Annotated in this window: 51 protein-coding genes and 5 tRNA genes; 28 read left to right on the top strand and 28 right to left on the bottom strand. The window is 56.2% G+C overall.

The features are described from left to right. Nucleotides 1-2 precede the first annotated feature (2 nt). The 8 genes from araD to yiaK all read right to left on the bottom strand — a co-directional run bounded on the left by araD (nt 3) and on the right by yiaK (nt 7723). Entirely contained in the window at nt 3-698 is a 696-nt protein-coding gene (araD, locus tag N6P30_RS19405; protein WP_023294822.1) for an L-ribulose-5-phosphate 4-epimerase, read from the bottom strand. After that, nucleotides 692-1552, bottom strand: a complete 861-nt coding sequence (locus tag N6P30_RS19400; protein ID WP_023294823.1) for an L-ribulose-5-phosphate 3-epimerase — start codon at nt 1550-1552, stop codon at nt 692-694. The genes araD and N6P30_RS19400 overlap by 7 nt, the downstream gene beginning before the upstream one ends. A 2-nt stretch (nt 1553-1554) precedes the next feature. Beyond that, a complete protein-coding gene (ulaD, locus tag N6P30_RS19395) occupies nt 1555-2208 on the bottom strand; it encodes a 3-keto-L-gulonate-6-phosphate decarboxylase UlaD (RefSeq protein ID WP_023294824.1) in 654 nt (217 codons plus the stop codon). Then, on the bottom strand, nt 2205-3710 hold the full coding sequence (locus N6P30_RS19390) for an FGGY-family carbohydrate kinase (RefSeq protein WP_023294825.1): 1506 nt from the start codon (nt 3708-3710) through the stop codon (nt 2205-2207). The genes ulaD and N6P30_RS19390 overlap by 4 nt, the downstream gene beginning before the upstream one ends. Before the next feature lie 95 nt (nt 3711-3805). Continuing rightward, nucleotides 3806-5125 carry an MFS transporter gene (locus N6P30_RS19385; RefSeq protein ID WP_023294826.1) on the bottom strand — a complete coding sequence of 440 codons (1320 nt, stop codon included), beginning with the start codon at nt 5123-5125 and terminating at the stop codon, nt 3806-3808. A 43-nt stretch (nt 5126-5168) separates the two neighbouring features. Continuing rightward, nucleotides 5169-6095: a DUF4862 family protein gene (locus tag N6P30_RS19380; protein WP_023294827.1), complete on the bottom strand. Its 927-nt coding sequence runs from the start codon at nt 6093-6095 to the stop codon at nt 5169-5171. Nucleotides 6096-6246: 151 nt separating this feature from the next. Then, nucleotides 6247-6714, bottom strand: coding sequence for a YhcH/YjgK/YiaL family protein (locus N6P30_RS19375; protein ID WP_023294828.1), 468 nt, complete (start codon nt 6712-6714; stop codon nt 6247-6249). Between the two features lie 10 nt (nt 6715-6724). Continuing rightward, nucleotides 6725-7723 (bottom strand): 3-dehydro-L-gulonate 2-dehydrogenase, encoded by a 999-nt coding sequence (gene yiaK / locus N6P30_RS19370; RefSeq protein WP_021242451.1) that lies wholly within the window; start codon nt 7721-7723, stop codon nt 6725-6727. 224 nt (nt 7724-7947) lie between these two features. Here yiaK and yiaJ point away from each other — a divergent pair, with 224 nt between their 5' ends. Further along, nucleotides 7948-8766, top strand: coding sequence for an IclR family transcriptional regulator YiaJ (gene yiaJ / locus N6P30_RS19365; RefSeq protein WP_021242452.1), 819 nt, complete (start codon nt 7948-7950; stop codon nt 8764-8766). A gap of 3 nt (nt 8767-8769) precedes the next feature. After that, nucleotides 8770-9225, top strand: coding sequence for a 4Fe-4S dicluster domain-containing protein (locus N6P30_RS19360; protein WP_021242453.1), 456 nt, complete (start codon nt 8770-8772; stop codon nt 9223-9225). Here N6P30_RS19360 and N6P30_RS19355 read toward each other — a convergent pair. The 5 genes from N6P30_RS19355 to N6P30_RS19335 form a co-directional block, all read right to left on the bottom strand. Continuing rightward, complete coding sequence (locus N6P30_RS19355) at nt 9209-10927, bottom strand: ShlB/FhaC/HecB family hemolysin secretion/activation protein (protein ID WP_023294829.1); 1719 nt, start codon at nt 10925-10927, stop codon at nt 9209-9211. The two genes, N6P30_RS19360 and N6P30_RS19355, sit on opposite strands and share 17 nt — an antisense overlap. A gap of 90 nt (nt 10928-11017) precedes the next feature. Then, nucleotides 11018-11854 carry a collagen-like triple helix repeat-containing protein gene (locus tag N6P30_RS19350; RefSeq protein ID WP_225828784.1) on the bottom strand — a complete coding sequence of 279 codons (837 nt, stop codon included), beginning with the start codon at nt 11852-11854 and terminating at the stop codon, nt 11018-11020. A 29-nt stretch (nt 11855-11883) separates the two neighbouring features. Further along, nucleotides 11884-12234, bottom strand: a complete 351-nt coding sequence (locus N6P30_RS19345) for a hypothetical protein (RefSeq protein ID WP_050582431.1) — start codon at nt 12232-12234, stop codon at nt 11884-11886. A 317-nt stretch (nt 12235-12551) separates the two neighbouring features. After that, nucleotides 12552-13808, bottom strand: a complete 1257-nt coding sequence (gene avtA, locus N6P30_RS19340; protein ID WP_023294831.1) for a valine--pyruvate transaminase — start codon at nt 13806-13808, stop codon at nt 12552-12554. 183 nt (nt 13809-13991) lie between these two features. After that, nucleotides 13992-16022 carry an alpha-amylase gene (locus N6P30_RS19335; protein WP_023294832.1) on the bottom strand — a complete coding sequence of 677 codons (2031 nt, stop codon included), beginning with the start codon at nt 16020-16022 and terminating at the stop codon, nt 13992-13994. A gap of 314 nt (nt 16023-16336) precedes the next feature. On the opposite strand from N6P30_RS19335, the gene N6P30_RS19330 reads away from it, so the two are divergent. Then, complete coding sequence (locus N6P30_RS19330) at nt 16337-17161, top strand: protein bax (protein WP_260629967.1); 825 nt, start codon at nt 16337-16339, stop codon at nt 17159-17161. A gap of 39 nt (nt 17162-17200) precedes the next feature. Here N6P30_RS19330 and xylR read toward each other — a convergent pair whose 3' ends face one another. From xylR to xylF, 4 genes are all read right to left on the bottom strand, one after another. Next, a complete protein-coding gene (gene xylR / locus N6P30_RS19325; RefSeq protein ID WP_021242460.1) occupies nt 17201-18379 on the bottom strand; it encodes a D-xylose utilization transcriptional activator XylR in 1179 nt (392 codons plus the stop codon). A gap of 33 nt (nt 18380-18412) precedes the next feature. After that, nucleotides 18413-19594 (bottom strand): xylose ABC transporter permease XylH, encoded by a 1182-nt coding sequence (gene xylH, locus N6P30_RS19320; protein ID WP_008502744.1) that lies wholly within the window; start codon nt 19592-19594, stop codon nt 18413-18415. After that, nucleotides 19572-21113: a xylose ABC transporter ATP-binding protein gene (locus N6P30_RS19315; protein WP_023294833.1), complete on the bottom strand. Its 1542-nt coding sequence runs from the start codon at nt 21111-21113 to the stop codon at nt 19572-19574. Before N6P30_RS19315 ends, xylH begins: the two co-directional genes overlap by 23 nt. A gap of 72 nt (nt 21114-21185) precedes the next feature. Next, a complete protein-coding gene (gene xylF / locus N6P30_RS19310) occupies nt 21186-22178 on the bottom strand; it encodes a D-xylose ABC transporter substrate-binding protein (RefSeq protein ID WP_008502746.1) in 993 nt (330 codons plus the stop codon). A gap of 371 nt (nt 22179-22549) precedes the next feature. On the opposite strand from xylF, the gene xylA reads away from it, so the two are divergent. The 4 genes from xylA (at nt 22550) to N6P30_RS19290 (ending at nt 26957) form a co-directional block, all read left to right on the top strand. Beyond that, nucleotides 22550-23872, top strand: a complete 1323-nt coding sequence (xylA, locus tag N6P30_RS19305) for a xylose isomerase (protein ID WP_095428923.1) — start codon at nt 22550-22552, stop codon at nt 23870-23872. 67 nt (nt 23873-23939) lie between these two features. Beyond that, on the top strand, nt 23940-25394 hold the full coding sequence (gene xylB, locus N6P30_RS19300; protein ID WP_023294835.1) for a xylulokinase: 1455 nt from the start codon (nt 23940-23942) through the stop codon (nt 25392-25394). Nucleotides 25395-25497: 103 nt separating this feature from the next. Continuing rightward, nucleotides 25498-26037, top strand: a complete 540-nt coding sequence (locus N6P30_RS19295; protein ID WP_008502749.1) for an isochorismatase family protein — start codon at nt 25498-25500, stop codon at nt 26035-26037. After that, nucleotides 26037-26957, top strand: a complete 921-nt coding sequence (locus N6P30_RS19290; protein WP_023294836.1) for a GlxA family transcriptional regulator — start codon at nt 26037-26039, stop codon at nt 26955-26957. Before N6P30_RS19295 ends, N6P30_RS19290 begins: the two co-directional genes overlap by 1 nt. Here N6P30_RS19290 and N6P30_RS19285 read toward each other — a convergent pair. Continuing rightward, nucleotides 26950-27945 carry an acyltransferase gene (locus N6P30_RS19285; RefSeq protein WP_008502751.1) on the bottom strand — a complete coding sequence of 332 codons (996 nt, stop codon included), beginning with the start codon at nt 27943-27945 and terminating at the stop codon, nt 26950-26952. The two genes, N6P30_RS19290 and N6P30_RS19285, sit on opposite strands and share 8 nt — an antisense overlap. 182 nt (nt 27946-28127) lie before the next feature. On the opposite strand from N6P30_RS19285, the gene N6P30_RS19280 reads away from it, so the two are divergent. The 4 genes from N6P30_RS19280 (at nt 28128) to N6P30_RS19265 (ending at nt 33433) form a co-directional block, all read left to right on the top strand. After that, complete coding sequence (locus N6P30_RS19280; RefSeq protein ID WP_023294837.1) at nt 28128-28433, top strand: YsaB family lipoprotein; 306 nt, start codon at nt 28128-28130, stop codon at nt 28431-28433. A 160-nt stretch (nt 28434-28593) separates the two neighbouring features. Further along, a complete protein-coding gene (gene glyQ, locus N6P30_RS19275) occupies nt 28594-29505 on the top strand; it encodes a glycine--tRNA ligase subunit alpha (protein WP_003860141.1) in 912 nt (303 codons plus the stop codon). Between the two features lie 9 nt (nt 29506-29514). Next, entirely contained in the window at nt 29515-31584 is a 2070-nt protein-coding gene (gene glyS / locus N6P30_RS19270) for a glycine--tRNA ligase subunit beta (protein ID WP_023294838.1), read from the top strand. Between the two features lie 229 nt (nt 31585-31813). Then, nucleotides 31814-33433 carry an ABC-F family ATP-binding cassette domain-containing protein gene (locus N6P30_RS19265; protein WP_023294839.1) on the top strand — a complete coding sequence of 540 codons (1620 nt, stop codon included), beginning with the start codon at nt 31814-31816 and terminating at the stop codon, nt 33431-33433. 39 nt (nt 33434-33472) lie between these two features. Here N6P30_RS19265 and N6P30_RS19260 read toward each other — a convergent pair whose 3' ends face one another. Beyond that, nucleotides 33473-33760 (bottom strand): HTH-type transcriptional regulator, encoded by a 288-nt coding sequence (locus tag N6P30_RS19260; protein ID WP_008502755.1) that lies wholly within the window; start codon nt 33758-33760, stop codon nt 33473-33475. Nucleotides 33761-34091: 331 nt separating this feature from the next. On the opposite strand from N6P30_RS19260, the gene N6P30_RS19255 reads away from it, so the two are divergent. Then, complete coding sequence (locus N6P30_RS19255; protein WP_008502756.1) at nt 34092-34802, top strand: DUF3053 domain-containing protein; 711 nt, start codon at nt 34092-34094, stop codon at nt 34800-34802. A 247-nt stretch (nt 34803-35049) separates the two neighbouring features. Then, entirely contained in the window at nt 35050-35262 is a 213-nt protein-coding gene (cspA, locus tag N6P30_RS19250) for an RNA chaperone/antiterminator CspA (RefSeq protein WP_003860775.1), read from the top strand. 58 nt (nt 35263-35320) lie between these two features. On the opposite strand, the gene ghrB is transcribed toward cspA, so the two are convergent. The 6 genes from ghrB to N6P30_RS19220 all read right to left on the bottom strand — a co-directional run bounded on the left by ghrB (nt 35321) and on the right by N6P30_RS19220 (nt 41373). Continuing rightward, on the bottom strand, nt 35321-36295 hold the full coding sequence (ghrB, locus tag N6P30_RS19245) for a glyoxylate/hydroxypyruvate reductase GhrB (protein ID WP_023294840.1): 975 nt from the start codon (nt 36293-36295) through the stop codon (nt 35321-35323). 27 nt (nt 36296-36322) lie between these two features. Beyond that, entirely contained in the window at nt 36323-37603 is a 1281-nt protein-coding gene (locus N6P30_RS19240) for an MFS transporter (RefSeq protein WP_023294841.1), read from the bottom strand. Nucleotides 37604-37719: 116 nt separating this feature from the next. Further along, nucleotides 37720-38658, bottom strand: a complete 939-nt coding sequence (locus N6P30_RS19235) for a sugar kinase (RefSeq protein WP_023294842.1) — start codon at nt 38656-38658, stop codon at nt 37720-37722. A gap of 3 nt (nt 38659-38661) precedes the next feature. Next, nucleotides 38662-39411 (bottom strand): sugar phosphate isomerase/epimerase family protein, encoded by a 750-nt coding sequence (locus N6P30_RS19230; protein WP_032623049.1) that lies wholly within the window; start codon nt 39409-39411, stop codon nt 38662-38664. A 103-nt stretch (nt 39412-39514) separates the two neighbouring features. Next, nucleotides 39515-40531, bottom strand: a complete 1017-nt coding sequence (locus N6P30_RS19225) for a LacI family DNA-binding transcriptional regulator (protein ID WP_008502761.1) — start codon at nt 40529-40531, stop codon at nt 39515-39517. A gap of 179 nt (nt 40532-40710) precedes the next feature. Further along, a complete protein-coding gene (locus tag N6P30_RS19220; protein WP_008502762.1) occupies nt 40711-41373 on the bottom strand; it encodes an OmpA family lipoprotein in 663 nt (220 codons plus the stop codon). Between the two features lie 212 nt (nt 41374-41585). On the opposite strand from N6P30_RS19220, the gene N6P30_RS19215 reads away from it, so the two are divergent. After that, a complete protein-coding gene (locus tag N6P30_RS19215; protein WP_050488809.1) occupies nt 41586-43865 on the top strand; it encodes a molybdopterin guanine dinucleotide-containing S/N-oxide reductase in 2280 nt (759 codons plus the stop codon). Here the strand turns inward: N6P30_RS19215 and N6P30_RS19210 are convergent. Both N6P30_RS19210 and tag read right to left on the bottom strand, forming a co-directional pair. Next, nucleotides 43828-44274 carry an N-acetyltransferase gene (locus N6P30_RS19210; protein WP_008502764.1) on the bottom strand — a complete coding sequence of 149 codons (447 nt, stop codon included), beginning with the start codon at nt 44272-44274 and terminating at the stop codon, nt 43828-43830. The genes N6P30_RS19215 and N6P30_RS19210 overlap by 38 nt on opposite strands. Beyond that, nucleotides 44252-44833, bottom strand: coding sequence for a DNA-3-methyladenine glycosylase I (tag, locus tag N6P30_RS19205; protein ID WP_021242476.1), 582 nt, complete (start codon nt 44831-44833; stop codon nt 44252-44254). Before tag ends, N6P30_RS19210 begins: the two co-directional genes overlap by 23 nt. A gap of 165 nt (nt 44834-44998) precedes the next feature. On the opposite strand from tag, the gene N6P30_RS19200 reads away from it, so the two are divergent. The 9 genes from N6P30_RS19200 to dppF all read left to right on the top strand — a co-directional run bounded on the left by N6P30_RS19200 (nt 44999) and on the right by dppF (nt 55593). After that, entirely contained in the window at nt 44999-45694 is a 696-nt protein-coding gene (locus tag N6P30_RS19200) for an autotransporter domain-containing protein (RefSeq protein WP_021242477.1), read from the top strand. A 238-nt stretch (nt 45695-45932) separates the two neighbouring features. Further along, nucleotides 45933-47135, top strand: a complete 1203-nt coding sequence (locus N6P30_RS19195; RefSeq protein WP_008502767.1) for an MFS transporter — start codon at nt 45933-45935, stop codon at nt 47133-47135. 257 nt (nt 47136-47392) lie between these two features. Beyond that, nucleotides 47393-49084 carry a kdo(2)-lipid A phosphoethanolamine 7''-transferase gene (gene eptB / locus N6P30_RS19190; RefSeq protein WP_008502768.1) on the top strand — a complete coding sequence of 564 codons (1692 nt, stop codon included), beginning with the start codon at nt 47393-47395 and terminating at the stop codon, nt 49082-49084. Nucleotides 49085-49175: 91 nt separating this feature from the next. Continuing rightward, nucleotides 49176-49252, top strand: a tRNA-Pro gene (locus N6P30_RS19185). Nucleotides 49253-49872: 620 nt separating this feature from the next. Next, nucleotides 49873-51480, top strand: a complete 1608-nt coding sequence (dppA, locus tag N6P30_RS19180) for a dipeptide ABC transporter periplasmic-binding protein DppA (protein ID WP_008502769.1) — start codon at nt 49873-49875, stop codon at nt 51478-51480. A gap of 177 nt (nt 51481-51657) precedes the next feature. Continuing rightward, nucleotides 51658-52677 (top strand): dipeptide ABC transporter permease DppB, encoded by a 1020-nt coding sequence (gene dppB, locus N6P30_RS19175; RefSeq protein ID WP_008502770.1) that lies wholly within the window; start codon nt 51658-51660, stop codon nt 52675-52677. A 9-nt stretch (nt 52678-52686) separates the two neighbouring features. Next, nucleotides 52687-53589 (top strand): dipeptide ABC transporter permease DppC, encoded by a 903-nt coding sequence (dppC, locus tag N6P30_RS19170; protein ID WP_008502771.1) that lies wholly within the window; start codon nt 52687-52689, stop codon nt 53587-53589. A gap of 10 nt (nt 53590-53599) precedes the next feature. Continuing rightward, nucleotides 53600-54583: a dipeptide ABC transporter ATP-binding protein gene (gene dppD, locus N6P30_RS19165; protein WP_008502772.1), complete on the top strand. Its 984-nt coding sequence runs from the start codon at nt 53600-53602 to the stop codon at nt 54581-54583. Further along, nucleotides 54580-55593 carry a dipeptide ABC transporter ATP-binding subunit DppF gene (gene dppF, locus N6P30_RS19160; RefSeq protein WP_008502773.1) on the top strand — a complete coding sequence of 338 codons (1014 nt, stop codon included), beginning with the start codon at nt 54580-54582 and terminating at the stop codon, nt 55591-55593. The genes dppD and dppF overlap by 4 nt, the downstream gene beginning before the upstream one ends. Nucleotides 55594-55636: 43 nt before the next feature. Here dppF and coaA read toward each other — a convergent pair whose 3' ends face one another. Beyond that, the gene (gene coaA / locus N6P30_RS19155; RefSeq protein ID WP_021242480.1) at nt 55637-56587 is read right to left on the bottom strand and encodes a type I pantothenate kinase; all 951 of its coding nucleotides are present in this window, start codon (nt 56585-56587) and stop codon (nt 55637-55639) included. A 317-nt stretch (nt 56588-56904) separates the two neighbouring features. On the opposite strand from coaA, the gene N6P30_RS19150 reads away from it, so the two are divergent. The 5 genes from N6P30_RS19150 to N6P30_RS19130 all read left to right on the top strand — a co-directional run. Further along, nucleotides 56905-56980: transfer RNA gene (locus N6P30_RS19150), tRNA-Thr, on the top strand. Nucleotides 56981-56988: 8 nt separating this feature from the next. After that, a tRNA-Tyr gene (locus N6P30_RS19145) sits at nt 56989-57073 on the top strand. 117 nt (nt 57074-57190) lie between these two features. After that, nucleotides 57191-57265 (top strand) — tRNA-Gly (locus N6P30_RS19140). 6 nt (nt 57266-57271) lie between these two features. After that, nucleotides 57272-57347: transfer RNA gene (locus N6P30_RS19135), tRNA-Thr, on the top strand. A 117-nt stretch (nt 57348-57464) separates the two neighbouring features. Next, nucleotides 57465-57671 (top strand): GTP-binding protein (locus N6P30_RS19130; protein WP_021242225.1); only part of this gene is annotated, 207 nt, incomplete at its 3' end.

Raw genomic sequence — 57671 nt, 5'->3', positions numbered from 1 at the left:
GATCACTGCCCGTAGTAGGCATTCGCCCCGTGCTTACGCAGATAATGCTTGTCGAGCAGCTCCTGCTGCATAACCGGTAGCTGCGGTGCGAGCTGGCGTGAGAACAGGCCCATGTACGCGCACTCTTCCAGCACCACGGCATTGTGAACCGCATCGGCAGCATCTTTGCCCCAGGCGAACGGGCCGTGGGAGTGGACCAGCACCGCCGGGATCTGCATCGGGCTAAGATCGCGCTCCTCGAAGGTTTTGATGATCACTTCACCCGTCTGGTATTCGTATTCCCCGGCAATTTCTGCCGAGGTCATCAGGCGCGTGCAGGGGATGGTTCCGTAGAAATAGTCCGCGTGCGTGGTACCCCAGGCCGGTAAATCCAGCCCCGCCTGGGACCAGATAGTGGCGTGTCGCGAATGGGTATGCACGATGCCGCCAATCTCCGGGTAACGACGATACAGCGCAAGATGGGTAGGCGTGTCTGAAGAGGGCTTTTTATTCCCCTCGACGACCTGGCCCGTGGCGATACTCACCACCACCATATCCTCCGCCGTCATCACGTCGTATTCCACACCGGACGGTTTAATGATCATCATGCCGCTTTCGCGGTCAACCGCGCTGACGTTGCCCCAGGTAAAGGTCACCAGCTGGTGGGCGGGCAACGCCAGGTTTGCTGCCAGTACCTCGGCTTTAAGTTCGTCTAGCATGTCATGCCTCCTTCCTGCATACGGGCTTCAATCCAGCGGCGCGCCTGGATAATCTCCAGCACCGGCTCTTTTGCTTTTTCGGTCCACATTTCAATCAGAAATGCGCCGCGATAGTTCAGTTGATGCAGCGTGTTAAACACGCCAACGAAATCGACGCAGCCCTCGCCAAACGGCACGTCGCGGAACTGTCCGGGGCTTTGTGCGGTAACGGGTTGGGTATCTTTCAGGTGAATAGCCGCAATGCGGTCAATGCCCAGCGTCAGCTCGGCGGCGACGTCGTTACCCCACGCGCTCAGGTTGCCGACGTCCGGATAAACGCTGAACCACGGTGAGGCGAGCATGTCGTCCCACTTTTTCCATTTGCTGATGGAGTTCATAAACGCGGTGTCCATGATCTCCACCGCCAGCATCACCTGTGCGGCGGTGGCCTGCTCCACTGCCCACGCCAGCCCGTCGGCAAAGCGCTGTTGCGTCCCCTCGTCATGCGCTTCGTAATAGACGTCATACCCGGCAAGCTGGATGGTGCGAATGCCCAAATCACGCGCCAGCCTGATGGCTTTGCTCATGATCTCACGGGCGCGTTCGCGCACGGTTTCATCGCGGCTGCCAAACGGGAAGCGACGGTGTGCAGACAAGCACATAGAGGGGATCGCCACGCCGGTTTCCAGCATCGCTTCCACCAGAGAGGCGCGCTGCGTGGTGCTCCAGTCGAGGCGTGATAATCGCTCATCGGTTTCATCGACAGACATCTCGACAAAATCGAACCCGCAGCTTTTCGCCAGTACCAGCCGCTCGGGCCAGGAGAGATCTTTTGGCAGCGCTTTTTCGTAAATACCCAACGGATGCTGACGCATGGTTACGCTCCCCAGATGTCGCGAATGTGCGAATGGAATGCCTGTGCCACCTGCGGCGGATTGGCGGCGCCTGCCAGCGCGCGCCCGGCAATGAAGGCTTTGACGTTGATTTGCTTAAACAGCGGCAGGTCGGCGGGGGTGATACCGCCGGTAATAGAAAGCTGCAAACCGATATCGGAGAGCGCTTTCATTTTTGCGAGATCCTCCTCACCCCACTGCTGGCCGCTCGCCTGTGCGTCACGTCCGCGGTGATAAATGGCCTGCTTCACGCCGATGTGATGCCATGCGCGAGCATCGTCCAGCGTCCAGTGACCAAAGAGCTCCATCTGGATTTCTCCCCCGCGGCGCAGGGCCACCTCGTGGCCGCGTTCAACGGTGGCCAGCGGGGCGGCGCAGATGATGGTCATCCAGTTTGCACCCGCGCCAAATGCCTGCTCTGCCAGCGTTTCTCCGGCATCGGCCACTTTCCAGTCCGCAACGATGATTTTATCCGGGCACTGCTCGCGCAGGGCGCGCACGGCGTTTAGCCCTTCGGTCAGGCACAAAATGGTGCCCGCTTCGACGATATCAACGTGATCGGCAAGCAACGCGACATCACGCTGCGCGGCCTGAAGAGAGGTATGGTCGAGCGCCAGCTGCAGTAATGGTCGGCTCATAGGTTGTTCTCCTTAACTCGGGCGTGATAGCCCTGTAGTGCTGAAATCAGTAGCTGATAGCGCTGATATTTGCGCTGATAGGCCTCGTGGGCGCGCATGTCAGGCTCAATGACACGAATGTCGTGTCGGAGGGCGCATTGCGCCGCATGGAAATCGGGATACACGCCGGTGCCGACCAGGGCGGCCAGCGCCGCGCCGGAACAGCCGGTCTCTTCCAATTGCGGCAGTTCAATCGCCAGCCCGCTGACGTCCGCGAGCATTTGCATCCATACGTCCGAATGGGTTGGGCCACCCGTCACGCGCAGGGCATGCACGTGGGTAAAGCGCTCGAGCATGCGGTTGAGGTGGGTCATGTGGCAGAACACCACGCCCTCATAAACCGCCTGTAGCAGGTGCGCGCGTGTGTGTAGCGCCTGCATTCCGTAGAAACCGCTTGTCATCTCCAGCCCGGCGTTGCTGCCATAGAGGAACGGCAGGAAATACACATCGCTTTCGGCTTTCGGCAGGCTGGCGACGGCGTGGTTGATCTCGCTGAACGACATGTCGCCCCACTGCGCGGTGAGCCACTCAAGGTTGCCGGACGAGGTCGGGCTGGCTTCGTGAACGATGTACTGCTGCGGATGCACGTAGCGGCCATAAACGTAGGGGAAGGGTTCGTTGCTGCGAAGCGCACTGGCGATCCCGCTGGTGACGGCCCAGGTGCCCATCACGGCGTTCAGCGTGTGCTCGTCCTGCAGTCCGGCGCAGAGCGCGGTGGAAACCACATCAAACAGTCCCCCCACGACGGGCGTGCCCGCCGCGAGACCGGTCAGGGCGGCTGCCTGAGCGGTGATTTCCCCGCTGATTTCTGCTGAACCGACAATCGGCGGTAGGGCGCCGTCAATTTCGCTGATCCCGAGCCAGCGCGTAAGCTGCGGGTCATACTGCCCGGTATTCATGTTGTAGAGATTGGACTCGGAGATGTTGCTCTCTTCACCGCCCTTCACGCCGGTCAGGCACCAGCGCAGATAGTCGTGCGCCATCATCACGCAGCCAATTTGCTGATACCGCTGCGGCTCGTTCTCTTTGACCCAGCGCAGAAGCGAGGCCGGATGCCCGGTCCACAGCGTCTGGCGCGTATGCGGGTAGAGTTTTTCGGGAATGCCGTCCTGCTGCCAGCGCTGCACAATCTCCAGTGCCCGGCGATCGGAGGAGAGGATGGCGTTGCCCAACGGTTGGTCTTGTTTATCGAGCAGAAACAGCCCCTTACCCTGCGCAGAAATGCCGACCCCATTGATCTGGTTGCCGTTTACGCCTGCATTCTTGAGCAACGCGGCGATGGTGGCGTGGCAGTGCTGCCAGAGCTGATGCATATCCCGCTCGGCGTAGCCCGCTCGCGGGCTGAGCGTGGCAACGGAGCGGCGTTCGATACAAACTTCTTTGCCCTGGCGGGTGTATAAACCGGCTTTTAGATAAGTACCGCCACAATCGATACCCAGCCAGAAGGGCTCTTTTTCACTCATCTTCATCTCGCTTAATTGCCGGGTGGCGCTTCGCTTACCCGGCCTACTGTTCGGTTTTCTCCCTCTCCCCGTGGGAGAGGGCTGTGGTGAGGGCATCAGGCCGCACGCTTATGGGGATTTACCGTGGGATTGGGCTCTGCCCCGGCATCGCATTTCGCGGGCAACAGCAGGGCCAGCAGCGACGCCAGCGCGAGTGAAACGGCCAGGCAGTAGACGCCTGCATCTTTGCTGTACAGGGTGATCAGCACGCCAACGGCATACGGGCCGCAGAAGCCACCGAGGTTACCCAGGGCGTTGATCACGCCGCGCGCGCCACCTGCCATTTCGGCGCTAAACAGTCTTGCCGGTATCGTCCAGAACACCCCCGCGGCGGATTGCAGGAAGAAACCACAGCCCACCAGTGCGGCATAGGCCAGCCAGATGTTTGCTTTCAGGGCAACGGAGAGGAACATGCAGAGCGCGAAGCCAATCAACGGCAGGGAGACAAACAGCTTGCGCTTGCCGGTGCGGTCAGAAAGCGAGGAGAACAGGAACATGCCCGCAATGGCGCCGATGTAGGGCAGGATGGCGAGCATCCCCACCTGACCAATGCTGGTGTGCGTCAGCTCCTTCAGAATGGTCGGCAACCAGAGGGTGTAACCGTAAATCCCGGTCTGATAGAAGAAATTCAGGGCGATCAGCTGCCACATGGTTTTGTCAGACAGCACCGCGCTGAGCGAGGCATTTTTCACCTCTTTTCCGGCGATGGCCTGCTGTTCAGCCGCCAGCGTTTGTACCAGATAGTTTTTCTCGGCCGCTGAGATCCAGCGGGCTTCCTGCGGACGGTCGTACACGGTGAACGCCCACAGCACCAGCACAACGACGGACATCAGACCTTCAATGATGAACAGCCAGCGCCAGTCAAGTGCGGTAATAATCCATCCCGACAGCGGGGCGGTGATTATCCCGGCGATGGGTACGAACATGATCACAATTGCGTTGGCGCGACCGCGTTCGGCATCCGGGAACCAGTTGCTGATCATGGTGAGCACAACGGGTAGCATCCCGCCTTCCGCCACGCCGAGTAAGAAGCGCAGCACCAGCAGCTGGTACTGATTCGTCACGAGACCCGTGAGCACCGAGATCACCGCCCAGGCGACCAGTGACCAGCCGATAAATTTCTTGCCGCTACCGTGTACCGCAATCTTGCCGCCGGGTACCTGCAGGAACAGATAGCCGATAAAAAATATGCCGCCCGCGAGGCCTGCCATGGTGGCGGTAATACCTAATTCTTCGTCCATCCCTCCCGGCATTGCAAACGCGATATTCACGCGGTCCATATATGAAATAATACAGGCGATAAGAATAGGAGGAATGATTCTTAGCCAGCGCTGGCGCGGAATGTCCGTATGTAGAGCATGAGTAGAAATATTCATAGTTAATCTCTCAGTAGGTAACCGGAATAAACTTTTCTTATTGTTATTGCGTTGCTTTATTCATTGCGCTGATACCGTCGCGCAAAATGGCGATGCGATGGCTGACATCAGCATTAGCATTTATTTCCAGTAATTTAATACCGGAGAATTTCAACGTTGCGGCGCTCGCCGCAGTAAAGAGTGCTTTTGCACGTTCAGTGGACATCAAACTGTCGGCACAGAAGGAAGAAAATGGCGCGTGCAGATCCTGCCATTCACCGTACTCGCCGCTGGTGGTCGTACCCGAGAACATCAAGGCCCCCAGTTTCCCGGCATTAAGCGCGGCCTGAACGTGGTCAAGCGGAAGGGTGGTGTTACGGCCTTCGATGGCCGACCGCGCCCAGTTGATGCAGACGCTGATATCCGTGTCTTTCACCACCTCCAGCACCTGCTCTAAGGGCAGGAAGCCTTTACGGGGTGCGACGCCGGTCATGGCATCGCAGTGTTCCAGCACCAGGTCGCAGCCCCAGTCCCAGCTTGTTATTTCACGGACGGAGCGGGAAAACGCGTCGGTGGCTTGTTCGACCGAGGCATTGCCCGCCTGCGGGGCCGCCTGCATCTCAAGAGCAATCACTTTCCCCGGGAAGCGGGTATTCACGGCGTTAATTTTTTTGTGCAAATGTCGGTAAAAGTCCACGCACGCTTTACGCTGCGCGTCGTCAGCCGAGGCCAGGCCAAACGCGCCGTTGATGCCGCGGCGCCGCATGGTTTCCATAACTGCCGTGACCACGATTTGCCAGTCCCCCGGGGTATGGCGGAACAGCCATTCGTCACCAAGGGGGTGAAGATTTTCAAGGCAAGGCTGTTCCAGCCCGCGAATATTCGGCGTGTCGGAAAGTTCCCGCCAGAAGGTTTGTTCTTCTTGTTCCCCTTTCTGGTGAAACGAGGGTGCGCAGGGGTACGCACCAATAATAAAACCGGTATTAGTCATTTCGCGTTCCTGTATTTATACCCGTCATACTTCAAGTTGCATGTGCGTTGGCTGCGCTCGTTCACCCCAGTCACTTACTTATGTAAGCTCCTGGGAATTCACTCTCTTGCCGCCTTCCTGCAACTCGAATTATTTAGGGTATATCAGAAAATTAATCTAATTCGCTGATTGCCACTTTCACCACAATCTTACGAATTGTGGTTTCCTTGTTTTTAATACAGGCAGGACGGTGCACATCCTGCGGAAAAAATATGGCATAGCTGCCGGGTATCATTTCGATAAACGACTCATTTTCACTGTTGTGATAAAAAATAATATCGCGCTGTTCCAGCAATGATTCGCTTATTTCGTTATTACCGGTATCAATCGCGATACCGATTTTCTCTTCACCCCAGGCCAGGAATTGGATATCCAGATAGCGGCGATGCACTTCCGGGCGATTCTCGTGCAGATCCTTTGTTGTCAGGTCGAGAACCTGGGCAAAAATGTTGCGACCTTCAATTTCTACTACGCCTGGCTCCAGGGTGGTGAAATCCGTCGTGCGCAGAAAATGAAGGGCTTTTTCAATCGCCCGCGGCAGGCGACACGGATTTGGCTGGGAAATATGTCCGAATATCATGGCCCACTCCTTACAGAGACTGGATTTTCGCCCACACGCTGTCGTCAACCGTGATGCCGTTGCGGCGGTTCTCTTCAAGCAAACGGGTAAATTCATGCCCTGGCAGACGGATGGCGACATTTTCATCCGCGCGTTCGGCGGTGGTGATGAAGTCCATAATGCGCTGCAGTTTGGCATCGCGGGTTGGGCCATCGATCAGGCGATCCACCTCAATGGCGATGAAGATCTGCGATACGCCGTACTCGTCGCTGTTGTCCTGGGTCACTTCCGCGACGGAAGATCCGTTTGAGAGCAGGGTGGCGATCATATCGAGCACGATGGATAAGCCGGACCCTTTCCAGTAGCCCATGGGCAGAATACGGCGGTTTTTCTCGATCACTCCCGGCTCTCTGGTGAGGTGACCTTCGTCGTCAAAGCCGCCATCTACCGGCAACGCGCGCCCGGCCAGGCGGTTCACCTCCAGCATGCCGTAGGAGAACATCGACATCGACATGTCGACCATGGTGATCGGGTTCGACGGAATGGCAACGATCAGCGGGTTTGTGCCGATGCAGCACTCTTTTGATCCCCACGCGGGCATCACGGCAATCGAGTTGGTCCAGCAAATGCCGATATAGCCCTTCTCCGCCGCCTGCCAGCCGTAGCTGCCGCCGCGCATCCAGTGGTTCGCGTTACGCAGTGCCACCAGACCAATGCCGTGATCGGACGCCAGCTCGGTGGCGCGATCCATCATCTTCTTCGCCGTCAGGTTGCCAATGGAGCGCTGCGCATCCCACTGTTCGATGGCGCCTAATGTCATCACCCGTTTGGGCTGGGCGTCAGGAATGATATCCCCTGCATCAAGCTGCTGAATAAAACGCGGGAAACGGTTTACACCATGCGAATAGACGCCGGATTCCGTGGTGCGGGCAAACATCTCGGCGCAGGCGTCTGCGGTTTCCGCTTTCACGCCGCGATCGAGCAGAACCCGATTGAACGCCGCTTTCAACTCTTCGAAGGTCACTTTCATCCCTGTTCTCCTGTTCTTTTAAGGGCAAGTGTGAGTGCTTTTATATCGCTAAATTCCACTATGCGAAATCTGATTTCAAATATAGCGATCAAATTTTGTCAGATCAACGACATTCATGTTTTTCAAAATCGATTAAAATCAACTGGTTGTGTTTTTTCTGTTGAGATCGTGAACTGACCCACACTTTGCGCTACCATCAGGGCGCGCTAAACAGGAGCCATGTAATGAGCATGAAAGAGAGCGAAATGACGCAAGAAAAAGAGAGGCCAGCAGGCAGCCAGAGCTTGTTTCGCGGCCTGATGCTGATTGAGATCCTCAGCAACTATCCGAACGGGTGTCCGCTTGCACATTTATCGGAACTGGCGGGGCTGAATAAGAGCACCGTGCACCGCTTGCTGCAGGGGCTACAGTCGTGCGGGTACGTGACCCCGGCACCCGCCGCGGGCAGCTATCGCCTGACCACCAAATTTATCGCCGTCGGGCAAAAGGCGCTGTCGTCGCTGAATATCATTCATGTGGCCGCTCCGCACCTCGAAGCGCTGAACATTGCGACCGGCGAGACGGTGAACTTCTCCAGCCGGGAAGATGACCACGCCATCCTGATTTATAAGCTCGAACCGACAACCGGTATGCTGCGCACGCGCGCCTATATCGGCCAGCATATGCCGCTGTACTGCTCTGCGATGGGCAAGATTTACATGGCGTTTGGCCATCAGGATTACGTGGCGAGCTACTGGGAAAGCCATCAGGAACAGATCCAACCTTTGACGCGCAACACCATCACTGAACTGAGCGCCATGTATGATGAACTGGCGGAAATTCGCGATCGCAGCATGGCGATGGACAAAGAAGAGAACGAGCTGGGCGTCTCCTGTATTGCCGTGCCGGTGTTTGATATTCACGGCCGCGTTCCGTATGCGATCTCTATCTCGCTATCGACGTCGCGCATGAAGCAGGTGGGCGAGAAGAACCTGCTCAAGCCGCTGCGCGAAACGGCAGAGGCTATCTCAAAAGAGCTGGGTTTTAACGTACGCGAGGCGTAACAGATGAACCGATTTATCATGGCGGATGCGGAAAAATGCATCGGGTGCCGCACCTGTGAAGTGGCCTGTGCGGTCGCGCATCAGGATGACTTCACCGCAGAGGCTTTTACCTCTCGCCTGCGGGTGGTAAAGGGGGATGCCTACACTACGGCGGTGGGTTGCCATCAGTGCGAGGACGCCCCCTGTGCCAATGTCTGCCCAACCCATGCCATCAGCCTTACGGCAGGCGCCTGGCTTGTTGAGCAGACGCGCTGTATTGGCTGCAAGAGCTGTATGGTTGCCTGTCCGTTTGGGGCGATGCAGGTACGGCTGGTGGGAAGCAGGGCACAAGCGCTGAAATGTGATTTATGTGTGCAGCGCGAAGGCGGACCGGCCTGCGTGGAGGCCTGTCCAACCCACGCGCTGCGCTGCGTTGATCCTGCCAGTATTCGGGCTGAAAGGCTTACTGCATTTTATTGAAATTCCACGTAAACGTCAGGCTGTAGCGCCAGTCTCTGTTGCGACTGTCTGTCGGAACATCCCCGACGGGTCTTGCCGCCTCAACCGTGATGCTATAGTGGCGGGTATCGCCTACCATCACGCCAGCCGCCACTGACCCGAGCCGCTGATGAGGCAAGCCGGAGGTGTTAAACCAGGTTTGCGCGGTATCGGCCAGGATGTAGGGCTGGATTGTGGCAAGCCATGTGCTCTCTTTTCGCATCTGGATATAGCGCAGTTCTACCTGCCCGCCATAGCCGTAATCACCGCTTGCTTCGCTGTCCTGGTATCCACGGCCAAACCGCTGGGCACCGAAGCTAACGCGTTCGGGTTCTGGCAACGTGTTATTTGACCAGTCCCCCTCCCAGGACGTTGATAGCCGCCACTTATCGGCAAACAGCCAGGCTGCGTCCAGATAGCTTTTCGTGAGCGTAAAATTAATATCGGGCCTGGGGGCCGAGACGATATCGGCTCCCATCGCATCAATACCCTGACGCACGTTGAGTCGGCCGCTGAGGCTGGCGGTTGTGAACTGATGTGCACCGTTGATGCCCACTTCCAGCGCGGGATAACGCGCGTGCTGGTTGACGGAGTCCAGGCTATAGGTTTTGCCCAGCAGTCTGGCCTGCAGGGCATAATCGTCCTGGCGGTCGGTGTAATCAAAACCGCTGGTCAGATTAATTTGTGATTTTTGCGTCAGCAGCAGGGGGTAGCCAAACGTCACGCCGCCGTTGTATTGCGTTGTTTTTTGCTTCGAATCGACGCTGATATTATTCGGCAAAGAGAGCAGGGGCGAAAAATCTCGCGGATCTTCACGGTAATAGCTGCCTTTTAGCTGCATGGTCAGCCCTTCATCGTTTAAAAACTGCTGCCAGTTCAGGCCGACATAATTTTTTCGCGTGTTGCTATCTAACGGCACAAGCGTGGCCACGCCAAGCTGATCGCCATAGCTTGTCATGTTGCTGAGCGTGCCGTTCAGCATCATTAAATCTTGCCCTTTACGGGTATCAATCGTCGACGCTATATTCCAGCTCCGCTCCTGGTTGCCGGTGATTTGCATCGCCGCTGCGCCATAGATATTGGTTGGCAGCTGCGCGTTAGCCGTAACCGGAACGTTCGGGGTGCGCGTCATCAGCTGGCTGTAGCGATCGAACGTATCCTGAGACAGCGGTTTTTCCGCCATGATTTTTTCGGACAAACGTTTAAGACGTTCGGCGATGTGCGGGTTATTACTGGTGATGTCGCTATGAGCGACATAGCCTTCAACCAGAACAATTTTAATATTGCCCTGCTGGAAATTATTATCGGGCAGCCAGGCATAGGAGAGTGGAAAACCGTCGGCCTTATAGCGTTCCGTAATATCGTTTACCAGCCCCGTAAGCGTTTTTAGCGGCACGGTTTTTCCAGCGTAAGGCCTGAAGGGCTGAAGTAATTCCTTCAAGGGATAACGCGTGCCGCCAATAAACTGAATGTGATGAATGGTAATAGGCGTTTCAGGCGTCAGCGTTGACTTCGGTTTTTCTATTTTGACGTTCGGCTGCGGCGCGGCCTCAGTCTGTTCGGGGGCAACGTTACGAGAAACTTGCGCCGGGTTATCGGGGTTAATAATAGAGGGTAGAGTATCGGCGCGGGCCATGCTCAGCACAACCAGCCCCGTCAGCGAAAAAAGGAAGTGGTGTTTCATCGTGCTATCCCTGTTCGTCATCCCCGGTTGGGGTAAATGTCGCTGAATAAAGCGCCCCTGAACCAGGGGCGCAGACAGGCAGAAAAAGGATTACTGTTTTGGCGTCAGTAGGCTCGAGGTTAACGTGTTGAGCCCGTTAATCGGGTTTGTCGTAGATGTGTTTTGGGTTGTGCCTGCATTGGCCGTTACACCCGCAGTCAGCGTATTGAGGGTGGTATTGACCGTTGTGCTCAGGCTATTGTTCGTGGCTGTCACATTGGCATCGGCCGTCAGAGATCCTGTGCCGCTGCCTCCGGTGGTTGATGTGGGTTTCACTAGCGTACCGCTATCCGTGACCGTCTGGCCGACATTTTGAACGACCTGACCGACACCGCTAAGCCCGCTATTGCTGCTGCTAATGTTGGTCCCCACGCCGCTGACGGTGCCACCCACCTGGGTCAGCAGACCGTTAACCGGTGTGCCGAGACCCGTTGTGGTGCCTACGGTTTGCGTCACGCCTTGTACTCCGCCCAGCGTCTTGTTAGCCAGGGTCGTGGTATCGGTTGTTACCTGAGTGACAGCAGGGCTGCTTACCGTGTTGGTGAGACCCGTGCCGGTGTTACTGACCAGTTGCCCGGTACTGTTGACCACGCTGCCCGTCAGGCCGGTTACGCCGCTGACCGGGGTTCCGGAAGTGGAACTCGCCAGGCCCGTGCCTACCGTTGAAACGGTATTGCCGAGGGAGGTGACCGACGTGGCCACGCCTTTAACCGTGGTACCCACACCGTTCGGGTTGTTTGGATCGCCAACGCCAGTCGTGACGCCTGTCCCCACGGTGGACACGGCACTGCCAACACCGCTGACGGTGGTTGAGACGGTTGACGTGACGGGATTATTTGTCGGAAGCTGGCTTCCGAGGCTATCCACAGTGGATCCGACGCTGGTCACGGTTTTACCGGCATCACCCAGTATCGTATTTACGCCTGCGGTAGTGGTTCCTCCACTGCCTCCTGAGCCTGAGCCTGAGCCTGAACCTGATCCCGACCCTGAACCAGAACCCGTTCCGCCGCCAGCGCCTGTCCCGGTACCTGAACCCGTTCCGCCGCCAGCGCCTGTCCCGGTACCTGAACCCGTTCCGGTGCCCGATCCGTTGCTGCCCGAACCGCCATTGCTCGCGGTTGTGCCACTTCCATCATCTGAGCCGCTGCTGCTTCCCGTCGCAGGGTTATTTTTGGCCGTTGAGTGAGATCCGCCACCGCTTCCACTACAGGCAGAAAGAGAGAACGCGAGCAGTACCGCAACAGCAATAGCGCTGATGCGACTAACATTATTAGGTAGCATATGAATACTCCACGCAAAAGAACGCCGAGCGGCGTATTAGTGAGTATATGCAGTATTTTTGAATATGCATGAAAGCGACTCAGGAAGGTATTTTGCTGCGTTGAAGAGGGTTATTTAAAATAACAATAAGTTAGCATATTTAATTTTTACTTAATTATTGAGAGGGTAGTTAGCGAGCCTAAATTAAAGGAATATTCCTAAGAAAACTCAATGGGAATGATAAATGAAGCGCTACAGGATATATCCTTAATATAAGATTCAGATCACGGAAAAATAAGGCTCTTCATTTGAAGAGCCTTATTTTTTAACAATTGCCTTCTTGCCAGGCTTTTTCGATCTCTTCGGCGAGAATTTTAACACCCGCTTCGATTTTTTCCGGGTCGGGGACGTAGTTCATGCGCATGCACTGATGGGTATGCGGCCATGGCTTATCCAGACCCGGGAAGAAATAATCGCCCGGCACCATCAGTACGCCGCGCTTTTTCAGTCGCTGATAAAGCAGTTCGGTGGAGATAGGTAAATCCTTAAACCACAGCCACAGGAAAATCGCCCCTTCCGGTTTGTGGATAAGGCAGCGTTCTTCCGGCAAATAGCGGCGAAGTGTCGCGATCGTCTCCTGAACGCGCTGGTAGTAGAAAGGCTTGATTACGTCATTCGACAGACGCAGCAGGTCCTTGCGTTTGATCATTTCGCACATCATCGCCGGGCCAATGCCCCCCGGAGAAAGGCTGATAATGCCGTTCATATTGGTGATGGCGGTGATGATTTTCTCATTGGCAATGATGATGCCGCAGCGGCTGCCCGGCAGACCCAGCTTAGAGAGGCTCATGCACAGGACAATGTTCGGGTTCCACAGCGGACGTGCTTCGCTGAAGATGATGCCCGGGAACGGCACGCCGTAGGCGTTATCGATCACCAGCGGAATACCGTGCTGATTGGCCAGCGCATCCAGCTTCATCAGTTCGTCATCGGTGATCACGTTGCCCGTTGGGTTAGTCGGGCGCGATACGCAGATCATGCCCGTCTCTTCGCCAATATGCAGGTGTTCAAAATCGACGTGATATTTGAACTGGCCTTCCGGCAGCAGCTCGATGTTCGGGCGCGCAGAGACGAACAGATCCTCTTCCAGGCCGGAATCGGCATAGCCGATATACTCCGGCGCCAGCGGGAACAGCACTTTTTTGGTGGTGCCGTCCGCGCGACGTCCTGCGAACAGGTTAAACAAGTAGAAAAACGCGCTCTGGCTGCCGTTTGTCAGTGCAATATTCTGTGGTTCGATATCCCAGCCCAGCTCGTCACGCAGCATTTCGGCGAGGAGTGCCAGCAGCTCGGTTTTCCCCTGCGGGCCGTCGTAATTGCAAAGCGCATCGGTTGCTTTGCCGCTTTCCAGCATCTGAGCGAGCAGGGTCTGGAAATAGGTATTCATCTCCGGGATTTGAGCCGGGTTTCCGCCGCCGAGCATGATTGCGCCCGGTGTGCGCAGCCCGTCGTTGAGGTCCTCCATCAGGCGAGTAATGCCTGAATGGCGGGTAAATTTGTCGCCGAAAAGTGAAAACGTCATAGCAGGTGATCTGTCGAGCTTATTTTGAAAGTGGGTAACCATAACGCTAGCACCGTGTTGGTGCAAATCGGGTGGTGTGGTCGGATTTGTGGTTTTATAGGGCGGGAGTGGATTTGTGTAGTGAATAGTTCTGGAGCTTCTCCCCTCTCCCCATGGGGAGAGGGTTAGGGTGAGGGGTATGATCTACTGATTCCCCGCCCAGACGACCATCACCTTATCGCCATCATGTTCACGTACGAATCCATACCCCTCTTTCAGCGACAGCGTGGTTTGCTTGCCTTCACCAATCGCCGGGTGGCGGGCGCGGAACTGACCCAGCGTTTGCCAGTGGGCGACGGTTAACGCCTGCTTGCCCGTGACGTCCTGCCAGTTCATATCCGAGCGGGTGCCCTGCAGCGGGTCGGAGCCTGTCGGCCCGAACGGACGCTCGGACTCATCCCCGTAATAGATTTGCACGCTGCCCGGTGCCAGCAGGAGCAGCTCCGCCGCGCGCTGGCCCCCTTCGCGGAACAGACGCGTATCGTGTGATGAGAGGTAGCTCAGCACATTGAAGCTTTGCAGCTTCTCCGCCATCTGCTGCCAGGTGAGATCCATATCGGCCAGGCAATTTACCGCTTTCGCCGCCTGCTCCTGATAATCAAAGTTGATCATCGCGTCGAAGCCGTGGCGGTAATAATCGCTCTGCATCACTCCGTGACCCCAGGATTCGCCGGTCATCCAGAACGGTGCGTTGTCGAGCTTTTTGTCCGGGTGAGCGCCTTTCCAGGCGGCCAGCGCCTGGCTTGCCTGGTCTTTCAGCTGCTGCCAGGCCGCAAGCTCAACGTGCTTCGCGGTATCCACGCGGAAACCGTCGATGCCGTAGTCACGTACCCACTGGCTGAGCCAGTGGGTCAGGTAATCGCGCGGGGTATAGCCCGGAATAGCTTTCGCGTGGGTATCGGGTTTGTGTTGGTAGAAATTGGGTAGCCCGGAAGGGGCGGTGGATTCCGTTTTCAGGTCGGGCAGAAACGCCAGCGACATCGTTAAATCATCGAAGCCGGGGTTGTCGTAATCACCGATGTCGGTGCGGATCCACTTTTTACCCCACCATTTTTCCCATGCGGCTTTGTCGCTGAAGTTGATGTAGTCGTTGAAGCTATGCCAGGTCTGGCCTGCGCCAGGCTTCCAGTCCGTCCAGTGGTCTCCCAGCGTCTTTTTCAGCTCATCACCCTGAAGGTACAGGGCGCCGAACTGATACGCCTGCATGTCCGCAAGCGTCGCGTAGCCCGTGTGGTTCATGACGATATCAAACAGGATGCGAATGCCGCGCTTATGCGCTTCATCAACAAGCTGACGCAGGTCATCCCCGGTGCCCATGTTGGCGTCGAGCGTTGTCCAGTCCTGGGTGTAGTAGCCGTGGTAGGCATAATGCGGAAAATCACCTTTGGTGCCGCCGCCTACCCAGCCGTGGATCTGCTCAAGCGGGGAGCTTATCCAGAGCGCATTCACCCCCAGCTGCTGCAGGTAATCGAGCTTGCTGGTCAGTCCCTTGAGATCCCCGCCGTGGAACGTACCAATCTCCTGCATGCCGTCTTTGTGGCGGCCGTAGCTGTTGTCGTTGCTCGGGTCACCATTCACATAGCGGTCAGTCAGTACAAAATAGACGGTGGCGTTTTGCCAGCTAAACGGCGCAGGCTTGTCGGTTTCGGCGCGCTCAAGCAGCAGCAGGCCGTTACTGTTGGCGGCTGGCTGCAGGGTGATTTTTCCACCTTGTACGGTCACCGTCTGTTTACTGTAGAAATCGCGCACGACGGAGCCTTCCGGGAAGGTATGGCTGACGTCCAGCGTCAGCGGCTTACCGTCCCACTTCGGACACTGGCGGATAACGTTGGCCACCGGCTGTTCTGTCGCGCTCTGAACCGCCAGCAGCAGCGTGGGCGTGCCGGAGCGGGTATCAATCCGCATCTGGTATTCACCGTCGCGGAAAAGGCGCCACTGCGGCGGTGTACCGTCACAGGGCTTGAGCGACAGCATCTCATTGAGTTTTATCGCGCCTGTAGGCTGCCAGCACGTCTTGTCAAAACTGAGCGTAAGAGGACGCGTACCCTTCGCAAGCTTTGCCTGGCTGGTGAAAATCCCGGTGCCTTCGGCGCGAAATGCGTCAAACCCCGGCGATGACCAGTCGGCATGTGCCAGTGCGGGTAACATCAGAAAGGCTATTGCGGTGCGTTTCATTCCAGGTTCCTGTCGCGGCATTTTTGACCAGTTTGCCAGCAGGCGGGCGGGAAAAACTCATCCCCTGTCGCTTTCTGCCAGGAGGATGCGTGAGGATGAGTGATCTTGCGCAAAATTAGGCAGTTATCTGCGATAACGCACACATTTTTCCAGAAATGATGTTTTTATGAGCAAGTTTCAGGTGACATAGTTTCGGAATTGGACTATTTCTATACGTGCTCTTGAAGTCTATTTTTGATATGATTTGAGATTCCGCTCTCAAATTTGTGAAAAAAATAAGGTGTTGGGATGATTACATCCGACCAGGAGACCTAATGATATCGACTCCCATTCGACGATATGGGGCTGCGATACTCATGTTACTCACCACGGCATTTTCGGGTGGGGTGCTTGCGAAGACGCACACGGATACAACGAGTAAGAAAGCCCACGTAATAAAGACGACAAGTAGTAAGGTTAGCAGTAAACAAGAGTATTCTCGCAATAGTGCAAAGAGTAGTTCACTTCCTGATTTGCGAAAATACCCTTCCGGAACACCAAGGAAAAAAGCGTTTCTCCGGACGGTAATGCCTTACATCACGAGTCAAAATGCCGCGATTACTGCGGATCGTAACTGGCTGATTTCCAAACAGTACGATAGCCGCTGGTCGCCATCCGAGCGCGCGCGTCTGAAAGAAATCACGAAGCGCTACAAGCTGAGCTGGAACGGGAACACGCGTCGTGTGCCGTGGAATGCTCTCCTTGAGCGTGTGGATATCATCCCGGGCAGCATGGTTGCGACCATGGCTGCAGCCGAAAGCGGCTGGGGAACGTCTAAGCTTGCGCGTAACAACAACAACCTTTTCGGCATGAAATGCGTGAAAGGTCGTTGTACGAATGCGCCTGGCAAGGTGAAAGGCTATTCGCAGTTTGAATCCGTGAAAGATTCCGTGAACGCTTATGTGGTGAATCTGAACACGCACCCGGCCTACTCATCGTTCCGTAAATCACGCGCTCAGCTGCGTAAAGCGGACCAGGAAGTGACGGCCAGTACGATGATCCACAAGCTGAAAGGGTATTCGACGAAGGGACAGAGCTATAACAACTATCTGTTCGCCATGTACCAGGATAACCAGCGCTTAATCGCCGCCCATATGTAATCTCAAAAAAACGCCTTCCACTGGAAGGCGTTTTCTTTTCTATATCAGCACCTCGCTGTGGCGATCCCGGTACTCTTTGGGCGTGGTGTCATACTCTTTGCGGAACACCGAGTAGAAATATTGCAGCGACGGGTAACCGCACATCTGCGAGATTTCGTTGATCGACAGCGACGTGGAGATGAGCAGGCTGCGTGCTTTCTCCAGCTTTTCAGCATGGATGACGGCATGAATGGTTTCGCCCACCTCTTCTTTAAAACGCTTCTCCAGATTCGAACGCGAAATGCCTACCGAATCCAGCACCTGATCGACCTTAATCCCTTTGCAGGCGTGGTTGCGAATATAGTGCATGGCCTGAATGACGGCCGGGTCGCTTAAGGAGCGATAATCGGTCGAGCGACGTTCCACGACGCGAACCGGTGGCACCAGCAGGCGCTGAAGCGGCAGAGATTCTTTATCCAGCAGACGGTGCAGCAGCTTCGCCGCCTGATAGCCCATCTGACGCGTGCCCTGAGCCACGGAAGAGAGCGCCACGCGGGACAGGTAACGGGTAAGCTCTTCGTTATCAATGCCAATCACGCACAGCTTTTCGGGCACCGGAATGTGTAAGTGTTCGCAGACCTGCAGCACGTGGCGGGCGCGGGCGTCCGTTACGGCTATAATCCCGGTTTGCGGCGGCAGCGTTTGCAGCCAGTCAGCGAGACGGTTCTGCGCGTGCTGCCAGTTTTCCGGGGCAGTTTCCAGCCCCTGATAGACCACGCCGCGATACTTCTCCTGCGCGACCAGCTGGCAAAATGCGTGCTCACGCTCAACGGCCCAGCGCTTGCCGCTGGTGGCGGGTAAACCATAAAACGCGAAGCGGTGGACGCCTTTCTCTTTTAAATGGAGAAACGCGGCCTCGACCAGGGCATGGTTGTCGGTGGCGATATAGTGAACCGGCGGATAGTGTTCGGGCGAGTGGTAGGAGCCGCCGACGCCCACGATCGGCACGTCGACGTCGGTCAGCAGCTGCTCAATGACGGGGTCGTCATAGTCGGCGATGACGCCATCGCCCAGCCAGTCTTTAATGTTCTCCAGACGGGTGCGGAAATCTTCTTCAATAAAAATATCCCATTCGGATTGCGACGCCTGCAAATATTCACCCACGCCTTCTACCACCTGACGGTCATAGGCTTTGTTGGCATTGAATAACAACGTAATGCGGTGACGCTTTTCAAACATGGCTCACTTCCCAATTAAGTCACAATACGGTTATCAGGCCCGTCGCTTGGTGGCCGAGTCCATCCAGACTGCCAGTAAAAGAATGGCCCCCTTGACGATATACTGCCAAAACGTCGGGACGTCCATCATACTCATCCCGTTATCCAACGACGCCATGATAAATGCCCCCATGACTGCGCCCGCGACGCTACCGATACCCCCTGCGAGGCTGGTACCGCCAATAACGCAGGCGGCGATAGCATCCAGCTCGGCGATATTACCGGCGGAGGGTGAACCCGCCCCCAGACGCGAGCTGAGGATCAGCCCGGCGATGGCGACCATCAGGCCGTTAATGGCGAAGACCGCGAGTTTGGTGCGTTCGACGTTAATCCCCGACAAACGGGCAGCCTCAAGGTTGCCGCCGATGGCATAAATACGACGGCCAAACGCGGTGCGCGTGGCCATAAACATGCCGCCCAGCAGCAAAAGCGCCAGCAGCAGCACCGGCGTCGGAACGCCGCGATAGTCGTTAAGAAGCCAGATGGCGCCCAGCACAATGACCGCCGTCAGCGCCTGACGTCCCACCACCGAGGTTGATGCTGGCGACGCCAGCCCCAGCGCCTGACGGCGCATGCGTCCACGCCACTGCCACGCGACAAACGCCAGCAGCCCCGCCACGCCGATGGTAAAGCCCACGCCATCCGGGAGATAGCTTTGACCAATCTGCGACATGGCCGCGCTGGTCGGGGAGACGGTGGTACCGTTGGTGATGCCGATTAAGATCCCGCGGAAGGCCAGCATCCCCGCCAGGGTGACAATGAACGACGGCACTTTACGGTAGGCTACCCACCAGCCGTTCCAGGCCCCCAGAACCAGACCCAGCACCAGCGTGACCGCCACGGTCAGCGGCAGCGGCCAGCCGAGCCAGACGTCAAAAATGGCCGCCACGCCGCCGAGGAGCCCCATCATCGAGCCGACCGACAGATCGATTTCCGCGGAGATAATCACGAACACCATGCCCACGGCCAGAATGCCGGTGATAGCGGTCTGGCGGAGCAGGTTGGAGACGTTACGCGCGCTCAGGTACGAGCCATCCGTCATCCAGGTAAAGAAGAGCATGATGACGATAATGGCCGCGATCATCACGAACACCTGCAGGTTCAGCGCTTTTAGTCCTGCGAACGCACCGGGCGTCGGAACGGCGACTTTGATATCAGACGGATTGCTTTTCGACATGACGTTCGCTCCTTAAAGCGGCTTCCATCACCTGCTCCTGCGTCAGGTTCTGGTTAATCAGGTTGGCTTTCAGTTTTCCCTCGTGCATGACCAGCACACGGTCGCTCAGGCCGAGCACTTCGGGTAACTCAGACGAAATGACAATGACGGCAATCCCTTGCTGTACAAGCTGATTAATCAGTTTGTAGATTTCATATTTGGCGCCGATATCAATCCCGCGCGTCGGCTCATCAAGGATTAATATGCGTGGATTGAGCAGCAGGCAGCGCGCCAGAATCGCCTTCTGCTGGTTGCCGCCGCTCAGGCGGCCAATGGCCAGTTCCGGTGAGGAGGTTTTGACCTTCAGACGGGCAAGCGACTGGAGGATGCACTGCTGCTCGGCGGCATCGTCCAGGCTGCTCAGCGCGCCGGAGAAGCGATCGAGTGCCGCAAGCGTAATGTTTTTCCCCACTGCCATGACCGGCACGATGCCGTCCTTTTTGCGGTCTTCCGGCACCATAGCAATGCCGTGGGCAATCGCCTGCTGGCAGTTGTCGATTTTCACCGGCTGGCCGTCGATATAAATCGTGCCCTCCCAGCGCCCCGGCCATACGCCAAACAGACACTGTACGGCCTCCGTGCGCCCGGCGCCGACTAACCCGGCAATACCGAGAATTTCGCCGCTGTGCAGAGAAAACGAAACGTTATTGACGCGCTTGATGTGGCGGTTAACGGGATGCCACGCGGTCAGGTTTTCCACGCGCAGCACTTCATCACCTTTGGTGTGAGGCTCATTCGGGTAGAGCGCCGTCAGCTCGCGCCCCACCATCATGGTGATGATGTCATCTTCGCTCATGCCTGCGGCTTCACGCGTGCCGATGTGTTGCCCATCGCGGATCACGCAGATGGTGTCCGAAATGGCTTTAACCTCGTTCAGCTTGTGCGAAATGTAGATACAGGCGATGCCGTGGTTTTGCAGATCGCGGATGATATTGAGCAGAACCGCGGTTTCCTGTTCGGTGAGCGAGGCCGTTGGCTCATCGAGGATCAGCAGCCTGACCTGCTTATTGAGCGCTTTAGCGATTTCAACCAGTTGCTGTTGCCCCAGGCCCAGGTCGCCCACGCGGGTATCCGGTGAAATGTGGAGGCTCACCTGCGCCAGCAGCTTTTCACAGCGGAGCGTCATGGTGTCGTAATCCAGCACGCCGTGGTGGGAGATTTCGGCTCCGAGGAAAATGTTCTCCAGCACGGTGAGATGTTTCACCAGCGCCAGTTCCTGGTGGATGATGGCGATACCTTTGCGTTCGGTATCGCGAATGTGAGTTGCCTGGATCACTTCGCCGGCAAAAACGATTTCGCCTTCGTAGCTGCCGTGCGGGTAGATCCCACACAGCACTTTCATCAGCGTTGACTTGCCTGAACCGTTCTCGCCACACAGCGAAACCACTTCGCCGGGATTTAGCCGGAGACTGACGTTGTCGACGGCTTTCACCGTGCCGAAGCGCTTGGTGATGCTTTTCATTTCAAGTAAATAAGGCATAACTGCTCCACATAACCCGAGGAAAGAACAGTGCAACGTGATGCGCCCCCGCAGAGCAGGGGCCGCGCCGGATTACAGTTCGCTCTTCTTGTGGAAACCGTCCTTAATGACGGTGGCGTCAATGTTCTCTTTATTGACTTCAATAGGGGTGAGCAGGCGAGCCGGAACGTCTTTCAGCCCGTTATTCAGCGTGGCGTCTGCTTTTGGTTGCTTACCGTTGCCCAGTTCCACGGCGATTTCCGCCGCCGTATTGGCCAACTCGGTAATCGGTTTGTAGACCGTCATGGTTTGGGTGCCGGCGATAATACGTTTTACGCCAGCCAGATCGGCATCTTGCCCTGAAATGGCGACTTTACCCGCCAGCCCCTGGGCGCTCAGGGCCTGAATCGCACCGCCTGCGGTGGCATCGTTGGAGGCCACAACCGCGTCAATTTTGTTGTTGTTGGCCGTCAGCGCGTTTTCCATAATCTTCAGGGCGTTTTCGGGTAACCATCCGTCGGCCCACTGATCGCCAACCACTTTTATTTTCCCGTTGTCGATGTACGGCTTAAGGACCTTCATTTGCCCTTCGCGGAACAGCTTGGCGTTGTTATCTACCGGCGAACCGCCCATCAGGAAATAATTGCCCTGAGGCACTTTGTCGATCAGGCTTTGTGCCTGTAATTCGCCGACTTTTTCATTGTCGAACGAAATATAATAATCAATGTCCGCATTATTAATCATGCGGTCATAGGCCAGCACTTTTATGCCTTCTTGTTTGGCTTCTTTCACTACGTTACTTAATACCTGGCCGTTATAGGGGATAATGACCAGCACATCGACGCCGCGGTTAATCATATTCTCGATCTGCGACATTTGTGTTTCTTCGTTGCCGTTAGCCGACTGGACAAACACGTTTGCGCCGAGTGATTCCGCTTTTTTCACAAAAATATCGCGATCTTTTTGCCAGCGCTCCAGACGCAGGTCGTCAATCGCCATGCCAATTTTGACCTCCTTGGCATGCCCTGCAAAGCTTGCAAGGAGGAGCGTAGTGCAGAGCGTTAGGGTCAGGTTCTTTATCTTCATAATTATTAGGCCTTTTTGTAGGGGTATGTGTTGCTGAGATAAAAGAAACATTCACTGCTGGGACGCAGCAAATTTTTAACGCGGAAAGGCAGGCTGGCAATTACAGATTTTTATCTTCTCATTATGATATTTGGTTTATTTCTGAATTTATGACCGCGATCGGATTTTAAAATACGTAACGTCTTAATTACATTTGATTCTGGAATCTGCGCCGAAAAATAGTTTGCCTGCGCATTATTTTGCGAGCCAGCGCACAGTTGTGCATTCTCTCAATAGCAGTGTGAAATAACGTAATTGAGCAACCCAAAATGTCTATTCACTATTACTCCTGTATCAACGACTCGCCGCATACCCTGATTATGGAGCTCAATATGCAAGCTTATTTCGACCAACTCGATCGTGTTCGTTACGAAGGCCCGAAAACGACCAATCCTTTAGCATTTCGTCACTACAACCCGGATGAGCTGGTGCTGGGTAAGCGCATGGAAGATCATCTGCGCTTTGCCGCCTGTTACTGGCATACCTTCTGCTGGAACGGCGCCGATATGTTCGGCGTGGGCTCCTTTGACCGCCCGTGGCAGCAGCCGGGTGAGGCCATCGAGCTGGCGAAACGCAAAGCCGATGTGGCGTTTGAGTTCTTCCACAAGCTGAACGTGCCGTACTACTGCTTCCATGATGTTGACGTGTCGCCGGAAGGGGCGTCGCTGAAAGAGTACCTGAACAACTTTGCGCAGATGGTGGATGTACTGGCGGCAAAACAGCAGGAAAGCGGCGTGAAGCTGCTGTGGGGCACGGCAAACTGCTTCACTAACCCACGCTACGGCGCAGGTGCGGCAACCAACCCGGATCCGGAAGTGTTTAGCTGGGCGGCCACGCAGGTGGTGACGGCAATGAATGCCACGCATCAGCTGGGCGGCGAAAACTATGTTCTGTGGGGAGGCCGTGAAGGCTATGAAACCCTGCTCAACACCGACCTGCGTCAGGAGCGCGAGCAGATTGGCCGCTTTATGCAGATGGTTGTCGACCACAAGCACAAAATCGGCTTCCGCGGCACGCTGTTGATTGAGCCGAAGCCGCAGGAGCCGACGAAGCACCAGTATGACTACGACGTGGCGACGGTGTATGGCTTCCTGAAGCAGTTCGGTCTGGAAAAAGAGATTAAAGTGAACATTGAGGCCAACCACGCCACGCTGGCGGGCCACTCTTTCCACCACGAGATCGCGTCGGCGATTGCGCTGGGCATCTTCGGCTCGGTCGATGCGAACCGCGGCGACCCGCAGCTGGGCTGGGATACCGACCAGTTCCCGAACAGCGTGGAAGAGAATGCGCTGGTGATGTATGAGATCGTCAAAGCGGGCGGCTTCACTACCGGCGGCCTGAACTTTGACGCCAAGGTGCGTCGCCAGAGCACCGACAAATACGATCTGTTCTACGGCCACATTGGCGCGATGGACACCATGGCGCTGGCGCTGAAGGTAGCGGCACGTATGATTGAAGACGGCGAGCTCGATAAACGCGTGGCGAAGCGTTACAGCGGCTGGAACAGTGAGCTGGGCCAGCAAATTTTGAAAGGTCAGTTATCGCTTGCGGAAATCGCGAAGTACGCTGAACACCATCAGCTGGCGCCGCAGCACCAGAGCGGACACCAGGAGCTGCTGGAAAATCTGGTCAATCACTACCTGTTCGATAAATAACGGCATCCAGCTTGTAGGCCCGGTAAGCGCAGCGCCACCGGGCATTTTCACTTAAGGAATCCACTATATGTATATCGGGATCGATCTGGGCACATCGGGTGTGAAAGCCATCCTGTTAAGCGAGCAGGGCGACGTGTTAGCAACGCAGACTGAAAAGCTGCAGGTTTCACGTCCGCATCCGCTGTGGTCGGAACAGGACCCGGAGCAGTGGTGGCAGGCAACGGATCGTGCAATCAAAGCGTTAGGTGAACAGCATTCTCTGCGTGACGTGAAAGCGCTGGGGATTGCCGGGCAAATGCACGGTGCAACCTTGCTGGACAGCGAGCATCGCGTGTTGAGACCCGCCATTCTCTGGAACGATGGCCGCTGTGCAGAAGAGTGTGCGCTTCTTGAGGAACGCGTACCCACTTCCCGCGCGATCACCGGCAACCTGATGATGCCGGGCTTCACCGCACCAAAACTTTTGTGGGTACAGCGCCACGAGCCGGAGATTTTCCGTCAGGTGGCGAAAGTCCTGCTGCCGAAAGACTATCTGCGTTTTTGTATGACGGGCGATTTTGCCTCCGACATGTCTGATGCCGCCGGCACGATGTGGCTCGACGTGGCGAAACGCGACTGGAGCGAGGCGATGCTGGATGCCTGCTATTTGACCCGTGAACACATGCCCGCCCTGTTCGAAGGTAGCGAGGTAACAGGCACACTGCTGCCAGACGTTGCGGAACGCTGGAATATGTCTGCCGTGCCGGTGGTTGCCGGGGGCGGTGACAATGCCGCAGGGGCCGTGGGCGTCGGCATGGTTGAGGCAGGTCAGGCGATGCTGTCGCTGGGAACCTCTGGCGTCTATTTTGCCGTCAGTGACGGCTATCGCAGCAATCCCGAAAGCGCGGTGCACAGTTTCTGTCATGCGCTGCCAGGAAAATGGCATTTGATGTCGGTGATGCTGAGTGCAGCGTCGTGCCTGGACTGGGCGGCGAAGCTGACCGGGATGGCCGATGTTCCTGCGTTGATTGCCGCAGCAAAGCAGGCGGATGAAAATGCCGGTACCGTCTGGTTTTTACCGTATCTGTCCGGCGAGCGTACGCCACACAACAACCCTGAAGCGAAAGGGGTGTTCTTTGGCTTAACCCATCAGCATGGTCCGGCAGAACTGGCGCGTGCGGTTCTCGAAGGCGTCGGATATGCGCTGGCTGACGGAATGGACGTGGTTCACGACTGCGGCCTGAAACCCGCAAGCGTCACCCTGATTGGCGGCGGTGCGCGAAGCCCTTACTGGCGACAAATGCTGTCGGACATCAGCGGCTTGCAGCTGGATTTCCGCACCGGTGGCGATGTTGGCCCCGCGCTCGGCGCCGCGCGTCTGGCGCAGATTGCTATGAACCCGGAAAAACCGCTTTCACAACTGCTGCCGCAGCTTACGCTTGAACAGGCGCATTTGCCTGACGCGGCGCGCCATGCGCGGTACGCGGAAAGGCGCGACGTGTTCCGCAAAATCTACCAGCAGCTGCTGCCGCTGATGACGTAAATTCGCTTGTCCGGGAGAGGCACGAGGATGTCCTTTTTTGGTCTGTGCGCGCCTTTCTTTCCTTGCCAGTATGGTGTCACACCCACTGGCGAGGAGAACCATCATGTCACGCATTGCACTCATCAACATTGATACTCAGCAGTCCTTCCATCACCGCAATTACTGGCAGGAGGATGACATTCCCGCGTTTCAGCAGGCGATGCTGGGGCTGATTGAAGGCTGCCAGGCGCGCGGTATTCCGGTCGTTGATATTTTTCATGTGGATGAAGACGGCCCATTTACGCTGGAAAGCGGCTATGTCAAACCGATGGCCTTTTTGCGTCATCAGCCGGATGTGGTTTTCCAGAAACACGTTCATAATGCCTTCACGGATACCGGGCTCGATCGCTGGCTGCGCGAGCGCGATATCAATAGTGTGATTATCTGCGGCATTCGCACGGAGCAATGCTGTGAAACCACCGCCCGGGTGGCATCCGATCTGGGTTATGCTGTGACCTTTGTGAGCGAGGCAACGCTGACGTTCCCCATGACCTACAAGGGCATTACCCTTAGCGCAGCGGACATTCGCCACCGTACCGAAACGGTACTGTCCGGGCGTTTTGCCGACATTAAAACGGTAGCGGAGACGCTGGAGTCACTGTAATGCCCATCGACGTCTGGTTCGTGATGTTGCCCGGGGTGCTGTCATTAGACATGACCGGCCCGGCAGAAACCTTTGTGCTGGCAGGCGACGCGTTTCGTCTGCATTACATTGGCCCGCAGCCGGAGGTTCCGACGTCGATAGGTCTGACGATGAGCGGCATCCAGCCGTTGCCGGAACGTCTTCCAGAGGGGTGCCTGCTGGTATTGCCCGGCGTGAGCGACTCCCGCTCTCAGTTTTCGACACCACAGGCGTTACGGATACAGCACTGGCTGATGCGCCTGCAGCCGATTATTCAGCGCCGGGATATCACGGTGATGTGCGTCTGTTCTGGCGCGCTGCTGGCGGCGAAATCGGGCCTGCTGAATAACAAACAGTGCACAACTCACCATGACGTTATCAGCCGTTTACGCACCGCGGCCCCTACGGCGACGATTAAAGAAAACCGCATCTTTGTGCAGGACGAGAACATCTGGACCAGCGCGGGGATCACGTCGGGCATCGACCTGGCGCTGCATATGATTAACCGCCTGTGCGGCCCCGAAAAGGCGCTGAATGTGGCGCGCGAGATGGTGGTCTGGTTCCGCCGTTCTGGTGACGATCCCCAGCTCTCCCCTTGGCTACGCTACCGCAATCATCTTCATCCGGCGATTCATCGGGCGCAGGATGCGCTCACCGCCGAGCCGCAAAAAGCGTGGAGCTTGCCTGATATCGCCGCGCTGGCGCACGTCAGCCCACGCCATCTTACCCGGCTTTTCCAGACACATTTAGGGATTAGCGTCCGCGATTATCTGGAGCAGCTGCGTCTGGCGGTGGCGGAACAGTGGCTATTGCAGGGGCGCGGCGTGGAGCAGGCTTCCCTGGCGGCAGGGTTTTCCTCCCCGCGCCAGTACCATCGCGCCCGGCAGCGAAGCGTTAGCTGACGAAGCGGCGAACGTCTATTTTTTGCAGCAGCATCGACAGCAGCAGGCTGATCGCCAGGGTCGCAGCAAAAATCCAGATGATATCCAGCACCGGCCAGGTTTTAAGCTCGACGCCTCGTGTCCGAAGCGCGTGGATCACCAGCGCGTGAAAACCGTAAATCCCGAGAGAGTGTCGTGAAATGACGCTCAGTACGGGAAGGGGACGCGCATTTAGAGTGTTTTTAACGAGCGTGAGCAGCGATACGGCACAGATAAAGACCATCGGCCCGCAGTAGAGATACCAGGTATCGGCAAAATTACCGCGCCATTGAAGCTCATGCAGCGTCCCGCGTGAAATCACCGCCACGCCGGCGATAAACAGTGCCCCGCAGAGCCAGTTCAGACCGCGTTTTTGCGTGTCCATCATCCCGATGGCGCGCCCCAGCATGCCGTAAAGCACGTAATAGAAGGTATCGCCGTTGATATAGAGGTTCACCGGCAGCCACTCAAATCCGTCGATTTTCTGCGAGACCGTATTCGGGTTGGCGACAATGCCAATCACCACCATCAGGGCCAGAAGCATTTTCCCGCTAACGTTTTTCACCTGAATGAGCGGAGAGACCAGATAGATCACGATAATGGCGAAGAAGAACCACAGGTGGTAGAACACCGGCTTTTGCAGCAAATATTTGAGGGATAACCCGGCGTTAATGGAGGTGAACAGGGTGATATAGAGCAGGGCAACGGCGCTGTAAAACCCCAGGCAGGCCGCGATGCGGATGAAGTGCCGCGGCTGCGCGCTGCGTTCACCAAAAAAGAGAAAGCCGGAAATCATAAAGAACAGCGGCACGCTGACGCGCGACGCAGAGTTGAGAATATTGGCGATATCCCAGTTAACGGGGCTGATGCTGTGGGCGTTCGTGACGTACCAGGTCGTCGTGTGGATCATGACCACCATCAGACACGCTATTCCTCGCAGGTTATCAATCCAGTTAATTTTTGACGGCATCAGTTCCTCGTATTCCCTGTAAAGTGAGTGTGACTCCCATTGTCCAAAAGTCTTCGTTTGGAAAATTCTGAGTTTTATTCGCAGGCTTGCCGGGAGACCGCGAGATTCGCAGAATGGCTGACCATAATCTATAAACGTGTTGATACTAAAAATAACAGCCACTGACCAGGACGGTAATAAAAATGATGATGAAGCGTGTGGCATCACTCTTTCTGCTTTTCATGCTGGCAGGATGCAGTGCGCCACAAGAAGCACCAGTGCAAAAAGCCCAGCAGGGCAAAATGAGCCCGGAACGTTCACTGAATATGGAGTCACTCTGCAAGGACCAGGCCGCACGCCGCTATAACTCGGACGTGCAGAAAATCAACGTCACCGGGTTTGAGCGCTTTCAGGGCAGCTATGAGCTCAAGGGCTATACGGCGCGTAAAGAAGGCTTTGTCTGCTCGTTTGATGCGGACGGCCAGTTTTTACACCTCTCCATGCGCTAGCCTGCTCGCATAATCAACAGCCAGACGCCGTCAGCGCCCTGGCGTGAATGCTTATTTCCCAATTTTCCCTAAACAACCCCGTTTCGTACTGTATATCTTGCAGCCAGCGGGTATACTGGTCCCTTCCATTTAAAACCACACGTATCCAGCACGAAATACTATGCAAAAGTTTGATACCAAGACCTTCCAGGGCCTGATCCTGACCTTACAGGATTACTGGGCTCGTCAGGGCTGTACCATTGTTCAACCTTTGGACATGGAAGTCGGCGCCGGCACTTCACACCCGATGACCAGCCTGCGCGCGTTGGGGCCAGAGCCAATGGCGACCGCGTATGTGCAGCCTTCCCGTCGTCCGACCGATGGTCGTTACGGTGAGAACCCGAACCGTCTGCAGCATTACTATCAGTTCCAGGTGGTGATTAAGCCATCACCCGACAACATTCAGGAACTGTACCTCGGGTCGCTGAAAGAGCTGGGTATGGATCCCACCATCCACGACATCCGTTTCGTGGAAGATAACTGGGAAAACCCAACGCTGGGTGCCTGGGGTCTGGGTTGGGAAGTGTGGCTGAACGGCATGGAAGTGACCCAGTTCACTTACTTCCAGCAGGTTGGCGGTCTGGAATGTAAGCCGATCACCGGTGAGATCACCTACGGTCTGGAACGTCTGGCGATGTACATTCAGGGCGTAGACAGCGTTTACGACCTGGTCTGGAGCGACGGCCCGCTGGGTAAAACCACCTACGGCGACGTGTTCCATCAGAACGAAGTGGAACAATCCACCTATAACTTCGAATACGCGGACGTGGACTTCCTGTTCACCTGCTTCGAGCAGTATGAGAAAGAAGCGCAGCAGCTGCTGGCGCTGGAGACTCCGCTGCCGCTGCCTGCCTACGAGCGTATTCTGAAGGCCGCCCACAGCTTCAACCTGCTGGACGCCCGCAAAGCGATCTCCGTGACTGAACGTCAGCGCTACATTCTGCGTATTCGTACCCTGACCAAAGCCGTTGCAGAAGCTTACTATGCGTCCCGTGAAGCCCTTGGCTTCCCGATGTGCAACCGAAACAAATAAGAGGCGGCCATGTCTGAGAAAACTTTCCTGGTGGAAATTGGCACCGAAGAGCTGCCACCAAAAGCCCTGCGCAGCCTGGCTGAATCTTTTGCTGCGAACGTGACTGCCGAGCTGGATAACGCTGGCCTGGCGCACGGTAAAATTGAGTGGTTTGCTGCTCCGCGTCGTCTGGCGCTGAAAGTGGCAAACCTGGCGGCGTCTCAGCCGGATCGCGAAGTCGAAAAACGTGGCCCGGCGATTGCCCAGGCGTTTGACGCGGAAGGCAAGCCGAGCAAAGCGGCGGAAGGCTGGGCGCGCGGCTGCGGCATCACCGTCGATCAGGCCGAGCGTCTGACCACCGATAAAGGTGAATGGCTGCTGTATCGTGCCCATGTGAAAGGCGAAAGCGCGGAAGCGCTGCTGCCGGACATGATTGCCACGTCTCTGGCGAAGCTGCCCATTCCTAAGCTGATGCGCTGGGGCACGTCCGACGTGCACTTCGTGCGTCCGGTTCACACCGTGACCCTGCTGCTGGGCGACACCGTTATTCCGGCGACCATTTTGGGCGTGGCGTCCGATCGCGTGATTCGCGGCCACCGCTTTATGGGCGAGCCTGAGTTCACCATCGACAATGCCGACCAGTATCCGCAAATCCTGCTTGAGCGCGGCAAGGTCATTGCTGACTATGAACAGCGTAAAGCCAAAATCAAAGCGGACGCGGAAGACGCGGCGCGTAAGATTGGCGGTAAAGCCGATCTGAGCGACAGCCTGCTGGAAGAAGTGACCTCGCTGGTGGAATGGCCGGTTGTGCTGACCGCGAAGTTCGAAGAGAAATTCCTGGCCGTTCCGGCTGAAGCGCTGGTGTACACCATGAAGGGTGACCAGAAGTACTTCCCGGTCTATGCCAACGACGGCAAGCTGCTGCCAAACTTCATTTTCGTGGCGAACATCGAATCGAAAGATCCGAGCCAGATTATCTCCGGTAACGAGAAGGTCGTGCGCCCACGTCTGGCGGATGCCGAGTTCTTCTTCAACACCGACCGTAAAAAGCGTCTGGAAGATCATCTTCCACGCCTGCAGACCGTACTGTTCCAGCAGCAGCTGGGTACGCTGCGCGACAAGACTGACCGTATTGCGGAGCTGTCCGGCTGGATCGCTCGTGAAATCGGTGCCGACGTTAACCACGCGACCCGCGCAGGGCTGCTCTCCAAGTGTGACCTGATGACCAACATGGTGTTCGAATTTACCGACACCCAGGGCGTGATGGGCATGCACTACGCGCGTCACGATGGCGAAGCGGAAGACGTGGCGGTTGCCCTGAACGAGCAGTATCAGCCGCGCTTTGCGGGTGATGAACTGCCGTCCAACCCGGTAGCTTGTGCTGTCGCAATTGCCGATAAGATGGACACCCTGGCGGGTATCTTCGGTATCGGTCAACATCCGAAAGGCGACAAAGACCCGTTTGCGCTGCGTCGTGCTGCGCTGGGCGTGCTGCGTATCATCGTTGAGAAGAACCTGAACCTGGATCTGCAGACCCTGACCGAAGAAGCGGTGCGTCTGTACGGCGACAAGCTGACCAACGCCAACGTTGTGGATGACGTGATCGACTTTATGCTCGGTCGTTTCCGCGCCTGGTATCAGGATGAAGGTTACACCGTCGACACCATTCAGGCGGTGCTGGCGCGTCGTCCGACCCGTCCGGCTGATTTCGATGCGCGTATGAAGGCGGTTTCCCACTTCCGTACGCTGGAAGCGGCATCTGCTCTGGCGGCGGCCAACAAGCGTGTCTCCAACATCCTGGCGAAGTCCGACGAGACGCTGAACGAGCGCGTAAACGCCGCGACGCTGAAAGAGCCGGAGGAGATTGCCCTGGCGATGCAGGTTGTGGTGCTGCGCGACAAGCTCGAGCCGGTCTTCGCGGAAGGTCGCTACCAGGAAGCGCTGGTGGAGCTGGCCGAGCTGCGTGACGTCATCGACGCCTTCTTCGAGAAAGTGATGGTAAACGTAGAAGATAAAGAGCTGCGTATTAACCGTCTCTCTATGCTCGAGAAACTGCGCGAGCTGTTCCTGCGCGTGGCGGATATTTCGCTGCTGCAGTAATGTGCCCGTTGTGACAAATGCTAAAAACCCGCTTCGGCGGGTTTTTTTATAGTGTGTTGCTGAAAATTTAACCTTGAAATGGTCAACACATTCCCGCTATCCTTATCCCCGTTAACTTTCTCGCGCTGGAGTGCCCCCCAAAAATGAACAAACACGACTGATGAATTTCGATCCTTGCTAAACGCCATCGCGTCGGCAGGGGATCTTTTGATTTCATTCAGGAGTGCTTATGGCTCATTTTGCGCAGTCCCCTTCTTTTATTTTGCATCAGGTCACCTGTCAGTTTCCTACGGGCGATACCCTTTTTGGTCCGCTGAATCTCACGCTGGAACCCTCCCTGTGCGCGCTGGTTGGCCGCAACGGCAGCGGAAAAACGCGTCTGCTGCGCTTGCTGGCGGGGCTGGACGAACCGGCTACCGGTCATATTGAACGCTTTGGCTCGCATGCCTGGGTGGCGCAGCAGCATGTTATTTCTTCGCAGACGACGCTGGCTGAACTTCTCGGGTATGACGCGATTTTTACTGCGCGTAAGCGCATTGACAGTGGTGATTATCAGCCTGACGATCTGGCGTTGCTCGACGGCCACTGGGATATAGCCGAACGTCTGAGCGAAGCGTTTATCAGTGCGACGCTCCCACCGTTTGAGCCTGATAAGCCCGCCATAGAACTCAGCGGCGGCGAGCGCATCCGCGCCCTGCTGTGCGGGGCGTTTACGGCGGGCGCGGACTTTCTTCTGCTGGACGAACCGACTAACCATCTGGATCGACAAGGCCGGGCGTGGTTCTACGACCAGTTGAGTCGGTATCAGGGCGGCGTGCTGGTGGCCTCGCATGACCGCGAACTTCTGGAGCAGGTGCCGCGTATTCTTGAGCTGAGCGCCTCGGGTCTGCGCAGCTACGGCGGAAATTATGCGGATTATCAAGCCCAGCGCGATGCCGAACAGCAGGCTGCCCGCGCGGCGCTGGAACATGCGGCAACCGAGCGCAAACGCACCCGCGCGCGCATGCAAAAAGAGCATGATGACAGCCAGCGGCGGTCGGCAAAGACGTTACGCACCGTCGATACCCTGAATATCGCATCGTTCGAGCGGGTCAAATATAAAGGCGCGGCAAAGGAGCGGATTGGCTCCTGGAAAAAACAGCACAGCGAGCAAAATGAAGCGCTGAACGCCGCGGTTAACAAGGCGCGTGAGCGGGTTGAAGACGATAACCCGGTCATGTTCACCCTGCCGGGAAGTCAGATCCCGGAGGGGAAGCAGGTGCTGGTGCTGGAGGATCTGGTGCTGCAGCATGTACCTGTTCCTCCGCTCAACTGGCGGATGGACGGACCGATGCGCGTGGCGTTAAAGGGACCGAACGGCTGCGGGAAGTCGACGCTGTTAAAAACCCTCCTCGGCGAGGTTGCCCCCCGTTCGGGTAGCTGTAAAGTGTCCGTCAGCTGCGCTTATCTCGACCAGCATCTCTCCCGTCTCGATCTCTCGCAGTCGGTCATGACGCATCTCAATTTGAGTCATACCCCTCTGGAAGAGGGGGTATTGCGAACCCGTTTAGCGCAGCTTCAACTGGGGGCTGACAAAGTGATGCTCCCATTGGCGGCGCTCAGCGGCGGTGAGCGTCTTAAGGCTGCCCTGGCCTGCGTGCTGTGGCGCGCGGAGGCCACGCAGCTTCTGCTGCTGGATGAACCGACCAACCATCTGGATCTGGCTTCAGTCCAGGCCATTGAAGCGGCGCTGGCCGGTTTCCCTGGGGCACTGCTGGTGGTATCACACGATGAGGCGTTTTTAAGCGGCTTAACGTTAACGCATGAGCTGGTGTGGGAAGAGGCGGGGTGGCGTTGTGATAGCCTGTAAAACACAAGCCCCCGCAAAGGCGGGGGCATTCAATCTTCACTACGCGATCTGCTTGCTGAGTGCAGGGTTGGCCTGAATCAGGCGCATCAGCCGTAACTCGGTTGGGGTGGGTTTCTCACGTTTTGACTCCCACTCCTGCACCATAGCCACGCTGACACCCATCGCTCTGGCGAATTCTTCGGTTTTCAGTCCTGTCCCTTTGCGCAATTGCTCATATTCTGTAAAGGGATTGGATTTTTGTTGCAGGGTAATCGTCTGCGGTACATCTTTAAAAATGATCTGTTCCAGGCTGCTCAGCAGCTCAAACTCAGGATCTTTATATTCCATTGAGGACTCCTCTTAAATCTCACATCGTGATCAAGAACATCAGAGAGCCAGTTAAGAATAGTCCCTAATACCAACCCAGGATCGTCACGGGTGTGATTAATCGTGCGGTAACGATCGCTGTATCCGATTCAGCAATATGGAGAGTTATGCTAATTCCCTGATTAGTCATATGTCGGCTTCGCCAGGTATTTTTTTGTAAATGGTAAGAAATAAATCGGCAATAGCCGTTTTGCATGAAAAGAGTATCTTGCAAGGCTGACCTGGACTATCCTTGTCAGCGTCGGGCACGCGTGTGCCGGTGTGCGCTTTTTTGGGTGAAAGGAGTAATAAAATGGCGACAGGAAAGTCCTGCTCTCGCTGGTTTGCGCCTATTGCGGCGTTGTTGATGGTTGTTAGCCTGAGTGGGTGTTTTGATAAAGAAGGCGATCAGCGCAAAGCGTTTATCGATTTTCTGCAGAATACAGTGATGCGCAGCGGCGAGCGGTTGCCAACGCTGACTGCGGATCAGAAAAAACAGTTTGGCCCCTTTGTGTCCGATTACGCCATTCTTTATGGTTATTCACAGCAGGTGAGCCAGGCGATGGACTCCGGTATCCGCCCGGTAGTGGATAGCGTGAACGCCATCCGCGTTCCACAGGATTACATGACGCAGCGTGAACCATTGCGTCAGTCCAACGGTGCGCTTGGCGTGCTGAGCCAGCAGTTGCAGAATGCGAAAATGCAGGCTGACGCGTCACGTTCTGCGCTGAAGCAGGGCGACGATCTCAAACCGGTCTTCGACAAAGTGTATGAGAAAGTGGTGACCAAACCGTCAGAAGCACTGCAACCGTTGATTCCGGCCGCGCAAATCTTCACGCAGCAGCTGGTCCAGGTGGGTGACTTTATTGCCCAGCAGAATACGCAGGTAAGCTTTGTTGCCAACGGTATTCAGTTCCCGACCTCCCAGCAGGCAAGCCAGTACAATACGCTGATTGGGCCGCTGGCCTCTCAGCATCAGGCCTTCAGCCAGGCCTGGAGTGCCGCAGTCGCTGCCACAGAATAAACCGAAAAAACCCCGCTTCTGGCGGGGTTTTTTTATGCGTTGCGAAAATAACGCTTGTCATTCCTCTACCACATCGGTATAACTATTCCCGTCGGTTTGTTACACAGACCTAAAGCAGTTTAGTAAAGCAGTCCAGATTGTTATCCATAGATACCCTTCGTAGTGACCCTTCCTTCATCGCTTAAAAATCTGTAACGCAATCCATCAAGCCGGAAGGCACAATATATTTGTTAATAAGGTAATTTCTATGTCTGCTAAAATGACTGGTCTGGTAAAATGGTTCAACGCTGATAAAGGTTTCGGCTTCATCACTCCTGACGATGGCTCTAAAGACGTGTTCGTACACTTCTCTGCTATCCAGAACGATGGCTACAAATCTCTGGACGAAGGTCAGAAAGTGTCCTTCACCATCGAAAGCGGCGCTAAAGGCCCAGCAGCTGGTAACGTTGTAAGCCTGTAAGCTTCCAACCCAGTAGCAAAGAATTTAAAAACCCGCCTTCTGGCGGGTTTTTTCGTTTCTATCGTTGCACCTGCGGGTTCACGCAGTTTCTCTCCACCTTTCCGCTAAGGGCGGCGATAAGGTTATCGACCGCGGTGGCCGCCATGTTGTAGCGCGTCTCATGGGTGGCTGAGCCGATGTGGGGCAGGGCGACGACGTTTGGCATTGTCAGCAGCGGGGAATCCACCGGCAGCGGCTCCTGCTCAAACACGTCCAGACCTGCTGCATGGATCTCACCGTTTTGCAGGGCCTCAATCAGCGCCTTCTCATCCACCACCGGGCCACGACCCGCGTTGATGAAAATGGCTGACCTCTTCATTTTTTCAAACGCCTCTTTACCGATCAGATGACGGGTTTCGTCCGTTAGCGGCAGCACCAGGCAGACAAAATCGGCTTCCTGCAGCAGGGCATCCAGCTCGCAGTAACGGGCGTTGAAGCGTTCTTCGGCTTCACTGTGATGGCGACGCGCGTTATACAGAATCGGCATGTTAAAACCAAAATGCGCGCGCTGCGCCAGCGCCAGCCCGATACGCCCCATACCGACAATGCCCAGCGTTTTGCCGTGAACATCCACACCGAACCAGTCCGGACCAATGCTTTTTGTCCATTCGCCCGCTTTGACGCGCTCAGCCACTTCCACCACGCGACGGGCCGTGGTGAGCATGAGCGCCATCAGCGTATCGGCAACGGTTTCCGTCAGAGCATGCGGGGTATGCATCAGCAGGATTTTGCGGGCGTTAAGCGCATCCACGTCGAAGTTGTCGTAACCCACGGAAACGGTTGAGGTAGCACGAAGCTTCGGCATTTTCTCCAGCAGGGCGACATCCACTTTTTCGCTTGAACCCAGCAGGCCTTCCGCGCTCGCGAACGCGTCGGCGTGCTGTGCCACGGTTTCCGGGCGCAGGTTCTTCACCTGCGTGACGGTGAAGTGCTCTTCAAGGCGTTTCTGCAGATCTTCCGGCAGGGTTTTATACAAAATGACGGACGGCTTCATGCTAATCTCCGTTGATTTTTTAAGGATTCAGGCGTGGCGAGCGCCGACAGGGTGTTGTTGATTATTAGCAGGCTTAACAATCAGAGTAAGCCATACCGAGGCGAAAAGCGCCACCCCCATAAAGATGTACGATGCGGATGGGCTGCCGGTGGCACCGTTCAGGTAGCCGACGAACCAGGAGCCGCAGAACGAACCCAGTGCACCCATACTGTTAATCAATGCCATTGCACCGCCGGCGACGTTACGCGGCAGCATTTCCGGGATGATGGCAAAGAACGGTCCGTAAGGGGCGTACATGGCCGCACCGGCAACCACCAGCAGCGTATAAGAGACCCAGAAGTGGTTTACGCCCACGGCCCAGGAGCCAATAAAGGCGAAGGCGGCAATCAGCAGCAGCGGCCAGACAAACAGCTTGCGGTTCTGCAGCTTGTCCGACGCCCAGGAAACGATAATCATCGCGATGGTTGCCGCCAGATACGGTACGGATGACAGCCAGCCTACTTCGACCATGCCGAGGTTTTCACCGCCGCTGCGGATAATGGACGGCAGCCACAGCACAAAGCCGTACACGCCAATGCTCCAGGTAAAGTACTGCGCGCAGAGCAGGATCACGTTACGCGAGCGGAAGGCTTCACCATAGTTACGCACCGCCTTCAGACCTTGCTGTTCTTTATCCAGCTGCGCCTGCAGCGCCGCTTTTTCATCTTCGGAAAGCCATTTCGCCTGGGCTGGTTTATCTTTCACCAGCACCCACCAGCAGAAGGCCCAGATAATTGCCGGTACCCCTTCAATGATAAACATCTCGCGCCAGCCGAAGGACTGGATCAGGTAGCCGGACACCACCGACATCCACAGTACCGTGACCGGGTTACCGAGGATCAGGAAGGTATTCGCGCGCGAGCGCTCAGATTTGGTAAACCAGTTGCTGATGTAGATCAGCATCGCGGGCATAACCGCCGCCTCAACGACGCCGAGGATAAAGCGAATGGCGGCCAGGGCAGGAATATTGTTCACCATGCCGGTCAGCGACGCGCAGGCGCCCCAAAGGATCAGACAGATGAAGATCAGCTTACGCACGCTGCGGCGTTCCGCATAGATCGCGCCGGGGATCTGGAAGAAGAAGTAGCCCAGGAAGAAAAGGGCACCCAGCAGGGAGGAGATCCCTTTGGTGATCCCGAGGTCCTCGGTGATCCCTGCGGCGGACGCGAAGCTGAAGTTGGCACGGTCAAGGTACGCCAGGCTGTACGTGATAAACACGATTGGCATGATGTACCACCAGCGTTTTACTGCATTGGTCGAACTGTTCATAGGCTTGCCTCTGTTGTTGAGGTTGTTACCGCCGTTGTCTGTAGGGTACACGGTGGCTTAATTATCTGGTGCGGCTTGCTGCCTCACCCTGGCCCTCTCCCACAGGGAGAGGGAATTTAAACGCCGAGCTGTGCTCGTGTTGGTAATCCTTCGCTGTCGCCCTGCACCTGAATGGCCAGCGAGCCAATCTTGTTGCCTCGCGCGACGGCCTGCGGCAGCGTTTTACCTTCCAGCAGGGCGCTAATCACGCCCACGGCAAAGCCGTCACCTGCGCCGACGGTGTCGACGACGTTCTCGACCTTCACTGCCGCGACCGCGCCCTGCTCGCCGTTGGCCGTTTTAAACCACGCGCCATCGGCACCGGTCTTCAGCACCACCGCTTTTACCCCTTTATTCAGGTAGAAGTCGGCGATGCCTTCCGGCGTGCTTTCGCCGGTCAGAATCATCCCTTCTTTCAGGCCTGGCAGAACCCAGTCCGCCCGGAACGCCAGACGGTTCAGTTTCTCCACCATTTCCGCTTCGCTTTTCCACAGCACCGGACGCAGGTTGGGGTCGAACGATAGGGTTTTCCCCTGGGCTTTCATGGTGGTCGCGGCATGATCCAGCAGCTCATACGAGCTGGCAGAGAGTGCCGCGGCTACGCCGCTCAGGTGCAGATGACGTGCGGAGGCAAAGTAATCGGCGTGGTAATCCGCGACAGAAAGGTGGCTTGCAGCCGAGCCTTTGCGGAAATACTCCACGATGGGATCGGTTCCATTTTCGACCTTGGATTTAAGCTGAAAGCCGGTAGGGAAGCGTCCGTCGAGGGTGACCCCTGCAGCATCAATCCCCTCTTTTTTCAGCGAATCGAGAACGAAATGGCCAAAGCTGTCATCCCCCACGCGGCTGACCCAGCCCACGTTCAGGCCGAGACGCGCCAGGCCGGTCGCGACGTTCAGTTCTGCGCCTGCGACGCGTTTGATAAAGTGCTCCACCGCACTCAGTTCGCCCGTTTCGGTGGCGACAAACATGGCCATGGCTTCACCAATCGTGATGACATCCAGCGTCTTGTGCATGGTTTACTCCTCGCGCAGCAGGTTGACGTAATGGCGGGTAACGGCGGTTAAATCCGCCCCTTCCAGCGGGAATTCGATACCGCGCGGGGCATCGGCAGGCAACTGGCCGAGCAGATCCAGCCAGCGTGCATCGGCGCGGTCCGGTGCGACGGCGCGGAAGTTATCTTTATGCGGCACGGCGGCCTTCACGTGGATATAGCTCACGGCAGGGGCCAGATGACGCGCGGCCTCTTCAGGGGAGTCGCCCACCCACAGCCAGTTCCCCATATCGAAGGTCAGCGTGACGGGGAGCGCCATTTCCCGACAGGCGGCCTGGAAGCGCTGCATGGGCGCGAGCTGTCCGCAGTCGGTCTGATCGTTCTCCACGACCAGCGCCATGCCGCTGGTATTCAGCAGCGTACGCAGGGCGTCCAGAGGTTGCGCGTCGCGGAAATGGCCCAGGGACACCTTCAGCCAAAGTGCGTTCAGGGTGTTGGCTTCAGAAAGATAGCGGGGCAGGTCCGGGTTGAGGGTGCCGTCGGGCATAAACAGGGCGGCGGGTGCGGAGTAGCACGCCAGCAGACCCAGCAGCTCAATGGATTCGCCCAGCGCAGGCAGCGCCAGCAGCTCTTCGCTGTTGAACAGTTCCCGGCGGATCTCCACGCCGTCAGCCCCCGCGCCAGCAATAACGGGGAGCATCGCCCGTTGACCGCCCGCCTGTCGCACCTGTTCCGCACCGTACGCGGCGGTGACCACCATAATTTTCCTGCCCATCTTCGGACTCCATCGCAACATATCAATACTATTACGCTAGATGGAACCGGTTCCAAAGAAAAGGTCAGGATGTTGAATTTATGATCGCTATCACAAGGGAAATTTAACGCGCGGTGGAGCCACGAACGATCAGCTCGCCGGAGAAGACCTGCTCGCGAACGGCATCGCTGGTGCCTTCAATACGACGAACGACTTGTTCAACAGCAGCATAGCCAATCTGCCAGGTGGGCTGTTTGAGGGTAGTAATGCCGACGCCAGCCAGCTCCGCCCACTCCAGTTCATCAAACCCCAGCAGACCGATATCGCTGCCCCAGTGCAGGCCAATGCGCTTGAGCGAGCGGGCAACCTGCAGCGTCAGTGCCCCGTTGGCGGAGATAACCGCTTTGCGCATCCCACGATGGCGCGTATGGAACTGACGCAGGGTGTTGTCAAGCTGCCCGGCTTCGTGAAGCGGCGTTTCGGCATTTTCGGCGATCACGCCGGGATAACGCTCCAGCGTGGCGCGAAATGCGCTCAGGCGCTCGCGTCGGGTGTTGACCATCCCCAGCGGTTCACTCAGAAACAGAATGGCCTCGAAGCCCTGTTCAATCAGATGTTCGGTGGCGGTCGTGGCGGCCTGGGTGTTATCCAGCCCGACCACATCGCAGGCAAATTCCGGGATTTTACGGTCGATGAGGACCATGGGCAGGGAGGATTGCTGCAGGCGATTTAAGCCTTCTTCACGCATGCCTACCGCGTTGACCACAATCCCTTCCACCTGATAGCTGCGCAGCAGGTCGAGATAATGCAGCTCCTGGTCGACTTCGTTGTTGGTATTACAGACCAGCGGCGTAAAGCCTTTCTCGCGACAGGCGGCTTCGATACCGCTGAGCACGTTCACGGAGTAGGGGTTGGTGATATCGGCGATGATCAGCCCGATAAGGCGGGTGCGGCCGCGTTTGAGCCCGCGCGCCATGAGGCTGGGACGGTAGTCGAGATCGGCAATGGCCTGTTCAATACGTGCCAGCAACGCATCGGACAGCAGGTGTTTCTCGCCGTTAAGATAGCGCGAAATGCTGGTTTTACCGGTTTTGGCGGCTTTCGCCACGTCGCTGATGGTGGCCCGGGCTGGTTTGCTCATCACTGATTTCCCTGAATTTAGTGAGAATACCTTAGCGGGAAAATCGGACGAATCAAGTAATTTGCCCGGTGGCGCTGCGCTTACCGGAGGTTGCGGTCTGATACCCTCACCCCAACCCTCTCCCACGGGAGAGGGCGCAAACACTAAAAACGGCAACGGGGTTGCCGTTTTGCTTTTACCTACTGAATTGGGCTTAACGTAATCTCTACGCGGCGGTTCTGCGCCTTGCCTTCCGCCGTGCTGTTGCTGGCGATAGGGTTGGCAGGGCCCATGCCGCTGGTGCGGATGCGGTTTGCTTCAACGCCCTGGGTAATCAGCGAGCTGGCCACGGAATCGGCGCGCTGCTGGGACAGACGCATGTTCAGATCCTGGCTGCCGGTGCTGTCGGTGTAGCCAATCACGTTCACGGCGGTCTTGTTGTACTCTTTCAGCACCATCGCCACGCCGGTAAGGGTGTTCGCACCCGCGGGTTTCAGCGTTGCGCTGCTGCTGTCGAAGGTGACGTTGTTCGGCATGTTCAGGATGATGTTATCGCCGCTGCGCGTCACGCTCACGCCGGTTCCCTTCATTTTGTCGCGCAGTTTTGCTTCCTGCACGTCCATGTAATAACCGACGCCGCCGCCCAGGGCCGCGCCCGCCGCTGCGCCAATCAGCGCGCCTTTGCCGCGGTCTTTCTTGGAGGAGGAGAGCGCCCCAACGCCTGCGCCGACCAGCGAGCCGATACCCGCGCCAATGCCGGATTTACCCGCTTCGCGCTCACCGGTGTAAGGGTTGGTTGTGCAGCCAGAAACAGCCAGTGCACCGCTCACCAGAGCGGCAATAACGAGTACGCGTTTTTTCATCTTCTTTCCTTAATCCTTTTTATTCTTTGCCACGGCGAACGTGGCAGTTGATTATGACGTCCAGATACGGAGAAAATTCCGGGTATAACTCTGAAATTTGTGACAAACCATAAACGGTCTCAGCAAGAAGGCCGTAAAACCTGCACGCAACCAGGAGCGCACGCTTGAGCACCTCAACGAAAACCATTCTGACCGCCGCCCACTGGGGGCCGATGCTGGTCGAAACCGATGGCGAAAATGTTCTGTCGTCTCGCGGAGCATTGCCAACACAACATCCCAACTCTTTACAGACCGTCGTTCGCGATCAGGTGCACAGCAAAACACGCGTGCGCTGGCCGATGGTGCGTAAAGGTTTTCTCGCCTCACCTGACAAGCCGCAGGGCATTCGCGGTCAGGATGAGTTTGTTCGCGTGAGCTGGGATGACGCGCTGGCGCTGATCCACACCCAGCACAAGCGCATTCGCGACAGTTACGGTCCGTCGTCCATTTTCGCCGGGTCCTACGGCTGGCGCTCTAACGGGGTGCTGCACAAGGCGTCGACGCTGCTGCAGCGCTATATGAGCCTGGCGGGCGGCTATACCGGTCATCTGGGGGATTACTCCACCGGTGCGGCGCAGGCGATCATGCCGTATGTCGTGGGCGGGAACGAGGTGTACCAGCAGCAGACCAGCTGGCCGCTGGTGCTGGAACATACCGACGTGGTGGTGCTGTGGAGCGCTAACCCTCTTAACACGCTGAAAATTGCCTGGAATGCCAGCGACGAGCAGGGCATTGGCTATTTCGACGCGCTGCGCAAAAGCGGCAAGCGCATCATCTGCATTGACCCGATGCGCTCTGAAACCCTGGATTTCTTCGGCGACAGCGCCGAGTGGATTGCCCCACATATGGGCACCGACGTGGCAATGATGCTGGGTATCGCCCATACCCTGGTGGAAAACGGCTGGCACGATGTCGAATTCCTGACGCGCTGTACCACCGGCTTCGATAAATTCGCCGACTATCTGACGGGTAAAACGGATGATGTAGCCAAAACGGCAGAGTGGGCGGCTGACATTTGCGGTGTTTCTGCGGATAAACTCCGCGAACTGGCGGCGTTATTCCATAAAAACACCACGATGTTGATGTCCGGCTGGGGGATGCAGCGCCAGCAGTTTGGCGAGCAAAAACACTGGATGCTGGTGACCCTCGCCGCGATGCTGGGGCAGATCGGTACGCCGGGCGGCGGTTTTGGTCTCTCCTATCACTTTGCCAACGGCGGTAACCCCACGCGTAAAGCGGCTGTGCTGGCGTCTCTGCAAGGTTCGGTGCAGGGCGGCGTGGACGCCGTGGATAAAATCCCGGTGGCGCGTATTGTTGAAGCCCTGGAAAATCCGGGCGGTTTTTATCAGCACAATGGTCTCGACCGCCACTTCCCGGATATTAAATTTGTCTGGTGGGCGGGCGGGTCGAACTTCACGCACCATCAGGATACCAACCGCCTGATCCGCGCCTGGCAGAAGCCGGAGCTGGTGGTGATTTCAGAGTGCTTCTGGACCGCCTCGGCGAAACACGCTGATATCGTGCTCCCGGCGACCACCTCGTTTGAGCGTAACGATCTCACCATGACCGGCGACTACAGCAATCAGCATATGGTCCCGATGAAGCGCGTGGTGGCCCCGCGCGATGAGGCGCGTGATGATTTCGACGTGTTTGCTGAACTGAGCGAGCGGTGGGAAGCGGGCGGTCGCGAGCGTTTTACCGAGGGAAAAACCGATCTCGAATGGCTGGAAACCTTCTACCAGATTGCCGGACAGCGCGGCGCGGCGCAGGGCGTGACGCTCCCGCCATTTACTGAGTTCTGGGAGGCGAACCAGATCGTCGAAATGCCGGAGAGCGAACAGAACGCGAAGTTTGTTCGTTTTGCCGATTTCCGCCGCGATCCGGAGAACCACCCGCTGAAAACCGAGAGCGGCAAGATCGTGCTCTACAGCGAGCGCATCGCCAGCTTTGGCTATGCTGACTGCCCGCCGCATCCCACGTGGCTCGAGCCGGACGAATGGCACGGCAACGCCCGGCCGGATCAGCTGCAGGTATTATCTGCCCATCCCGCGCACCGTCTGCACAGCCAGCTTAACTATACCTCCCTGCGCGAGCAGTATGCGGTCGCCGGGCGAGAGCCCATCACGCTGAATACCCTTGATGCGCAAGCGCGCGGGATTGCGGACGGCGACGTGGTGCGCGTCTGGAACGCGCGTGGACAAGTGCTGGCAGGGGCGGTGGTGAGCGACGGGATTAAGCCGGGCGTGATCTGCATTCATCAGGGCGCATGGCCTGACCTTGAGCTCGCCGAAGGCGGTATCTGTAAAAACGGGGCGGTTAACGTGCTGACCAAAGATCTCCCCAGCTCGAAGCTGGGGAATGGTTGCGCAGGGAACACGGCGCTGGCCTGGGTCGAGAAATATACGGGTCCCGAGCTTACCTTAACGGCGTTTGATCCGCCTGCCAGCTCATAATCCACGTCGGGTGTTGGGTGTCATCCTGCCAGGCGCTGTCTTCAATGCGAAAGCCCTGAGCATGGTAGAAATTCACCGCCCGGACATTTTTCTGATACACCTCCAGGGTTAAGTGCGGGAAGCGCTGTTGAACATGGTTCAGCAGCGCGCGCCCGATGCCTTTCCCGATGCATGACGGCGCCACAAACAGGGCGCCGACAAACTGAGACTGCATCACGCTGATAAATCCGCAAGGTTCGCCGTCCTGCTCCCAGACCCAGGTTTCAGCGGACGGCAGATAAACGTCCCGCACCATGGCCTCATTCTCTTTCCAGTAATTCGGCGCGATGAACGGATGCGCTTCCGTGGTGCTTTCCAGCCACAGGCTCAGCAGCGGCGCGGTATTTTCATTTTGCCATTTGCGGATCATGATGGCCTCCCGGATGACAGAAGCAGCCGGTAACGTGGTCGTTGACCAGGCCACAGGCCTGCATAAAGGCGTAGCAGATGGTGGAGCCGACAAACTTAAAGCCGCGTTTTTTCAGTGCCTTCGAGAGCGCATCCGAGGCCGGAGTGGCGGCCGGAATTTCCGCGAGCGTGGTCGCCTCCGTGACTTGCGGAGCGTTATTCACAAACGTCCAGACAAAATCTGAAAATGATTCGCCGTTTTGTTCCATCGCCAGATAAGCGCGTGCGTTACCGATGATGGCCTGGATCTTGCCGCGATGGCGGATGATGCCGGCATCCTGCACCAGTCGCTCGACGTCCTCATCGGTCATCGCGGCGACGGCGACGGGGTCGAACTGGTGGAAAGCGCTGCGGTAATTTTCGCGTTTTTTCAGTACCGTAATCCATGATAACCCCGCCTGCTGGCCTTCCAGGCAGATCATCTCAAAGAGCTTTTTGCCATCCCTTTCCGGCACGCCCCATTCCCGATCGTGATAGTCGATATAAAGCTGATCCTGGCTTACCCAACCGCAACGTTCCATCCGTCATCTCCCTTATTGATACTGATTTCGCAAAAATTTCGTTCTGACTGGCTTGACGTGTTTACTATAAAGACAATAGTTAATACAGGGCCATATGCTCTCTAAGCTCTTCCTGAATAACGACAAATATCGCCGAATTCGGCTCTCTCTGGGGTCGCGTTGAAGATGATAAAAAAAATCAGTGGTCGCCATGCTGTGTCTGGTCTGGTGGGGATTTCAGCCTGCCTGTTTTTTTGTAATACAGCGTCTGCCTGGCAACAGGAATATATCGTTTCAGACGCCCAAAATAATACGGCGGAACGCTATACATGGGACGCGGATCACCAACCGCGCTATGAGGATATTCTCGCGGAGCGTATTCAGTCTTCGCAAAATGCGCCGGGTCTTGCTCTGAATATACCGTCTGGCAGCACGACAGAGGGGGCGATGAGCGTAGGCTGGAATTTTCCCGTTTCAGCGCGAATTACCACCGGCCCGGTGGTGGCGTGGCGGTACGACGGCACGGCTCCCATGATGATCAACGAGTTTGGTGATAGCGCGTCGACACAGTCAGTTACGGACCCGCTCTGGCATGCCAGCGTCAGCACGCTGGGGTGGCGCGTTAACACCCAGTACGGCGATCTCCGGCCCTGGGCGCAGATCAGCTATAACCAACAGTTTGGTGAAAACCAGTGGAAATCGCAGTTTGGTATGCCGCAAACGCCAGCTCCTGCCCAAAATGGCAGCTGGATGGATGTTACCGTGGGAACAGATATTCCCTTTAATACGCACATGGCGGCCTATGCCTCGCTGGCTCAGGGGGAGCATACCACCACCGGTGAGGAGTTTTTATACACCCTCGGCGTCAGCGCCAATTTCTAGCGTTGTTACTTTTTTAAACGTTACGATAACATTTCGAATACAATAACCACGGGCTTTACAGCGATAGCAGATACTAACACGCTGTCGCTTTATTCCCGTGCCAGGTCATTCATTCCCGATTCCAGGCATTTCATTCCGTTCCGCCTGCATTTCATGCCGTTTTACCCCAGGCATATTGAGGTTTTGTTTATCGTTGTCCTCAGCGAATTCCCTCAATTTATCTTGCAGGACAACTGCCATGAACACATCAACCTATAACCGCACGCGCTGGCTCACGCTCTTTGGCACCATCGTCACTCAGTTTGCGCTGGGATCGGTCTATACCTGGAGCCTGTTTAACAGTGCGCTTTCTGACAAACTCGGCGCACCGGTCAGCCAGGTCGCGTTCTCCTTTGGTTTGCTGAGCCTGGGTCTGGCGATTTCATCTTCCGTCGCGGGCAAGCTGCAGGAGCGTTTTGGCGTGAAGCGCGTGACCATGGCGTCCGGCATCCTGCTGGGGCTGGGCTTTTTCCTGACCGCGCATTCCAGCAACCTGATGATGCTCTGGCTGAGTGCGGGCGTGCTGGTGGGACTGGCGGACGGCGCGGGCTATCTGCTGACGCTGTCAAACTGCGTGAAGTGGTTCCCGGAACGTAAAGGCTTAATCTCGGCGTTTGCCATTGGTTCTTATGGTTTGGGCAGCCTCGGGTTCAAATTTATCGATGCCCATCTGCTGGCGTCCGTTGGCCTCGAAAAAACCTTTATGATCTGGGGCGCAATCGTGCTGGTGATGATTCTGTTCGGCGCCACGCTGATGAAGGATGCGCCGCAGCAGGAAGTGAAATCCGTGAATGGCGTGGTGGAGAATGATTTCACCCTCGCGCAGTCCATGCGTAAACCGCAGTACTGGATGCTGGCGGTGATGTTCCTGACGGCCTGCATGAGCGGCCTGTATGTCATCGGCGTCGCGAAAGATATCGCACAGGGGATGGTGAAACTGGATGCAGCCACGGCGGCCAACGCGGTGACCGTCATCTCCATTGCTAACCTCTCCGGTCGTCTGGTCCTCGGTATTCTGTCCGACAAAATCGCCCGCATCCGCGTGATTACGATTGGGCAGGTGGTTTCGCTGGTCGGTATGGCGGCGCTGCTGTTCGCTCCGCTGAATGAAGCCACCTTCTTCGCGGCAATTGCCTGCGTGGCCTTTAACTTCGGCGGCACCATTACCGTCTTCCCGTCACTGGTGAGCGAGTTCTTTGGCCTGAACAATCTGGCGAAAAACTACGGCGTGATCTATCTGGGCTTCGGGATCGGCAGTATCTGTGGCTCGCTGATTGCTTCCCTGTTCGGCGGGTTCTACGTAACCTTCTGCGTGATATTTGCCTTGCTGATTATCTCCCTGGCGCTGTCAACCACGATTCGCCAGCCGCAACGTGAAGTTTTTAAAGAAGTTCATGCATAATCGCGACGAGAAAGGCCGGTAATCCGGCCTTTTTATTTTCTTAACCTGGAAATAAAGCGATTTTGTCTGTTTTTGGATTTGCTTTTTTGTAAATAACTGTACTGATCACACTCTCTGCTGCCACTTTTCCGCTTCCCTGTGGTCTACTTACCACGCCTGTAGACGTTTCATTGAACGATCCCCTGAGCGTATGTCTAATCTGCCCACTTTTTAATCGAGGTGGGCGGCGGTACTGTCCCTTTTTCCGGGTAGCTTGCATGAAATACATTAAATCGATGGCGCAACAAAAGCTCTGCTTTTTGCTGGCGTTGTACATCGGCCTGTTTATGAACGGCGCAGTTTTTTTCCGTCGGTTTGACGGTTACGCGCATGATTTTACCGTCTGGAAAGGAATTGCAGCGGTTGTCGAATTGGTCGCTGCGGTACTGGTCACCTTCTTTTTATTCCGTATTCTTACCCTGTTTGGCCGTCGCGTGTGGCGAGTGCTGGCAACGTTTATCGTGCTGTGCTCGGCGGGTGCCAGCTATTACATGACTTTTATGAACGTGGTGATTGGCTACGGCATTATTGCCTCGGTGATGACCACGGATATCGACCTCTCTAAAGAGGTTGTGGGGCTGCACTTTATCCTCTGGCTGGTAGCGGTCAGCGCCTTGCCGCTGCTGCTCATCTGGAGCAACCGCTGCCGCTATACCCTTGTTCACCAGATCCGCACGCCAGGAAAGCGATTCAGAAGCGTCGCCGTGGTGCTGCTGGCGGGCCTGATGGTCTGGGGGCCGATTCGTCTGCTGGAGGTGAAGCAGAAGAATGATGAGCGTACCTCCGGCGTGGATATGCCGAGCTACGGTGGCGTGGTTGCCAACTCGTATTTACCGTCTAACTGGATCTCCGCGCTGGGGCTGTATGCGTGGGCGCAGGTGGATGAGTCCTCGGATAATAAGTCGCTGATAAACCCGGCGAAGAAGTTTACCTATGTGGCGCCAAAGGATATCGACGATACCTACGTCGTCTTTATTATCGGAGAGACCACACGCTGGGATCATATGGGCATTCTCGGCTATAACCGTGATACCACGCCTAAACTGGCGCAGGAAAAGAACCTGATTGCCTATCGTGGCTATTCCTGTGATACCGCCACCAAGCTTTCCCTGCGCTGCATGTTTGTGCGCGAGGGCGGGGCGAGCGATAACCCGCAGCGTACGCTAAAAGAGCAAAACGTCTTCTCGGTACTGCATCAGCTTGGGTTTACCTCCGACCTCTATGCGATGCAGAGTGAGATGTGGTTCTACAGCAACACCATGGCGCAAAACATCTCCTACCGCGAGCAGATTGGCGCAGAGGCGCGCAACCGTGGCAAACCTGTCGATGACATGTTGCTGATTGATGAGATGAAACTCTCACTCAACGGGAACCCTGATGGTAAGCATATGATCATCCTTCATACCAAAGGGTCGCACTTTAACTACACGCAGCGCTATCCGCGCAGCTTTGCCAAATGGACGCCGGAGTGCGTCGGAGTGGATAAAGACTGCACCAAAGCCCAGTTGATTAACTCTTATGACAACTCCGTGATGTATGTGGATCACTTTATTGATTCGGTGATTGACCAGGTTCGCGATAAGAAGGCTATTGTCTTCTATGCGGCGGACCACGGTGAATCTATCAATGAGTTCGAGCATCTGCACGGTACGCCACGCAAGATGGCGCCGCCGGAGCAGTTCCGCGTGCCAATGATGGTGTGGATGTCCGATAAGTATCTGGAAGACCCGGAGAAAGCGAAGATGTTTGCCCACCTGAAGAAAGAGGCGGAAATGAAGGTGCCGCGTCGTCACGTTGAGCTGTACGACACCATTATGGGTTGTCTCGGCTACACCTCACCGAACGGTGGGATTAACGAAAACAACAACTGGTGTAAACTCCCTGATAACAGCGCAAAAGCCGCGCAGTAGCTGCTCTGGCGAGAATATCGCCAGTTGAATGGCTTTTTGAAAATAAGGGATTGACGGGGGCGCACCTCAGCAGTAAGATGCGCTCCGCATTCGGCGAGTAGCGCAGCTTGGTAGCGCAACTGGTTTGGGACCAGTGGGTCGGAGGTTCGAATCCTCTCTCGCCGACCACATTCTGAAAAGGGCTAACCGTAAGGTTAGCCCTTTTTGCATTATGGCCTTAGCTCTTCAGAGTAATCAAAACGCCCCTTACGCCCGCTTCTCCCTGCCTGTTAACGATTTTGTGACATAATCCATTGTATTTTTTTATATATAGATTGATCTTTTTTCGCGTTGCTTATGGATAACCTCAGCATTTTTCGCTGTGCGTTTTAACGTTCGCGGTATTTAGTGCTCAGATAATCACCATTCTGCAAGAAAATTTATCCATTCTGAATAAAAGTTAATCACTGATTGTTGCGAAATATGAAGATAGTTGTGCTGCAACATGGCGAGTAGCATAAATTTCCCTGCTGAAAACTGACGCTCATGGTTTTTTTAATCTTTGTTTGCGGTTTCTCACACTCAGCGTAAATCCCCGTCACCTGTATTGACGTTTTCACATTCTGTTGACAGATTGTAGGGCATGAGGGGCATTTCAGGGACGATCTGCGCTGCAACTCAAACGCTCTTCTGAAAGGATTCTCCATCCCTTTAACGCCTTCGGGCACCTCCGACCGGACCGGGTAAAAAATAAATAAAGGTCTGGCGGCGTAACACAACAAAGCAAAACATCACATTGGAGCAGAATAATGAGTATTTCCTTGAAGAAGTCAGGGATGCTGAAGCTTGGTCTGAGCCTGGTGGCTATGACCGTGGCAGCAAGCGTACAGGCAAAAACCCTGGTTTACTGTTCTGAAGGCTCGCCGGAAGGCTTTAACCCACAGCTCTTTACCTCTGGTACGACTTACGACGCAAGCTCTGTACCGATCTATAACCGTCTGGTTGAATTCAAAACCGGCACCACGGAAGTGATTCCGGGTCTGGCCGAGAAGTGGGACGTCAGCGAAGACGGTAAAACCTACACCTTCCACCTGCGCAAGGGCGTGAAGTGGCAGGACAGCAAAGAATTCAAACCAACGCGCGACTTTAACGCCGACGACGTTGTGTTCTCCTTCGACCGTCAGAAAAACGCTCAGAACCCGTACCACAAAGTCTCTGGCGGCAGCTATGAATACTTCGAAGGGATGGGTCTGCCGGATCTGATCTCTGAAGTGAAAAAAGTAGACGATAATACCGTTCAGTTCGTGCTGACGCGTCCGGAAGCACCGTTCCTGGCTGACCTGGCCATGGACTTCGCCTCAATTCTCTCCAAAGAGTACGCGGACAATATGCTGAAAGCCGGTACGCCGGAAAAAGTCGACCTGAACCCAATCGGTACCGGTCCATTCCAGCTGCTGCAGTACCAGAAAGACTCCCGTATTCTGTATAAAGCATTCGAAGGCTACTGGGGCACCAAGCCGAAGATTGATCGTCTGGTCTTCTCCATTACGCCTGATGCGTCAGTACGTTATGCAAAACTGCAGAAAAACGAATGCCAGGTGATGCCATACCCGAACCCGGCTGACATCGCCCGCATGAAGCAGGATAAGAACATCAACCTGCTGGAGCAGGCTGGCCTGAACGTGGGCTATCTCTCCTTCAACACCGAGAAGAAACCGTTTGATGACGTGAAAGTGCGTCAGGCGCTGACCTACGCGGTGAACAAAGAAGCGATCATCAAGGCGGTTTACCAGGGCGCTGGCGTTGCAGCCAAAAACCTGATCCCACCAACCATGTGGGGCTATAACGACGACGTTAAAGACTACTCCTACGATCCTGAGAAAGCGAAAGCGCTGCTGAAAGAAGCGGGCCAGGATAAAGGCTTCACCGTTGAGCTGTGGGCGATGCCGGTACAGCGTCCGTACAACCCGAACGCACGCCGTATGGCAGAAATGGTTCAGGCTGACTGGGCGAAGATTGGCGTACAGGCCAAGATTGTGACCTACGAGTGGGGCGAGTACCTGAAGCGCGCCAAAGCGGGTGAGCACCAGGCAGTGATGATGGGCTGGACCGGTGACAACGGGGATCCGGACAACTTCTTCGCCACCCTGTTCAGCTGTGCTGCAGCGAAAGACGGTTCTAACTACTCTCGCTGGTGCTACAAGCCGTTTGAAGACCTGATCCAGCCGGCGCGTGCGACCGACGATCACAACAAACGTATTGAACTGTACAAGCAGGCGCAGGTTGTTATGCACGATCAGGCTCCGGCGCTGATTGTTGCTCACTCCACCGTGTACGAGCCAGTGCGTAAAGAAGTGAAAGGCTACGTGGTTGATCCACTGGGCAAACACCACTTCGAAAACGTATCGGTTGAATAATTAAAAGCAACGCCAGGCGGCGCTGCGCTTGCACTGGCCTACGGTATGTAGGCCGGGTAAGCGTAGCGCCACCCGGCAGCAGTGCTTAATTCTCTCTCTGAAAGGAGAGGGGATAAGATTTGTGAGCAATACAGACGTCACGCCACTGGTCGTGCGTCATCAGAGAGAATCCGGGTTATGTTGCAGTTCATCCTCCGACGTCTGGGACTTGTTATCCCCACGTTTATCGGTATCACCCTTCTCACTTTTGCCTTCGTCCATATGATCCCCGGCGACCCGGTAATGATTATGGCGGGCGAGCGTGGTATTTCCCCTGAGCGCCATGCACAGCTGCTGGCTGAACTTGGCCTCGATAAGCCAATGTGGCAGCAGTATCTCCACTATATCTGGGGCGTGCTGCACGGTGATTTAGGGATTTCGCTGAAAAGCCGTCTCCCGGTGTGGGACGAGTTCGTGCCGCGTTTTAAAGCGACGCTGGAGCTTGGCGTCTGCGCCATGATTTTCGCCACCGCGGTGGGTATTCCTGTCGGGGTACTGGCTGCCGTTAAGCGTGGCTCTATTTTTGACCACACCGCTGTGGGCCTGGCGCTGACCGGTTACTCCATGCCTATCTTCTGGTGGGGCATGATGCTGATCATGCTGGTCTCGGTGCAGCTTAACCTGACACCGGTCTCCGGGCGCGTCAGCGATATGGTCTTCCTGGATGACTCCAACCCGCTCACCGGCTTTATGCTGATTGATACGGCTATCTGGGGCGAAGAGGGCAACTTCATGGATGCCGTCGCGCATATGATCCTGCCTGCCATGGTGCTGGGTACCATTCCTCTGGCGGTGATCGTGCGTATGACCCGTTCATCGATGCTGGAAGTGCTGGGTGAGGATTATATCCGCACCGCGCGCGCCAAGGGCCTGACGCGTATGCGCGTTATCATCGTCCATGCGCTGCGTAACGCCATGCTGCCGGTGGTGACCGTTATCGGTCTCCAGGTGGGGACATTGCTGGCGGGGGCGATCCTGACCGAAACCATCTTCTCCTGGCCGGGCCTGGGTCGCTGGCTGATTGACGCGCTGCAACGCCGTGACTATCCGGTGGTGCAGGGCGGTGTGCTGCTGGTCGCGACGATGATTATCCTCGTCAACCTGCTGGTCGATTTGCTGTACGGCGTGGTGAACCCGCGTATTCGTCATAAGAAGTAAGGGGCCATCATGTCACAGGTTTCTGAAAACAAAGTTGTTGCTGCACCGGTTCCGATGACGCCGATGCAGGAGTTCTGGCACTACTTCAAGCGCAACAAAGGCGCGGTGGTGGGGCTGGTGTATGTCGCTATCATGATCCTGATTGCGGTGTTTGCGAACGTCCTCGCGCCGTATAACCCGGCGGATCAGTTCCGCGATGCGCTGCTCGCCCCGCCTGCCTGGCAGGATGGCGGTAGCCTGGCGCACCTGCTGGGGACCGATGATGTGGGCCGCGATGTGCTGTCGCGTCTGATGTACGGTGCGCGCCTGTCGCTGCTGGTCGGCTGCCTGGTGGTGGTGTTATCCCTGATTATGGGGATCGTACTGGGTCTGGTTGCCGGCTACTTCGGCGGTATCGTTGATAACATCATCATGCGTATCGTCGACATCATGCTGGCGCTGCCAAGCCTGCTGCTGGCCCTGGTGCTGGTGGCGATCTTTGGTCCGTCGATCGGTAACGCCGCCCTGGCGCTGACGTTCGTGGCGCTTCCTCACTACGTGCGTTTAACCCGTGCGGCGGTGCTGGTGGAAGTGAACCGCGATTACGTCACCGCCTCTCGCGTGGCGGGTGCCGGTGCGATGCGCCAGATGTTCGTCAATATCTTCCCGAACTGCCTTGCGCCGCTGATCGTTCAGGCGTCGCTCGGTTTCTCTAACGCCATTCTTGATATGGCCGCTCTTGGCTTCCTGGGCATGGGTGCGCAGCCGCCAACACCGGAGTGGGGCACCATGCTCTCCGACGTGTTGCAGTTCGCACAAAGCGCCTGGTGGGTTGTCACCTTCCCGGGTCTGGCAATCCTGCTGACGGTGCTGGCATTTAACCTGATGGGTGATGGCCTGCGTGATGCGCTTGATCCCAAACTGAAGCAGTAAGAGGCACGAGATGGCGTTATTAAATGTAGATAAATTATCGGTGCACTTCGGCGATGAAGGCACCCCGTTTCGCGCCGTGGACCGCATCAGCTATAGCGTAAATCAGGGCGAAGTGGTTGGCATTGTCGGGGAGTCCGGTTCCGGTAAGTCAGTGAGCTCACTGGCGATCATGGGGCTGATTGATTACCCGGGCCGCGTGATGGCGGAAAACCTGCAGTTCAACGGTCAGGACCTGAAGCGCATTTCTGAGAAACAGCGCCGCCAGCTGGTGGGTGCGGAAGTGGCGATGATTTTCCAGGATCCGATGACCAGCCTGAACCCGTGCTACACCGTCGGTTTCCAGATTATGGAAGCAATCAAGGTGCATCAGGGCGGGAATAAGAAAACGCGTCGTCAGCGGGCGATCGACCTGCTGAACCAGGTGGGCATTCCTGACCCGGCATCGCGTCTGGACGTTTACCCGCACCAGCTTTCAGGCGGGATGAGCCAGCGCGTGATGATCGCCATGGCGATTGCCTGTCGGCCAAAGCTGCTGATTGCGGATGAACCGACGACGGCGCTGGACGTGACCATCCAGGCACAGATCATCGAGCTGCTGCTGGAGCTGCAGCAGAAAGAGAACATGGCGCTGGTGCTGATTACGCACGATCTGGCGCTGGTGGCCGAAGCCGCGCACAAAATCATCGTGATGTATGCCGGCCAGGTGGTCGAGACCGGAAATTCACACGATATCTTCCGCGCGCCGCGTCACCCGTATACCCAGGCGCTTTTACGCGCGCTGCCGGAGTTTGCTCAGGATAAAGCGCGTCTGGCGTCGCTGCCGGGTGTGGTGCCGGGCAAATATGACCGTCCGCAGGGCTGTCTGCTCAATCCGCGCTGTCCGTATGCGACGGACAAATGCCGGGCGGAAGAGCCAGAGCTGAACCAGCTGGCTGACGGTCGTCAGTCGAAATGCCACTACCCACTCGATGATGCCGGGAGGCCAACACTATGAGTACGCAACAGGCCACCACGCAACAGCCGCTGTTGCAGGCCATCGACCTGAAAAAATATTACCCGGTAAAGAAGGGGCTGTTTGCCCCTGAACGCCTGGTGAAAGCGCTGGACGGCGTCTCCTTTAACCTCGAACGCGGTAAAACGCTGGCGGTGGTGGGGGAGTCCGGCTGCGGGAAATCCACGCTGGGCCGTCTGCTGACGATGATTGAAGTGCCGACCGGCGGCGAGCTCTATTATCAGGGGCAGGATCTGCTCAAGCACGACCCGCAGGCGCAGAAGCTGCGTCGCCAGAAAATCCAGATTGTGTTCCAGAACCCGTACGGTTCGCTGAACCCGCGTAAAAAGGTGGGGCAGATTCTGGAAGAGCCGCTGCTGATCAACAGTAATCTGAGCAAAGAGCAGCGCCGTGAAAAAGCGCTGGCGATGATGGCGAAGGTCGGCCTCAAAACCGAGCACTATGACCGCTACCCGCACATGTTCTCCGGCGGCCAGCGTCAGCGTATCGCCATCGCACGCGGGCTGATGCTTGACCCGGACGTGGTGATTGCCGATGAGCCTGTTTCAGCGCTCGACGTCTCCGTGCGGGCACAGGTGCTGAACCTGATGATGGATCTCCAGCAGGAGCTGGGGCTCTCTTACGTGTTCATCTCCCACGACCTGTCGGTGGTGGAGCATATTGCCGATGAAGTGATGGTGATGTACCTGGGGCGCTGCGTGGAGAAGGGGACCAAAGACCAGATCTTTAATAACCCTCGTCACCCGTACACCCAGGCGCTGCTGTCTGCGACGCCGCGTCTGAACCCGGACGATCGTCGTGAGCGCATAAAGCTGACGGGAGAGCTGCCAAGCCCGCTGAATCCGCCGCCGGGATGTGCATTCAACGCCCGCTGCAGCCGCCGCTTTGGCCCCTGCACCCAGCTACAGCCGCAGTTAAAGGAGTATGGGGGGCAGCTGGTGGCCTGCTTCGCGGTCGATCAGGATGAAAATGGCGAGAAGCCACACGCATAACGAAAAAAACCGGCGCTAAGCCGGTTTTTTTATGTCTGCTTTATTATTTCCGCAGGCGAATCTGGTCGACGGCGTGCTTCTCGCTCTTGGTGAGGATCAGGCTCGCACGCTCGCGCGTCGGCAGGATGTTCTCTTTAAGATTCACATAGTTGATCTCATTCCACAGCCCCGTCGCCACATTGATCGCTTCTTCTTCAGAAAGCTGAGCATAGTGGTGGAAATAGGAATCCGGATCGGTGAATGCCCCTTCACGGAACTTCAGGAAGCGGTTGATGTACCAGTTCTGCAGCAGGTCTTCCGGCGCATCGACATAAATAGAGAAATCGACGAAATCCGAGACAAAGACGTGATGCGGATCGTGAGGATAGTCCATGCCGCTTTGCAGCACGTTGAGACCTTCCAGAATGAGAATATCCGGCTGGACCACCGTCTTATCCCCACCCGGGATGCGATCGTAGATCAGGTGCGAATAGACCGGCGCCGTCACGTGAGGCACGCCGGATTTCAGATCGGAGACAAATTTTACCAGACGGTGCATATCATAAGAGAGCGGGAAGCCTTTCTTCTTCATCAGCCCGCGTTCTTTTAATACTTCGTTTGGATGCAGGAAGCCGTCGGTCGTGATCAGCTCCACGCTGCGGTGTTCCGGCCAGCGGCTCAACAGTGCCTGCAGGACGCGTGCGGTGGTGCTTTTACCCACGGCCACGCTGCCTGCGATACTGATGATATAAGGAATGCGTTGACCGTTCGTCCCGAGAAACTGCTCCAGCACCGCCTGACGACGCAGGTTCGAGCTGATATAGAAGTTAAGCAAGCGCGAGAGGGGGAGATAAATTTCTGCCACTTCTTCAAGGGACAGATCTTCGTTTATCCCTTTTAACCGTGCGATTTCACCTTCCGTCAGCGTCATAGGGACGGAATCACGCAGGGCAGCCCACTGGCTGCGGTTAAAGTGAAGATAAGGCGTCATTAACGTTTGCTCTTTTTTGCTCATAAGCATGCTTCAGTGAGCCAGCATTAAACTGCCGGATCGTGGCTCATCACACAGTTAATTTTGGACAATGGGCAGGAGGTTAACACCAGATGACAGGAATAATAAGAAAAAAGATGGAAAGCGCTGCGTTACGCGGAGGCCGTCACGCTACGGTGTTTACAGTGCAAATACCCCTTACATGTTGATTATTTGACCGTGAATGACTACTTTTACAGCGCTCAACACGTTGTTAGCATAAAATGTGAGCGAAAGAACGTTTTATGCAAATTTTTAGTTGCATGACCGCGCAGGTATCCATAGAATGCGCGCTACTTGATGCCGACTTAGCTCAGTAGGTAGAGCAACTGACTTGTAATCAGTAGGTCACCAGTTCGATTCCGGTAGTCGGCACCATCAAGTCCGGTGGGGTTCCCGAGCGGCCAAAGGGAGCAGACTGTAAATCTGCCGTCACAGACTTCGAAGGTTCGAATCCTTCCCCCACCACCACTTTCTGGCAGCGTAAATGCCGCCGGAGCTGGTTGGAAAAATTAGCCAGCTCAAACTGAAAAAGAGAGAAATCTCTTTTTTTGTTACAGAAAGAACTGGGTAGCCGAGTTTCAGGATGCGGGCATCGTATAATGGCTATTACCTCAGCCTTCCAAGCTGATGATGCGGGTTCGATTCCCGCTGCCCGCTCCAATACGTGCTGATATGGCTCAGTTGGTAGAGCGCACCCTTGGTAAGGGTGAGGTCCCCAGTTCGACTCTGGGTATCAGCACCACTTCACTTCTCCTTCCCGTTTCTCTCTGTTTCAATTTTACTGTATTCAACAATTCAGGCCTTCGCCTGGTTGATGTGGTGATATCACCGATTTATCCGTGTCTTAGAGGGACAATCGATGTCTAAAGAAAAGTTTGAACGTACAAAACCGCACGTTAACGTCGGTACTATCGGCCACGTTGACCATGGTAAAACAACGCTGACCGCTGCAATCACTACCGTTCTGGCAAAAACCTATGGTGGTTCTGCTCGTGCATTCGACCAGATCGATAACGCACCAGAAGAAAAAGCTCGTGGTATCACCATCAACACCTCTCACGTTGAG

The sequence above is a fragment of the Enterobacter sp. PL1 genome (assembly GCF_945957325.1).
In the GTDB taxonomy this organism is placed as follows: domain Bacteria; phylum Pseudomonadota; class Gammaproteobacteria; order Enterobacterales; family Enterobacteriaceae; genus Enterobacter; species Enterobacter roggenkampii.
This window is presented reverse-complemented; position numbering and strand designations above follow the sequence as displayed.

Bases quoted from the DNA above. Each gene is read 5' to 3' on its own strand.
- N6P30_RS19355 (WP_023294829.1), bottom strand. From the start codon at position 10,927: ATGAAACACCACTTCCTTTTTTCGCTGACGGGGCTGGTTGTGCTGAGC.
- N6P30_RS19345 (WP_050582431.1), bottom strand. From the start codon at position 12,234: ATGTTAGTCGCATCAGCGCTATTGCTGTTGCGGTACTGCTCGCGTTCT.
- avtA (WP_023294831.1), bottom strand. From the start codon at position 13,808: ATGACGTTTTCACTTTTCGGCGACAAATTTACCCGCCATTCAGGCATT.
- N6P30_RS19385 (WP_023294826.1), bottom strand. From the start codon at position 5,125: ATGAATATTTCTACTCATGCTCTACATACGGACATTCCGCGCCAGCGC.
- glyQ (WP_003860141.1), top strand. From the start codon at position 28,594: ATGCAAAAGTTTGATACCAAGACCTTCCAGGGCCTGATCCTGACCTTA.
- glyS (WP_023294838.1), top strand. From the start codon at position 29,515: ATGTCTGAGAAAACTTTCCTGGTGGAAATTGGCACCGAAGAGCTGCCA.
- N6P30_RS19330 (WP_260629967.1), top strand. From the start codon at position 16,337: ATGATATCGACTCCCATTCGACGATATGGGGCTGCGATACTCATGTTA.
- N6P30_RS19235 (WP_023294842.1), bottom strand. From the start codon at position 38,658: ATGCACAAGACGCTGGATGTCATCACGATTGGTGAAGCCATGGCCATG.
- cspA (WP_003860775.1), top strand. From the start codon at position 35,050: ATGTCTGCTAAAATGACTGGTCTGGTAAAATGGTTCAACGCTGATAAA.
- N6P30_RS19220 (WP_008502762.1), bottom strand. From the start codon at position 41,373: ATGAAAAAACGCGTACTCGTTATTGCCGCTCTGGTGAGCGGTGCACTG.
- xylF (WP_008502746.1), bottom strand. From the start codon at position 22,178: ATGAAGATAAAGAACCTGACCCTAACGCTCTGCACTACGCTCCTCCTT.
- eptB (WP_008502768.1), top strand. From the start codon at position 47,393: ATGAAATACATTAAATCGATGGCGCAACAAAAGCTCTGCTTTTTGCTG.
- N6P30_RS19285 (WP_008502751.1), bottom strand. From the start codon at position 27,945: ATGCCGTCAAAAATTAACTGGATTGATAACCTGCGAGGAATAGCGTGT.
- N6P30_RS19255 (WP_008502756.1), top strand. From the start codon at position 34,092: ATGGCGACAGGAAAGTCCTGCTCTCGCTGGTTTGCGCCTATTGCGGCG.
- xylB (WP_023294835.1), top strand. From the start codon at position 23,940: ATGTATATCGGGATCGATCTGGGCACATCGGGTGTGAAAGCCATCCTG.
- N6P30_RS19195 (WP_008502767.1), top strand. From the start codon at position 45,933: ATGAACACATCAACCTATAACCGCACGCGCTGGCTCACGCTCTTTGGC.
- N6P30_RS19210 (WP_008502764.1), bottom strand. From the start codon at position 44,274: ATGATCCGCAAATGGCAAAATGAAAATACCGCGCCGCTGCTGAGCCTG.
- N6P30_RS19225 (WP_008502761.1), bottom strand. From the start codon at position 40,531: ATGAGCAAACCAGCCCGGGCCACCATCAGCGACGTGGCGAAAGCCGCC.
- N6P30_RS19315 (WP_023294833.1), bottom strand. From the start codon at position 21,113: ATGCCTTATTTACTTGAAATGAAAAGCATCACCAAGCGCTTCGGCACG.
- ulaD (WP_023294824.1), bottom strand. From the start codon at position 2,208: ATGAGCCGACCATTACTGCAGCTGGCGCTCGACCATACCTCTCTTCAG.
- xylR (WP_021242460.1), bottom strand. From the start codon at position 18,379: ATGTTTGAAAAGCGTCACCGCATTACGTTGTTATTCAATGCCAACAAA.
- dppD (WP_008502772.1), top strand. From the start codon at position 53,600: ATGGCGTTATTAAATGTAGATAAATTATCGGTGCACTTCGGCGATGAA.
- N6P30_RS19240 (WP_023294841.1), bottom strand. From the start codon at position 37,603: ATGAACAGTTCGACCAATGCAGTAAAACGCTGGTGGTACATCATGCCA.
- N6P30_RS19400 (WP_023294823.1), bottom strand. From the start codon at position 1,552: ATGCGTCAGCATCCGTTGGGTATTTACGAAAAAGCGCTGCCAAAAGAT.
- tag (WP_021242476.1), bottom strand. From the start codon at position 44,833: ATGGAACGTTGCGGTTGGGTAAGCCAGGATCAGCTTTATATCGACTAT.
- xylH (WP_008502744.1), bottom strand. From the start codon at position 19,594: ATGTCGAAAAGCAATCCGTCTGATATCAAAGTCGCCGTTCCGACGCCC.
- ghrB (WP_023294840.1), bottom strand. From the start codon at position 36,295: ATGAAGCCGTCCGTCATTTTGTATAAAACCCTGCCGGAAGATCTGCAG.
- N6P30_RS19335 (WP_023294832.1), bottom strand. From the start codon at position 16,022: ATGAAACGCACCGCAATAGCCTTTCTGATGTTACCCGCACTGGCACAT.
- dppB (WP_008502770.1), top strand. From the start codon at position 51,658: ATGTTGCAGTTCATCCTCCGACGTCTGGGACTTGTTATCCCCACGTTT.
- N6P30_RS19260 (WP_008502755.1), bottom strand. From the start codon at position 33,760: ATGGAATATAAAGATCCTGAGTTTGAGCTGCTGAGCAGCCTGGAACAG.
- coaA (WP_021242480.1), bottom strand. From the start codon at position 56,587: ATGAGCAAAAAAGAGCAAACGTTAATGACGCCTTATCTTCACTTTAAC.
- N6P30_RS19360 (WP_021242453.1), top strand. From the start codon at position 8,770: ATGAACCGATTTATCATGGCGGATGCGGAAAAATGCATCGGGTGCCGC.
- N6P30_RS19200 (WP_021242477.1), top strand. From the start codon at position 44,999: ATGATAAAAAAAATCAGTGGTCGCCATGCTGTGTCTGGTCTGGTGGGG.
- araD (WP_023294822.1), bottom strand. From the start codon at position 698: ATGCTAGACGAACTTAAAGCCGAGGTACTGGCAGCAAACCTGGCGTTG.
- N6P30_RS19380 (WP_023294827.1), bottom strand. From the start codon at position 6,095: ATGACTAATACCGGTTTTATTATTGGTGCGTACCCCTGCGCACCCTCG.
- N6P30_RS19280 (WP_023294837.1), top strand. From the start codon at position 28,128: ATGATGATGAAGCGTGTGGCATCACTCTTTCTGCTTTTCATGCTGGCA.
- N6P30_RS19265 (WP_023294839.1), top strand. From the start codon at position 31,814: ATGGCTCATTTTGCGCAGTCCCCTTCTTTTATTTTGCATCAGGTCACC.
- N6P30_RS19215 (WP_050488809.1), top strand. From the start codon at position 41,586: ATGCTGGTCGAAACCGATGGCGAAAATGTTCTGTCGTCTCGCGGAGCA.
- dppC (WP_008502771.1), top strand. From the start codon at position 52,687: ATGTCACAGGTTTCTGAAAACAAAGTTGTTGCTGCACCGGTTCCGATG.
- dppF (WP_008502773.1), top strand. From the start codon at position 54,580: ATGAGTACGCAACAGGCCACCACGCAACAGCCGCTGTTGCAGGCCATC.
- xylA (WP_095428923.1), top strand. From the start codon at position 22,550: ATGCAAGCTTATTTCGACCAACTCGATCGTGTTCGTTACGAAGGCCCG.
- N6P30_RS19390 (WP_023294825.1), bottom strand. From the start codon at position 3,710: ATGAGTGAAAAAGAGCCCTTCTGGCTGGGTATCGATTGTGGCGGTACT.
- dppA (WP_008502769.1), top strand. From the start codon at position 49,873: ATGAGTATTTCCTTGAAGAAGTCAGGGATGCTGAAGCTTGGTCTGAGC.
- yiaJ (WP_021242452.1), top strand. From the start codon at position 7,948: ATGAGCATGAAAGAGAGCGAAATGACGCAAGAAAAAGAGAGGCCAGCA.
- N6P30_RS19290 (WP_023294836.1), top strand. From the start codon at position 26,037: ATGCCCATCGACGTCTGGTTCGTGATGTTGCCCGGGGTGCTGTCATTA.
- N6P30_RS19295 (WP_008502749.1), top strand. From the start codon at position 25,498: ATGTCACGCATTGCACTCATCAACATTGATACTCAGCAGTCCTTCCAT.
- N6P30_RS19230 (WP_032623049.1), bottom strand. From the start codon at position 39,411: ATGGGCAGGAAAATTATGGTGGTCACCGCCGCGTACGGTGCGGAACAG.
- N6P30_RS19375 (WP_023294828.1), bottom strand. From the start codon at position 6,714: ATGATATTCGGACATATTTCCCAGCCAAATCCGTGTCGCCTGCCGCGG.
- yiaK (WP_021242451.1), bottom strand. From the start codon at position 7,723: ATGAAAGTGACCTTCGAAGAGTTGAAAGCGGCGTTCAATCGGGTTCTG.